The organism is Aequorivita sp. IT1282 (genome assembly GCF_058068205.1).
Genome location: NZ_JBYRHR010000004.1, coordinates 230687 through 288033, shown reverse-complemented (window position 1 = coordinate 288033; position 57347 = coordinate 230687). Strand labels below are relative to the sequence as shown.

The 57347-nt window shown below is 37.7% G+C and carries 64 protein-coding genes and 1 tRNA gene (2 of these 65 running past the window's edge); 12 read left to right on the top strand and 53 right to left on the bottom strand.

Translation table 11 applies throughout. From position 1 onward, the window contains the following. The 22 genes from rpsE to rpsL all read right to left on the bottom strand — a co-directional run. A protein-coding gene (rpsE, locus tag AC3RVG_RS10695) for a 30S ribosomal protein S5 (protein ID WP_489691454.1) crosses the window boundary here: on the bottom strand, window positions 1-14 show its 5' end (the start). Its footprint begins 511 nt before the window's first position; only the first 14 of its 525 coding nucleotides appear in the window; its start codon is at window positions 12-14; the stop codon falls past the left edge of the window. 8 nt (window positions 15-22) lie between these two features. Then, on the bottom strand, window positions 23-379 hold the full coding sequence (gene rplR, locus AC3RVG_RS10690) for a 50S ribosomal protein L18 (protein WP_489691453.1): 357 nt from the start codon (window positions 377-379) through the stop codon (window positions 23-25). Window positions 380-390: 11 nt separating this feature from the next. Then, window positions 391-933, bottom strand: a complete 543-nt coding sequence (gene rplF / locus AC3RVG_RS10685; RefSeq protein WP_489691452.1) for a 50S ribosomal protein L6 — start codon at window positions 931-933, stop codon at window positions 391-393. A gap of 15 nt (window positions 934-948) precedes the next feature. Further along, window positions 949-1350 carry a 30S ribosomal protein S8 gene (rpsH, locus tag AC3RVG_RS10680; RefSeq protein WP_489691451.1) on the bottom strand — a complete coding sequence of 134 codons (402 nt, stop codon included), beginning with the start codon at window positions 1348-1350 and terminating at the stop codon, window positions 949-951. Window positions 1351-1463: 113 nt separating this feature from the next. Continuing rightward, window positions 1464-1733, bottom strand: coding sequence for a 30S ribosomal protein S14 (gene rpsN / locus AC3RVG_RS10675; protein WP_111880340.1), 270 nt, complete (start codon window positions 1731-1733; stop codon window positions 1464-1466). A gap of 3 nt (window positions 1734-1736) precedes the next feature. Beyond that, window positions 1737-2288 (bottom strand): 50S ribosomal protein L5, encoded by a 552-nt coding sequence (gene rplE / locus AC3RVG_RS10670; RefSeq protein ID WP_489691450.1) that lies wholly within the window; start codon window positions 2286-2288, stop codon window positions 1737-1739. 2 nt (window positions 2289-2290) lie between these two features. Further along, on the bottom strand, window positions 2291-2605 hold the full coding sequence (gene rplX / locus AC3RVG_RS10665) for a 50S ribosomal protein L24 (protein ID WP_489691449.1): 315 nt from the start codon (window positions 2603-2605) through the stop codon (window positions 2291-2293). Between the two features lie 13 nt (window positions 2606-2618). After that, a complete protein-coding gene (gene rplN / locus AC3RVG_RS10660; RefSeq protein WP_489691448.1) occupies window positions 2619-2987 on the bottom strand; it encodes a 50S ribosomal protein L14 in 369 nt (122 codons plus the stop codon). Between the two features lie 2 nt (window positions 2988-2989). After that, window positions 2990-3253, bottom strand: coding sequence for a 30S ribosomal protein S17 (gene rpsQ / locus AC3RVG_RS10655; RefSeq protein WP_489691447.1), 264 nt, complete (start codon window positions 3251-3253; stop codon window positions 2990-2992). A 15-nt stretch (window positions 3254-3268) separates the two neighbouring features. Beyond that, window positions 3269-3460 (bottom strand): 50S ribosomal protein L29, encoded by a 192-nt coding sequence (gene rpmC / locus AC3RVG_RS10650; protein ID WP_489691446.1) that lies wholly within the window; start codon window positions 3458-3460, stop codon window positions 3269-3271. A gap of 11 nt (window positions 3461-3471) precedes the next feature. Further along, window positions 3472-3891 carry a 50S ribosomal protein L16 gene (rplP, locus tag AC3RVG_RS10645; RefSeq protein ID WP_489691445.1) on the bottom strand — a complete coding sequence of 140 codons (420 nt, stop codon included), beginning with the start codon at window positions 3889-3891 and terminating at the stop codon, window positions 3472-3474. Between the two features lie 18 nt (window positions 3892-3909). Continuing rightward, on the bottom strand, window positions 3910-4635 hold the full coding sequence (gene rpsC, locus AC3RVG_RS10640) for a 30S ribosomal protein S3 (protein WP_489691444.1): 726 nt from the start codon (window positions 4633-4635) through the stop codon (window positions 3910-3912). A 4-nt stretch (window positions 4636-4639) separates the two neighbouring features. After that, on the bottom strand, window positions 4640-5050 hold the full coding sequence (gene rplV, locus AC3RVG_RS10635; protein ID WP_489691443.1) for a 50S ribosomal protein L22: 411 nt from the start codon (window positions 5048-5050) through the stop codon (window positions 4640-4642). 6 nt (window positions 5051-5056) lie between these two features. Then, on the bottom strand, window positions 5057-5335 hold the full coding sequence (gene rpsS / locus AC3RVG_RS10630; RefSeq protein ID WP_111880330.1) for a 30S ribosomal protein S19: 279 nt from the start codon (window positions 5333-5335) through the stop codon (window positions 5057-5059). Window positions 5336-5338: 3 nt separating this feature from the next. Beyond that, window positions 5339-6163 (bottom strand): 50S ribosomal protein L2, encoded by an 825-nt coding sequence (rplB, locus tag AC3RVG_RS10625; RefSeq protein WP_489691442.1) that lies wholly within the window; start codon window positions 6161-6163, stop codon window positions 5339-5341. Between the two features lie 26 nt (window positions 6164-6189). After that, the gene (rplW, locus tag AC3RVG_RS10620; RefSeq protein WP_045079239.1) at window positions 6190-6480 is read right to left on the bottom strand and encodes a 50S ribosomal protein L23; all 291 of its coding nucleotides are present in this window, start codon (window positions 6478-6480) and stop codon (window positions 6190-6192) included. Window positions 6481-6487: 7 nt separating this feature from the next. Then, complete coding sequence (rplD, locus tag AC3RVG_RS10615) at window positions 6488-7117, bottom strand: 50S ribosomal protein L4 (RefSeq protein ID WP_489691441.1); 630 nt, start codon at window positions 7115-7117, stop codon at window positions 6488-6490. Then, window positions 7117-7728 (bottom strand): 50S ribosomal protein L3, encoded by a 612-nt coding sequence (gene rplC, locus AC3RVG_RS10610; protein WP_489691440.1) that lies wholly within the window; start codon window positions 7726-7728, stop codon window positions 7117-7119. Before rplC ends, rplD begins: the two co-directional genes overlap by 1 nt. Before the next feature lie 214 nt (window positions 7729-7942). Continuing rightward, window positions 7943-8248, bottom strand: coding sequence for a 30S ribosomal protein S10 (gene rpsJ / locus AC3RVG_RS10605; protein WP_010181931.1), 306 nt, complete (start codon window positions 8246-8248; stop codon window positions 7943-7945). Between the two features lie 11 nt (window positions 8249-8259). Next, on the bottom strand, window positions 8260-10398 hold the full coding sequence (gene fusA / locus AC3RVG_RS10600; RefSeq protein ID WP_489691439.1) for an elongation factor G: 2139 nt from the start codon (window positions 10396-10398) through the stop codon (window positions 8260-8262). 3 nt (window positions 10399-10401) lie between these two features. Beyond that, a complete protein-coding gene (rpsG, locus tag AC3RVG_RS10595) occupies window positions 10402-10878 on the bottom strand; it encodes a 30S ribosomal protein S7 (RefSeq protein ID WP_489691438.1) in 477 nt (158 codons plus the stop codon). 83 nt (window positions 10879-10961) lie between these two features. Further along, window positions 10962-11336 carry a 30S ribosomal protein S12 gene (gene rpsL / locus AC3RVG_RS10590; RefSeq protein ID WP_014782632.1) on the bottom strand — a complete coding sequence of 125 codons (375 nt, stop codon included), beginning with the start codon at window positions 11334-11336 and terminating at the stop codon, window positions 10962-10964. A gap of 187 nt (window positions 11337-11523) precedes the next feature. On the opposite strand from rpsL, the gene AC3RVG_RS10585 reads away from it, so the two are divergent. The 5 genes from AC3RVG_RS10585 to rlmB all read left to right on the top strand — a co-directional run bounded on the left by AC3RVG_RS10585 (window position 11524) and on the right by rlmB (window position 19185). After that, complete coding sequence (locus AC3RVG_RS10585; protein WP_489691437.1) at window positions 11524-13221, top strand: POTRA domain-containing protein; 1698 nt, start codon at window positions 11524-11526, stop codon at window positions 13219-13221. 120 nt (window positions 13222-13341) lie between these two features. Next, complete coding sequence (locus tag AC3RVG_RS10580) at window positions 13342-16404, top strand: SusC/RagA family TonB-linked outer membrane protein (RefSeq protein WP_489691436.1); 3063 nt, start codon at window positions 13342-13344, stop codon at window positions 16402-16404. A gap of 20 nt (window positions 16405-16424) precedes the next feature. After that, window positions 16425-17864 carry a RagB/SusD family nutrient uptake outer membrane protein gene (locus AC3RVG_RS10575; RefSeq protein WP_489691435.1) on the top strand — a complete coding sequence of 480 codons (1440 nt, stop codon included), beginning with the start codon at window positions 16425-16427 and terminating at the stop codon, window positions 17862-17864. A gap of 22 nt (window positions 17865-17886) precedes the next feature. Next, complete coding sequence (locus tag AC3RVG_RS10570) at window positions 17887-18312, top strand: hypothetical protein (RefSeq protein WP_489691434.1); 426 nt, start codon at window positions 17887-17889, stop codon at window positions 18310-18312. A gap of 132 nt (window positions 18313-18444) precedes the next feature. Continuing rightward, window positions 18445-19185: a 23S rRNA (guanosine(2251)-2'-O)-methyltransferase RlmB gene (rlmB, locus tag AC3RVG_RS10565; RefSeq protein ID WP_489691433.1), complete on the top strand. Its 741-nt coding sequence runs from the start codon at window positions 18445-18447 to the stop codon at window positions 19183-19185. A 2-nt stretch (window positions 19186-19187) separates the two neighbouring features. Here the strand turns inward: rlmB and AC3RVG_RS10560 are convergent, their stop codons facing one another. Beyond that, window positions 19188-19985 (bottom strand): rhomboid family intramembrane serine protease, encoded by a 798-nt coding sequence (locus AC3RVG_RS10560; protein ID WP_489691432.1) that lies wholly within the window; start codon window positions 19983-19985, stop codon window positions 19188-19190. Between the two features lie 90 nt (window positions 19986-20075). On the opposite strand from AC3RVG_RS10560, the gene AC3RVG_RS10555 reads away from it, so the two are divergent. Next, on the top strand, window positions 20076-21353 hold the full coding sequence (locus tag AC3RVG_RS10555; RefSeq protein WP_489691431.1) for a replication-associated recombination protein A: 1278 nt from the start codon (window positions 20076-20078) through the stop codon (window positions 21351-21353). Here the strand turns inward: AC3RVG_RS10555 and AC3RVG_RS10550 are convergent. The 6 genes from AC3RVG_RS10550 to radC are packed head-to-tail and all read right to left on the bottom strand — an operon-like array spanning window position 21350 to window position 26822. After that, window positions 21350-22135 carry a hypothetical protein gene (locus AC3RVG_RS10550; protein WP_489691430.1) on the bottom strand — a complete coding sequence of 262 codons (786 nt, stop codon included), beginning with the start codon at window positions 22133-22135 and terminating at the stop codon, window positions 21350-21352. The two genes, AC3RVG_RS10555 and AC3RVG_RS10550, sit on opposite strands and share 4 nt — an antisense overlap. Then, the gene (locus tag AC3RVG_RS10545) at window positions 22132-23547 is read right to left on the bottom strand and encodes a DUF5723 family protein (RefSeq protein ID WP_489691429.1); all 1416 of its coding nucleotides are present in this window, start codon (window positions 23545-23547) and stop codon (window positions 22132-22134) included. The genes AC3RVG_RS10550 and AC3RVG_RS10545 overlap by 4 nt, the downstream gene beginning before the upstream one ends. A 3-nt stretch (window positions 23548-23550) precedes the next feature. After that, complete coding sequence (locus AC3RVG_RS10540) at window positions 23551-24096, bottom strand: hypothetical protein (RefSeq protein WP_489691428.1); 546 nt, start codon at window positions 24094-24096, stop codon at window positions 23551-23553. A gap of 49 nt (window positions 24097-24145) precedes the next feature. Then, entirely contained in the window at window positions 24146-24835 is a 690-nt protein-coding gene (locus AC3RVG_RS10535; RefSeq protein ID WP_489691427.1) for a YjjG family noncanonical pyrimidine nucleotidase, read from the bottom strand. Further along, a complete protein-coding gene (locus tag AC3RVG_RS10530; protein WP_489691426.1) occupies window positions 24825-26120 on the bottom strand; it encodes a DUF7033 domain-containing protein in 1296 nt (431 codons plus the stop codon). The genes AC3RVG_RS10535 and AC3RVG_RS10530 overlap by 11 nt, the downstream gene beginning before the upstream one ends. 6 nt (window positions 26121-26126) lie before the next feature. After that, the gene (gene radC / locus AC3RVG_RS10525; RefSeq protein ID WP_489691425.1) at window positions 26127-26822 is read right to left on the bottom strand and encodes a RadC family protein; all 696 of its coding nucleotides are present in this window, start codon (window positions 26820-26822) and stop codon (window positions 26127-26129) included. A gap of 133 nt (window positions 26823-26955) precedes the next feature. Here radC and AC3RVG_RS10520 point away from each other — a divergent pair, with 133 nt between their 5' ends. After that, window positions 26956-27396 (top strand): DUF1569 domain-containing protein, encoded by a 441-nt coding sequence (locus AC3RVG_RS10520; protein WP_489691424.1) that lies wholly within the window; start codon window positions 26956-26958, stop codon window positions 27394-27396. Window positions 27397-27584: 188 nt separating this feature from the next. On the opposite strand, the gene AC3RVG_RS10515 is transcribed toward AC3RVG_RS10520, so the two are convergent. The 15 genes from AC3RVG_RS10515 to mraZ all read right to left on the bottom strand — a co-directional run bounded on the left by AC3RVG_RS10515 (window position 27585) and on the right by mraZ (window position 43986). Beyond that, window positions 27585-27658 (bottom strand) — tRNA-Arg (locus tag AC3RVG_RS10515). A 48-nt stretch (window positions 27659-27706) separates the two neighbouring features. After that, entirely contained in the window at window positions 27707-28156 is a 450-nt protein-coding gene (locus AC3RVG_RS10510) for a GatB/YqeY domain-containing protein (RefSeq protein WP_489691423.1), read from the bottom strand. Between the two features lie 152 nt (window positions 28157-28308). Then, window positions 28309-30285, bottom strand: coding sequence for a cell division protein FtsZ (gene ftsZ, locus AC3RVG_RS10505; protein WP_489691422.1), 1977 nt, complete (start codon window positions 30283-30285; stop codon window positions 28309-28311). Window positions 30286-30357: 72 nt separating this feature from the next. After that, complete coding sequence (ftsA, locus tag AC3RVG_RS10500) at window positions 30358-31713, bottom strand: cell division protein FtsA (RefSeq protein WP_489691421.1); 1356 nt, start codon at window positions 31711-31713, stop codon at window positions 30358-30360. A 4-nt stretch (window positions 31714-31717) separates the two neighbouring features. Then, the gene (locus AC3RVG_RS10495) at window positions 31718-32434 is read right to left on the bottom strand and encodes a cell division protein FtsQ/DivIB (protein WP_489691420.1); all 717 of its coding nucleotides are present in this window, start codon (window positions 32432-32434) and stop codon (window positions 31718-31720) included. Then, on the bottom strand, window positions 32424-33779 hold the full coding sequence (gene murC / locus AC3RVG_RS10490) for a UDP-N-acetylmuramate--L-alanine ligase (protein WP_489691419.1): 1356 nt from the start codon (window positions 33777-33779) through the stop codon (window positions 32424-32426). Before murC ends, AC3RVG_RS10495 begins: the two co-directional genes overlap by 11 nt. A gap of 76 nt (window positions 33780-33855) precedes the next feature. Next, entirely contained in the window at window positions 33856-34950 is a 1095-nt protein-coding gene (murG, locus tag AC3RVG_RS10485) for an undecaprenyldiphospho-muramoylpentapeptide beta-N-acetylglucosaminyltransferase (RefSeq protein ID WP_489691418.1), read from the bottom strand. Between the two features lie 29 nt (window positions 34951-34979). Continuing rightward, window positions 34980-36170 (bottom strand): FtsW/RodA/SpoVE family cell cycle protein, encoded by a 1191-nt coding sequence (locus tag AC3RVG_RS10480; protein WP_489691417.1) that lies wholly within the window; start codon window positions 36168-36170, stop codon window positions 34980-34982. Between the two features lie 31 nt (window positions 36171-36201). Then, a complete protein-coding gene (murD, locus tag AC3RVG_RS10475) occupies window positions 36202-37536 on the bottom strand; it encodes a UDP-N-acetylmuramoyl-L-alanine--D-glutamate ligase (RefSeq protein WP_489691416.1) in 1335 nt (444 codons plus the stop codon). A gap of 4 nt (window positions 37537-37540) precedes the next feature. After that, window positions 37541-38782: a phospho-N-acetylmuramoyl-pentapeptide-transferase gene (mraY, locus tag AC3RVG_RS10470; protein WP_489691415.1), complete on the bottom strand. Its 1242-nt coding sequence runs from the start codon at window positions 38780-38782 to the stop codon at window positions 37541-37543. A gap of 4 nt (window positions 38783-38786) precedes the next feature. Continuing rightward, window positions 38787-40250, bottom strand: coding sequence for a UDP-N-acetylmuramoyl-L-alanyl-D-glutamate--2,6-diaminopimelate ligase (locus AC3RVG_RS10465; RefSeq protein WP_489691414.1), 1464 nt, complete (start codon window positions 40248-40250; stop codon window positions 38787-38789). Beyond that, complete coding sequence (locus tag AC3RVG_RS10460) at window positions 40247-42247, bottom strand: penicillin-binding protein (RefSeq protein WP_489691413.1); 2001 nt, start codon at window positions 42245-42247, stop codon at window positions 40247-40249. The genes AC3RVG_RS10465 and AC3RVG_RS10460 overlap by 4 nt, the downstream gene beginning before the upstream one ends. A gap of 60 nt (window positions 42248-42307) precedes the next feature. After that, window positions 42308-42628, bottom strand: coding sequence for an FtsL-like putative cell division protein (locus AC3RVG_RS10455; protein ID WP_489691412.1), 321 nt, complete (start codon window positions 42626-42628; stop codon window positions 42308-42310). A gap of 1 nt (window position 42629) precedes the next feature. Then, a complete protein-coding gene (rsmH, locus tag AC3RVG_RS10450) occupies window positions 42630-43529 on the bottom strand; it encodes a 16S rRNA (cytosine(1402)-N(4))-methyltransferase RsmH (protein WP_489691411.1) in 900 nt (299 codons plus the stop codon). Then, window positions 43513-43986, bottom strand: a complete 474-nt coding sequence (mraZ, locus tag AC3RVG_RS10445) for a division/cell wall cluster transcriptional repressor MraZ (protein ID WP_489691410.1) — start codon at window positions 43984-43986, stop codon at window positions 43513-43515. The genes rsmH and mraZ overlap by 17 nt, the downstream gene beginning before the upstream one ends. Before the next feature lie 204 nt (window positions 43987-44190). On the opposite strand from mraZ, the gene AC3RVG_RS10440 reads away from it, so the two are divergent. Together AC3RVG_RS10440 and yihA are read left to right on the top strand one after the other, a co-directional pair. Next, entirely contained in the window at window positions 44191-44955 is a 765-nt protein-coding gene (locus AC3RVG_RS10440) for an alpha/beta fold hydrolase (protein WP_489691409.1), read from the top strand. Between the two features lie 61 nt (window positions 44956-45016). Further along, window positions 45017-45628: a ribosome biogenesis GTP-binding protein YihA/YsxC gene (gene yihA, locus AC3RVG_RS10435; protein ID WP_489691408.1), complete on the top strand. Its 612-nt coding sequence runs from the start codon at window positions 45017-45019 to the stop codon at window positions 45626-45628. Between the two features lie 5 nt (window positions 45629-45633). Here yihA and gldC read toward each other — a convergent pair whose 3' ends face one another. Both gldC and gldB read right to left on the bottom strand, forming a co-directional pair. After that, window positions 45634-45972, bottom strand: a complete 339-nt coding sequence (gldC, locus tag AC3RVG_RS10430) for a gliding motility protein GldC (protein ID WP_489691407.1) — start codon at window positions 45970-45972, stop codon at window positions 45634-45636. Continuing rightward, a complete protein-coding gene (gene gldB, locus AC3RVG_RS10425; protein ID WP_489691406.1) occupies window positions 45972-46931 on the bottom strand; it encodes a gliding motility lipoprotein GldB in 960 nt (319 codons plus the stop codon). Before gldB ends, gldC begins: the two co-directional genes overlap by 1 nt. A 105-nt stretch (window positions 46932-47036) precedes the next feature. Between gldB and nadE the strand changes: the two genes are divergently transcribed. Together nadE and AC3RVG_RS10415 are read left to right on the top strand one after the other, a co-directional pair. Further along, window positions 47037-47825 carry an NAD(+) synthase gene (nadE, locus tag AC3RVG_RS10420; RefSeq protein ID WP_489691405.1) on the top strand — a complete coding sequence of 263 codons (789 nt, stop codon included), beginning with the start codon at window positions 47037-47039 and terminating at the stop codon, window positions 47823-47825. 136 nt (window positions 47826-47961) lie between these two features. Beyond that, window positions 47962-48594, top strand: a complete 633-nt coding sequence (locus AC3RVG_RS10415; protein WP_489691404.1) for a response regulator — start codon at window positions 47962-47964, stop codon at window positions 48592-48594. Between the two features lies 1 nt (window position 48595). Here AC3RVG_RS10415 and dnaG read toward each other — a convergent pair whose 3' ends face one another. The 5 genes from dnaG to AC3RVG_RS10390 form a co-directional block, all read right to left on the bottom strand. After that, window positions 48596-50554: a DNA primase gene (dnaG, locus tag AC3RVG_RS10410; RefSeq protein ID WP_489691403.1), complete on the bottom strand. Its 1959-nt coding sequence runs from the start codon at window positions 50552-50554 to the stop codon at window positions 48596-48598. A gap of 131 nt (window positions 50555-50685) precedes the next feature. Continuing rightward, window positions 50686-51756, bottom strand: a complete 1071-nt coding sequence (locus AC3RVG_RS10405; RefSeq protein WP_489691402.1) for a hypothetical protein — start codon at window positions 51754-51756, stop codon at window positions 50686-50688. 118 nt (window positions 51757-51874) lie between these two features. Further along, window positions 51875-52669 carry a hypothetical protein gene (locus AC3RVG_RS10400; protein WP_489691401.1) on the bottom strand — a complete coding sequence of 265 codons (795 nt, stop codon included), beginning with the start codon at window positions 52667-52669 and terminating at the stop codon, window positions 51875-51877. Next, a complete protein-coding gene (locus tag AC3RVG_RS10395; RefSeq protein WP_489691400.1) occupies window positions 52656-53222 on the bottom strand; it encodes an RNA polymerase sigma factor in 567 nt (188 codons plus the stop codon). The genes AC3RVG_RS10400 and AC3RVG_RS10395 overlap by 14 nt, the downstream gene beginning before the upstream one ends. Window positions 53223-53354: 132 nt before the next feature. Continuing rightward, window positions 53355-54332 carry a polyprenyl synthetase family protein gene (locus tag AC3RVG_RS10390; protein WP_489691399.1) on the bottom strand — a complete coding sequence of 326 codons (978 nt, stop codon included), beginning with the start codon at window positions 54330-54332 and terminating at the stop codon, window positions 53355-53357. A gap of 315 nt (window positions 54333-54647) precedes the next feature. On the opposite strand from AC3RVG_RS10390, the gene AC3RVG_RS10385 reads away from it, so the two are divergent. Beyond that, the gene (locus AC3RVG_RS10385) at window positions 54648-55457 is read left to right on the top strand and encodes a choice-of-anchor J domain-containing protein (protein ID WP_489691398.1); all 810 of its coding nucleotides are present in this window, start codon (window positions 54648-54650) and stop codon (window positions 55455-55457) included. Window positions 55458-55507: 50 nt separating this feature from the next. Here the strand turns inward: AC3RVG_RS10385 and rlmN are convergent, their stop codons facing one another. Beyond that, window positions 55508-56548, bottom strand: a complete 1041-nt coding sequence (gene rlmN, locus AC3RVG_RS10380) for a dual-specificity RNA methyltransferase RlmN (protein WP_489691397.1) — start codon at window positions 56546-56548, stop codon at window positions 55508-55510. A gap of 82 nt (window positions 56549-56630) precedes the next feature. Further along, window positions 56631-57347, bottom strand: partial view of a T9SS type A sorting domain-containing protein gene (locus AC3RVG_RS10375; protein ID WP_489691396.1) — the final stretch only. 942 nt of this gene lie beyond the right edge of the window; only the last 717 of its 1659 coding nucleotides appear in the window; the start codon falls outside the window, past its right edge — the gene reads right to left on this strand; the stop codon is at window positions 56631-56633.

The window sequence follows — 57347 nt, the reverse complement described above, 5'->3', positions numbered from 1 at the left end:
TAATCTTGATACATAATGCTACTTAGAATTTAAGGCCACCTTCGCGTGCACCTTCAGCTAATGATTTTACTCTTCCGTGGTATAGGTAACCGCCTCTGTCAAAAGCGATGGTTTCAACACCTGCTTTAACAGCTTTTTCTGCGATTGCTTTTCCTACCATTTTTGCAGCTTCAACTTTGTTTACTTTTGAAGCGTCAATGTCTTTATCTCTTGAAGATGCAGCGGTAATTGTTTTTCCACTTACATCGTCAATAATCTGAGCGTATATTTCTTTGTTGCTACGAAATACAGCCAAACGTGGGCGACTTTCTGTCCCATCCACGGTTTTTCTGATTCGCATGCGCAAGCGCGCTCTTCTTTCGTATTTTGATAATGCCATAACTCTATTTGTTATGCAGATTTACCTGCTTTTCTTCTTAATTGTTCACCTACAAACTTAATTCCTTTTCCTTTGTACGGCTCTGGCCTACGGAAGCCACGTATTTTCGCCGCAACTTGTCCTACCAATTGCTTGTCGTGAGAAGTAAGTTTTATGATTGGGTTTTTACCCTTATCTGATACAGTTTCCACTTTAACTTCTGGAGCAATGTCCAAAATGATGTTGTGTGAAAATCCTAAAGCCAATTCCAATTTTTGTCCTTGGTTGCTAGCGCGGTAACCCACACCTACCAATTCTAATTGTTTGGTCCATCCGTTGCTTACGCCTTCAATCATATTGTTTACCAACGATCTGTAAAGACCGTGTTTTGCCGTATGATCTTTTGAATCTGAAGGGCGCTCAACAATAACTTGATTATCTTCTACTTTTACGGTTACATCAGAGTATTCCTGAGTTAACTCGCCTAATTTTCCTTTCACGGTTATTACGTTGTCTTTTACATCAACTGTAACTCCTTGTGGGATTGCTACCGGGTTTTTACCTATTCTTGACATTTCTTTGTCTATTTTTTAGTAAACGTAACATAATACTTCGCCACCAACATTCTGCGCCTTGGCTTGTTTGCCTGTCATAACTCCTGAAGAAGTTGAAACAATTGCAATTCCAAGACCGTTGAGAACGCGCGGAAGCTCTAATGAACCTGCATATTTACGTAAACCTGGTTTACTAATTCTTTGAATTTTCTTGATCACCGATTCTTTGGTAAGCTTGTCGTATTTCAACGCAATTTTAATGACTCCCTGTGCGGTACTCTCGTCATCAAATTTGTAGCTTAAAATGTAACCTTGATCAAAAAGGATTTTTGTAATCTCCTTTTTAAGATTAGACGCTGGAATCTCTACTACGCGATGTCCGGCTTTTGCAGCATTTCTAACACGTGTTAGATAATCTGAAATTGGATCTGTATTCATTTATTTGAATTTGCGGAAGTGGTTTTCGACCCGAGTGACGGGTTCGAACCTGCAACCAATTAGTATTTACATTTTGATACACGCACAATTAATTGCACGCCTACATCATTATTTTACCAAGATGCTTTACGCACCCCTGGAATTAACCCTGAATTTGCCATTTCACGAAATGTTACACGTGAAATTCCAAAAGTTCTCATATACCCTCTTGGTCTTCCTGTTAGTTTACAACGGTTGTGCAAACGAACTGGTGAGGCATTTTTTGGTAATTTCTGTAAACCTTCCCAATCGCCAGCTTCTTTCAAAGCTTTACGTTTGGCAGCATACTTCAATACCGTTTTTTGTCTCTTAACCTCGCGGGCTTTCATTGATTCTTTAGCCATAACTTAGTTCTTTTTAAAGGGTAGACCCAATTCTTGTAATAATGATTTCGCTTCTTTATCGGTAGCAGCTGTAGTAATGAACGTAATGTTCATTCCTTCAATTTTCTTCACTTTATCGATATCGATTTCTGGGAAGATAATTTGCTCGGTAACGCCTAAAGAGTAATTTCCTCTTCCGTCAAAACCGGTTGCTTTAATTCCGTTAAAGTCACGTACCCTTGGCAATGCAGAAGTAACTAATCTATCTAAAAATTCGTACATACGCTCTCCACGCAACGTAACTTTCACACCAATTGGCATGCCTTTACGAAGTTTGAAGTTTGCAACATCCTTTTTAGAGTTAGTTGAAACCGCTTTTTGCCCGGTTATCTTTGTAAACTCATCAACCGAATAGTCAATAAGTTTCTTGTCTGCTACTGCTGCACCCACACCGCGGGAAACAACAATACGCTCCAATTTTGGTACTTGCATGACGTTTTTGTAACCAAATTCGTCTGTGAGTGCGTTAACCACTCTGCCTCTGTACTCTTCTTTAAGTCTTGGTAAATATGCCATAACTATATTACTTGATTCGATTGTTTTGAAAACCGTACTTTTTTACCATCTTCAGTTTTATACCCTACACGTGTAGCTTTTCCAGATTTTGGATCAACCAATGAAAGGTTTGAAATATGGATAGGAGCTTCTTTTTTCACGATTCCACCCTGTGGGTTTTTCGCGCTTGGTTTCTCATGTTTTGAAACCATATTAACTCCCTCTACGATTGCTTTGTTTTTGTCAAGGATAACTTTCATTACCTTACCTTCAGAACCTTTGTGGTCTCCGGCAGTAACTACTACTGTATCTCCTGATTTTATTTTAAGCTTTGCCATCTTAGTTTTCATATTAAAGCACCTCTGGTGCCAATGATACTATTTTCATAAATTGTCTATCACGAAGTTCTCTTGCTACAGGTCCAAAAACACGCGTTCCTCTCATTTCACCTTGTGGGTTTAAAAGCACACAAGCGTTATCGTCGAAACGGATGTAAGATCCATCAGGTCTTCTTATCTCTTTAGCAGTACGTACTACTACTGCTGTAGAAACTGCTCCTTTCTTAATGCTTCCGTTTGGTGTTGCTTCTTTAACAGAAACTACTATTTTATCACCAATCGAAGCATACCTTCTTTTTGTACCGCCCAATACGCGGATGCAAAGAACTTCTTTAGCACCGGTATTATCTGCGACTTTGAGTCTTGATTCTTGTTGTAACATAACTACTTCGCTCTTTCAATTATTTCTACTAATCTCCAACATTTAGTTTTACTTAAAGGGCGTGTTTCCATGATCCTTACTGTATCTCCTTCGTTGCAGTTGTTTGTCTCGTCGTGTGCTACGTATTTTTTCGTTTTCAAAACGAACTTTCCGTACATTGGGTGTTTTACTTTTTTAACCTCTGCAACTACAATGGACTTATCCATTTTGTTACTGGTTACAACACCAACACGTTCTTTTCTTAAGTTTCTTTTAATTTCTTCCATCTTTCAGCTGTACAATTACTGCACTTCTCTATTAGTTAGTTCCGTCGCTATTCTTGCTATCACCCTTCTCTGGGATCTTAGTTGAACTGGATTTTCCAACGGTGAAATGGTATGAGCCATTTTAAGGTCTGAATAAGCCTTCCTAGATTCAGCGAATGCTTCCTGAAGTTCTGCCGTTGATGCTTTCTTAATTTCTGATTGTTTCATCGTTCAAAAAATTATGCTTGGAAATCCCGAGACATTACAAATTTAGTTTTTACTGGAAGCTTTTGAGCCGCAAGGCGCAATGCTTCTTTTGCTGTTTCAACAGTAACACCAGATACTTCGAAAAGCATTCTTCCTGGTTTTACCACAGCAGCGTAATATTCCACAGCACCTTTACCTTTACCCATACGTACTTCAAGAGGTTTCTTGGTGATTGGTTTATCTGGAAAAATCATAATCCAGATAGAACCTTCTCTCTTCATAAAACGGGTTGCAGCGATACGTGCAGCTTCTATTTGTCTTGCTGTAAGAAATTCTGATTCCAACGATTTTATACCGAAGGTTCCGTACGCTAACTGAGTGCCACGTCCGGCATCGCCTTTCATACGACCTTTCATTTGCTTACGGTACTTTGTTCTTTTAGGTTGTAACATTTTCTTTTATTTAAAAAATTACTTTCTGCGACGTGCTTTGTTGCCACCGCGTCCTGGAGCTCCTTTGCCACCACTCTTTTTGCCAGTCGATAAACCAACAAGTGGGGAAAGTTCTCTCTTTCCATATACTTCACCTTTCATAATCCATACTTTAACACCCAATCTACCATAAGTAGTGTGTGCCTCAACTAAAGCGTAGTCAATATCGGCTCTAAAAGTTGATAAAGGAATACGACCCTCTTTATAAGATTCTGAACGTGCCATTTCAGCACCATTCAAACGTCCTGAGATTTGAACTTTAATACCTTCAGCATTCATTCGCATTGTTGCCGCAATTGCCATTTTAATAGCACGACGGTATGAAATACGACTTTCAATTTGGCGTGCAATACTTGCAGCTACCAAAAATGCATCAAGTTCAGGTCTTTTAATCTCGTGGATGTTGATCTGTACTTCTTTATCTGTAATTTTTTTAAGCTCTTCTTTTAGCTTGTCTACTTCCTGGCCACCTTTACCGATTATGATACCGGGACGGGCAGTGGTTATAGTAACGGTTACAAGCTTAAGCGTACGCTCAATAATTACTCTACTCACACTAGCTTTACTTAAACGAGCGTGGATATACTTCCTGATCTTGTCGTCTTCGGCTAATTTATCGCCGTAGTCGTTGCCTCCGTACCAGTTGGATTCCCAACCTCTAATGATACCTAAGCGATTCCCGATTGGATTTGTCTTCTGTCCCATTTAGTTATTTGCTTTGTGTGTTATCGTTAGCTGCCAATACCAGTGTTACGTGGTTGGAGCGCTTTCTAATTCTGTGTGCGCGGCCTTGCGGTGCTGGTCTAAGTCTTTTCAACATTGTTCCACCATCCACACGGATTTCCTTAACAAAAAGATCTGCATCTTCTATTGAAGCGTCTTCGTTTTTTTGTTGCCAGTTATTGATGGCAGACAAAAGTAGTTTCTCCAATTTACGTGAAGATTCTTTTGAACTAAACTTCAAAATGTTAAGTGCTTTATCTATTTTCTCACCACGTACCAAGTCTGCCATTAAACGCATCTTTCTTGGTGAAGTGGGGCAATTATTCAATTTAGCTAAGTAGATAGTCTTCTTAGCTTCCTTGATTGCATCTGCTCTTTCTCTTTTACGAACTCCCATGGCCTCTTATTTTTTACCTTTGTTTTTAGCACCTGCGTGACCACGGAATGATCTTGTAGGTGAAAATTCTCCTAGTTTATGCCCAACCATGTTTTCTGTAACATATACAGGAACAAATTGGCGTCCATTATGTACTGCGATGGTTTGGCCAACAAAATCTGGTGTGATCATAGAAGCACGTGACCAAGTTTTGATTACGGTCTTCTTATTATCATCAACGTTTTGTTGAACTTTCTTGTCTAGTTTGTAATGAACGAACGGTCCTTTTTTTAACGATCTTGCCATAACTTATTTCTTTCTTCGTTCTAAGATATATTTATTACTCGCTTTCGTTTTAGTACGGGTTCTGTAACCTTTAGCAGGTATACCTTTTCTAGAACGTGGGTGACCTCCAGAAGATTTACCTTCACCACCACCCATTGGGTGATCGACTGGGTTCATCACTACTGGTCTTGTACGTGGTCTTCTACCCAACCATCTACTTCTACCAGCTTTACCAGAAACTAACAATTGGTGATCACTGTTTGATACGGCACCAATGGTAGCCATACAGTTTACCAAAATTAATCGGGTTTCGCCTGAAGGAAGTTTAACTGTAGCATATTTTCCATCACGAGCCATAAGCTGTGCGAAAGCACCAGCACTACGAGCCATAATAGCTCCTTGACCGGGACGAAGCTCGATGCAAGAAATAATAGTACCTAATGGAATAGCTGAAAGAGACATTGCGTTTCCAATCTCGGGAGCAATTGCATCACCTGAAAGGATATTCTGCCCAACTTGTAGTCCGTTTTGTGCAATTACATATCGCTTCTCACCATCTTGATAGTTTAAAAGTGCGATAAATGCTGTACGGTTTGGATCGTATTGAATACTAGCAACTGTAGCAGGAACTCCTACTTTGTCGCGTTTAAAATCGATAATTCGATATTTTTTCTTATGACCACCACCTATGTAGCGCATGGTCATTTTACCTGTACTGTTTCGACCACCAGATCGTTTGTTCGGAGCAAGTAAAGACTTCTCCGGCTTATCAGTTGTAATGGCGTCGAAACCATTTACAACTCTAAAACGCTGACCTGGGGTGATTGGTTTTAATTTTCTTACTGACATTTTTGTCTGATTAAATCTAAGTTACCTTAGATGTTGCTGTAAAAATCTATTGTATCACCTTCCGCCACCTGTACGATTGCTTTTTTGTAAGCATTCGTTTTACCAGTTTGGACACCTGTTTTTGTATAACGGGTCTTCCTATCAGGGCGGACATTCATTGTGCGAACTTTTTCAACAGAAACTCCGTAAGCAGCTTCCACCGCTTTCTTGATTTCTACCTTATTCGCCTTTGGGTTCACTACAAAGCCAAAAACATTTTTGTCTTCAGCGTCTTTAGTAGCTTTTTCCGTAATTATAGGTTTAATTAAGATGTTCATCTTGTTTCTATTTACTTAAGTTTGTTTCAATTCCCTCCAAAGAACCTTCAAACAGCACTAAACTGTTTGCATTCATAATTTTGTAAGTACTTAATTGTGAGTTAGTTATAACTTCAGTACCTTTCAAATTGCGAGAGGACAAATATACATTATTATTTAAATCTCCCAACACAAATAAAGATTTTTTGTCATCAAGTCCTAAACTCTTCAAAACCGCGGTAAAATTCTTGGTTTTTGGAGCGTCAAAAGTAAGGTCTTCTAGTACAAAAATAGCTTTCTTATTCGCCTTCATCGTTAAGGCAGATTTACGTGCCAAACGCTTAAGGTTTTTGTTCAATTTAAAGGAGTAATTGCGTGGACGAGGTCCAAACATTCTACCACCACCTCTAAATACACCAGACTTGATGCTACCCGCACGGGCAGTACCAGTTCCTTTTTGCTTCTTTATTTTTCTGGTAGAACCAGAAATCTCAGCACGTTCCTTTGCTTTGTGAGTTCCTTGTCTTTGATTGGCAAGGTATTGTTTCACATCAAGGTAAACAGCGTGATTGTTAGGCTCTATTCCGAACACATCTGCAGAAAGTTCAACTTTCCGGCCTGTGTCTTTTCCGTTTATATCTAGTACAGCTACCTTCATTATTTCTCGATCATTACATAAGCGTTTTTATGGCCAGGAATTGCTCCTTTAACCACAAGTAGATTCTTTTCAGGAACTACTTTCAAAACTCTTAAATTTTCAACTTTTACTCTCTCGTTGCCCATTTGACCCGCCATACGCATTCCTTTGAATACTCTCGCAGGATAAGATGCAGCTCCAATAGATCCTGGTGCACGCAAACGGTTGTGCTGACCGTGTGTGGCTTGACCAACACCAGCAAAACCATGACGTTTTACAACCCCTTGAAAACCTTTACCTTTAGAAGTACCCGCGATATCCACGAATTCACCTTCAATAAAGTGTTCCACAGTAATTGTGTCACCTAATTTGTATTTTTCTTCAAATCCTTGGAATTCAACGACTTTGCGTTTTGCAACGGTTCCTGCTTTTTTAGCGTGCCCTTCAGCAGCTTTAGTAGCAGTCTTCTTGTCATCGAAACCAAGTTGAAGAGCATTGTACCCGTCAACCTCTATGGTTCTGACTTGGGTGACAACACAGGGTCCTGCCTCAATAACGGTACACGGAATATTCTTTCCGTTCTCGTCAAAGATGCTGGTCATCCCTATCTTTCTTCCAATTAACCCAGACATATTTAATTATTTATTGATTATTACTAATATTTATTTGAATTGCGATAAATCGCGATATTCTATTCAAAGCAAACGGGATCAAAATAAATTCGATCCCGAATGTTACTTTGTTTACCGTTTTTCCCCAACCATCGTTGAGGACATTTTCATACCTGCGCAAGCAGGCATCTCATGACAATAACTTACCTCATGAGATTCCCGCCTTCGCAGGAAATTATACTTTAATCTCTACTTCTACACCACTTGGCAACTCTAATTTCATTAGAGCGTCAATTGTTTTTGAAGAAGAACTGTAAATATCCAATAGTCTTTTGTAAGAACTTAATTGGAATTGCTCACGACTCTTCTTGTTAACGTGTGGAGAACGTAATACTGTAAAGATTTTTTTGTGTGTTGGTAAAGGAATTGGTCCTGTTACTACAGCACCAGTACTCTTTACGGTCTTAACGATTTTTTCAGCAGATTTGTCCACCAAATTGTGATCGTAAGATTTTAGTTTTATTCTTATTTTTTGACTCATAGCTGAAATTATTAATCGTTTGAGGTCCCTCTTGCTTTTGCGATAACATCTTCAGAAATATTTGAAGGTGTTTGCGCATAATGTGAAAATTCCATTGTTGAAGTAGCACGACCTGAAGACAATGTTCTTAAAGTGGTTACATAACCAAACATTTCAGAAAGTGGCACTTCACCTTTAATTACTTTTGCGCCTGCACGGTCACCCATATTAGTGATTGTTCCACGACGACGGTTAAGGTCACCAACAATATCACCCATGTTTTCTTCCGGTGTAATTACCTCTATTTTCATAATAGGCTCCATAATTACAGCTCCTGCTTTTTTGGCAACTTCTTTGAAACCAATTTTAGCAGCAAGCTCAAAAGACAATGCATCAGAATCCACAGGGTGGAAAGATCCATCTTTTAAAGTAACCTTCATACTATCTACTTCGAAACCTGCAAGTGGGCCATTGACCATTGCTTGTTTGAATCCTTTTTCAACAGAAGGAATAAATTCCTTAGGAACGTTACCACCTTTTACAGCGTTAACAAATATAAGTCCTTCTTTAGGATCTTCTTCATCTACAGGACCTAAAGTAAATACGATATCGGCAAATTTACCACGACCACCAGATTGTTTTTTGTAAACTTCTCTGTGATCTGCAGTTTTTGTTACCGCTTCTTTATACTCAACCTGAGGTTGACCTTGGTTAACTTCTACCTTAAATTCGCGACGTAAACGGTCAACGATAATATCTAAGTGAAGTTCGCCCATTCCAGAAATAATAGTTTGTCCAGAAGCTTCGTCTGTACGTACTTGGAATGTAGGATCTTCTTCGGCAAGTTTTGATAATGCCATTCCTAATTTATCAACATCCGCCTTTGTTTTAGGCTCTACCGCGATACCAATTACTGGATCGGGAAAGTCCATACTTTCTAAAACAATTGGGTGTTTTTCATCAGACATAGTATCACCAGTCTTAATATCTTTAAATCCAACTGCTGCTCCAATATCTCCAGCTTCGATAAAATCGATAGCGTTTTGTTTGTTAGAGTGCATTTGGTAGATACGAGAAATACGTTCTTTTTTTCCTGAACGGTTGTTCAAGATATATGAACCTGCATCCAAACGACCAGAATAAACACGGAAGAATGCCAAGCGACCTACGAAAGGATCTGTAGCAATCTTAAAAGCTAATGCTGCAAAAGGAGCAGTTACATCTGGCTTACGAATTTCTTCTTTTTCAGTATCAGGATTAATTCCTATAATACCTTCTTTGTCTGTTGGAGCTGGTAAATAACGACATACAGCATCTAAAAGAAACTGAACACCTTTATTCTTAAATGAAGAACCACATACCATTGGGATGATACTCATATCCATTACAGCAGCACGAAGCGCAGCGTGGATTTCATCCTCGGTAATGGAATTTTCATCTTCCATATATTTTTCAAGCAGGTTTTCATCGTAAGCGGCAACTTCTTCAATAAGTTTACCTCTTAGCATTTTCGACTCTGCTTTTAATTCTTCAGGGATATCAATAACGTCAAAAGTTGCACCAAATGAATCATCGTGAAAGATGACAGCACGGTTCTTAACCAAATCAACAATTCCTTTAAAATTTTCCTCATCACCAATATTCAATACAATTGGCACTGCATTGCTACCCAACATGTCTTTAACCTGTTGGCAAACTTCTAAAAAGTTTGCACCCTGACGGTCCATTTTATTTACGAAACCAATACGCGGCACCTTATAGTTATCAGCAAGTCTCCAGTTAGTTTCAGATTGTGGCTCTACACCATCTACTGCACTAAAAAGGAACACCAAACCATCAAGTACTCTAAGCGAGCGGTTTACCTCTACGGTAAAATCTACGTGACCAGGAGTGTCAATAATATTAAAGTTGTATTCTTTTGTTTCAGGCAAAACTTCAGCGTTTTCCATTGGAAACTTCCAAGTACAAGTTGTAGCAGCTGAAGTAATGGTAATACCACGCTCCTGCTCTTGCTCCATCCAGTCCATTGTTGCAGCTCCATCGTGAACCTCACCAAGTTTATGGCTTACCCCAGTATAAAAAAGGATTCGCTCTGTAGTTGTGGTTTTACCCGCATCAATATGCGCAGCAATCCCGATATTTCTTGTGTATTTTAAATCTCTTTGTGCCATTTTTTAGAATCTGAAATGTGAGAATGCTTTGTTAGCTTCTGCCATTTTGTGAGTGTCCATACGTTTCTTAACAGCAGCGCCTTCTTCTTTAGCAGCAGCAAGAATCTCACCTGCTAATTTTGCAGCCATGGATTTCTCGTTTCTTTTTCTTGAATAGGTAATCAACCATTTCATTGCAGTTGCAATTTTACGGTCTGGACGTATTTGATTTGGAATTTGGAAGGTTGCCCCACCAACTCTACGGCTACGTACCTCTACGTGAGGCATAACATTAGAAAGTGCATCTTTCCATAGCTCCAATGCAGTTTTTTCGTCGTCTGGTTTCTTTTCATCTACAATGTCAATTGCATCATAGAAAACTTTGAAAGCCACACTCTTTTTCCCATCCCACATCATGTTGTTTACGAAACGTGTAACCAACTGGTCGTTAAACCTTGGATCTGGTAAAAGCGGTCTTTTTTTGGCCTGTCTTTTTCTCATTTGTTGTTTTGTTATAGCTAAACGTTAATTAAAACAAACGTTTAACCCGTTTTCATTTTTACTGAACGCAATCTATTGCGTTCCTACTTTTTAGGGCGTTTTGCTCCGTACTTAGATCTACGTTGTGTGCGGCCTGCAACACCAGCGGTGTCTAATGCTCCACGAACAATGTGATACCTAACTCCTGGCAAATCTTTTACCCTTCCACCTCTAACCAATACTATCGAGTGCTCTTGGAGATTGTGACCTTCGCCTGGGATGTATGCGTTTACTTCCTTACCATTTGTAAGCCTAACCCTTGCTACTTTACGCATAGCAGAGTTTGGTTTTTTAGGTGTAGTAGTATATACACGCGTACAAACACCACGACGTTGTGGGCACGAATCCAAAGCAACCGATTTACTCTTCTTGGTTATTTTGGTCCTTCCTTTACGTACTAATTGTGAAATTGTTGGCATATAAAATATGTATTATTAATGTTTAAAAATAAAACACCCCTATTTTTAGGGGATGCAAATGTAGAATAATTATTTAACTAATCAAACCATACTGAATTAATTTTCAGCACTCTTTCATTATTTTTTTAATTTGAATATGAAATGGCAAGTTGAAACGTTAGATTTACAACGTTAATTTATTCGCTTTTTGAAAAAATATCTTGCACTTTTCTTTTTCCTTAATATGTATACCTGTTTTTTCTACGGAATACAAGCACAGGAACTATACCTTACTATAAAGGCTGAAAAACCAATTCCCGATGGCATTACCGATTCCTTGCAAATGCAAACTTCTTTCAAGAATTTTCTATTGCTAAAAAGTGAAACCGATACTCTGCATTTAAAACTACAGCGCATGGGCTACATTGAAAGTGAATTGCTTCAATTGCAAAAAGAAAATGACAGCAGCTACATCGCAGACTTCTTCCTCGGAAAAAAATACAAAGAACTAAAAATTTTCTATTCCGAAGATGATTTCACCAAAAAAGAACTTCAGCGCGTTTCTTCAATAATTGAGGACTCCACTTTCATGCTACCTTTTGAAACCATTCCGGCTTCGTTAAAAAAACTTACAGCACTGCGCAACCAAAAAGGAAATGCTTTTGCACGTGTAAAATTGGCCGAATTTGAAAAAGACGAAGTCGGCAATTTGAGCGCAACACTTTTTATTGACAACGGAAACATTCGCACGGTAGATTCAATTGTGTTGAAGGGTTACGAAAAATTTCCGAAATCATTTCTTAAATATTATGCCGGTGTTCGTAAAGGAAAAACATTCAATCAGAAAAAATTGGTAACGCAAAATGAAAATTTAAACAGTCTTGGTTTTGTTTCAACAGTTAAACCACCCGAAGCGTTGTTCAGAAAAGACAGCACTACAGTGTATTTTTATTTGGAAAAACAAAATAATAATCTTTTTGACGGCATATTGGGTTTTGCTACTGACGAGAAAAGTCAAAAACTATCATTTAACGGCTACTTGAATTTAGAACTTAATAATAACTTAAATTATGGAGAGCAGTTTTTGATTAACTACAAAGCAGATGGCCAAGAGCAAGTAAATTTTAGAACCAAGCTTACACTCCCCTATCTTTTTAGCACACCATTTGGACTGAGTGGAGAATTAATGATCTTTAAAAGAGATAGCACTTTTATAACTACAGAGCAACAAGTGCGTACTTCGTACCAAATAAACCCAAAATCTATTGTATATATTGGCTACAAAGGTTTCGAATCAAGCAATCTATTAGATGAAGCTGTTGCAGGAATACCCATAGAAGATTTTACTTCTCGCTTTTTTATTATGGGCGGGAGTTATAAAAAGTCTCAAAACCGAAAACTGTTCCCAATAAAAACAGCAATTTATCTGGACATGGGTATAGGCTCCCGCAAAAAAGAAAGCAAATCTGAGAGCCAATTGGGGTTTGAATCTGTGATAAATAACATCTTTAACTTAAATTACCGAAACTCAATATTTGTGCAAAATAGTACGAGCGTCCTGTTTAGCGACACCTATTTAGTTAATGAATTGTTCCGCTTTGGAGGCATAAACAGTATTCGCGGTTTTGACGAGAATAGTATTGACGCTTCACTTTTTTCAGTTTTGAATACTGAATACCGCTATCAATTTAATGATGGCGTATATCTACACAGTATAATAGATCTTGGTTATTTCGAAAATCAAACAATTATGATAAAGGAGAAATTATATAGCTTTGGACTGGGTCTAGGACTAAATACTAAGGCTGGTATCTTCCGCTTCAATATTGCCAATGGGAATAGGCAGAATGCGGACTTCAACTTTTCAAACACCAAAATACACATCAGTATTTCATCAAAATTTTAACATTTCGTTCAATAAAACTACAATACCTCTTAAATAAACCCAAAAATTGGGAGCAAATACTTGTGTAATTAACTTTTTATTGTGATTTTTGCCGTTGGCTAATTCAAATAATCTATAAAAATGAGAACAAAGTTTAGTGGAATTTTAACGCTAGTATTAGCGTTAGTTGTGCAGCTTACCTTCGCGCAGCAAAAAACTATTACAGGTACGGTGACGGACGACACAGGTCTGCCATTGCCTGGTGCAAACGTTATAATCAAGGGGACAAACACTGGTACACAGTCAGATTTTGATGGAAATTATTCCATTTCTGCTAGTGTGGGCCAGACGCTTACCTTTAGTTATGTAGGTTTTGACACCAAGGAAGTAAAAGTAGGTGCCCAAAATAAAATTGACATGAACCTTCAACCAGGTGAAAGCTTGAATGAGGTTGTTGTTACTGGGTATTCTACAAGGAACCAAACGGTACAGACTTCGGCAGTAGTGTCGATTTCCGCATCAGAACTTGCGCTAATGGCGCCAACTACCAGTATTGACAATATGCTGCAAGGTAAAGCGGCCGGGGTACAGGTAACTGCTGCTAACGGTAAGCCAGGTCAAGGAGCTTTTGTTCGTATTCGTGGAACAGGATCTCTTGTTGCTGGTGCATCTTCTCCACTATATATTGTGGATGGATCGCCTATTAGAGAGGAAGATCTTTCTAATATCCCAAATGAGGATATTGAAAACATTACAATCCTAAAAGATGCAGCCACCACTGCTCGTTACGGTTCACGTGGAGCTAACGGTGTGGTTGTAATTACAACTAAAAATGGTAATCGTAACAAAGATGCTGTAATTCGTTTCAGCTCTCGTTATGGTACATCTTCATACATCGATCCGAATTATACAATGATGAATGCTTCGGAAAAAATGCAGTATGAAGCTGAATTGTATGCTTTAGGTGTTACAGGCGCTGCAGGTACTCCTGGAGTAACTACACAACCTGGATCTATAGAGCGTCAAATGCTTTTAGATAGAGAAGTAGATTGGGAAGATATTATTTTGAAAGATGGTATTATCCAAAACAACAGTGTTTCCGTTTCTGGTGGTGCTGAAAAAATGGATTATTACTTCTCTGTATCAAATGATAGAAACACAGGTATTATTGACAATATTGATGGTTTTGAAAGATTAGGTACACGTTTGAACGTTAATTTCGACGCAAAAGAATGGCTTACTGTAGGTGTAAACGTAGGATACTCTAGATCTATGAGCGATGAGCCAAGAGATAGAAACAATACGCAAAACCCTTTTAGAGGTATGCTTGATTACAACGCTTACGAAACTGAATTCCTTTTAAATGATGACGGAACTACTCAGTTAGATGACAACGGTAATCCTATCTACAACCCAACACATACTGGATTTCCTATCCGTGGAGCACTTTTAAGTGAGCCGAGTGAAGATATTGAAAACACCACTATTGGTAGTGTAGACGCTTTAGTAACCTTTAGCAAAAACTGGAGTTATGGCTTTAATGTAGCTGTAAACTGGGGAGCTACAAGAAGAGAAAGCTATTCTAAACCAGGAGGTATTTTAGATATCATTCTAAATGGTTCTCCAACTGGTAACAAATTTGATGATCAACAACACAGATTAGACTTTACGGTAAGTAACCGTTTAATGTACAATTTAAATAAGAACAACCACAACTTAAATGTTTTGGGTCTTTATGAATATAACATGAACGAGTTTAATCGTCAGTTTGTTAGAAGTAAAGGTTTTCCTTCAGCATTATTGACTACTCAAGCTAACGCATCTGAACTTAACGATGGTTTTACAAGTAGAACTAGATTAACTTTAGTTTCTTATGGTGCTTTTGCTGATTACGATTTCAAAGAGAAATATTTACTTTCTGCTTCTGTACGTCGTGATGGATCGTCTAACTTCGGTACTGATGTAAGATTTGGTACTTTCTATAGTGGAAGTGCTGGTTGGAACATTGCAAAAGAAGATTTCTTTGGTATTGATGCAGTAAACGATTTAAAAATTAGAGCTGCTTATGGTACTGTTGGTAACAGAAATGGTATCGGTAGATACGCATCTCAAGGTACAGTAGGTTTCGATTCTTATCCAGGTGGATCTAGTACAATTCCTACACGTGTAGCTAACCCAGAATTACAATGGGAAACTACTGAAACTTATAATGTGGGTGTAGAACTTAACATGTATAACAACAGAGTTCGTTTAGTTTCTGATTACTTCATCAGAAATACAACAGATTTGCTTTTCCCTATCCCAACTGCTTATGAAGCAGGAGTAGGTTCAATCGCAGGTAACTTAGGTGAGATTCAGAATAAAGGTCTTGAAATTTCGTTACAAGCTGATGTTTTCCGCAGTCCTGATTTCACTTGGACTTTAGGTGGAAATATCATATTCTTGGATACAGAAGTTGTTGCTCTTCCAGAAGGGGAAGACGTAACACCAAATGCATTTTTCATTCGCTACCAAGAAGGTCGTAAAATTAACGAACATTTCTTAGTACGTTATGCTGGTGTAGATCCTGCAACTGGTAGAGGTTTATTCTACGGAGCTGATGGAAATACTTACTTTGCCGATGATTTACCAACGGATGAAAATGACAATCGTGTTTTCCAAGGAAAATCTACAATTGCAGACAAAGAAGGAGGATTCTTTTCTAACATTGTTTACAAAGGATTTGGACTTCGTACAGATTTCGTTTTCAAAGCAGGAAACTGGATTAATAACTTTGTACGTTCTGACCGTGAATCTGATGGTTTAGCTATCACAGATAATCAATCAACAAACGCGTTTAACTACTGGCAACAACCTGGAGACACAGGAGTGCTTCCAAGCCCTATCTATGCCACTACAGATGCATCTGTTATGGGCAATTCTGACAGATGGTTAGAAAAAGGAGATTACATACGTATGCGTAACGTAACTCTTTCTTATACATTCCCAAGCAAGACCTTAGAGAACACAGCAATTAGTTCACTTAGAATTTATGCTCAAGGACAAAACTTGTTGACATTTACTAAATTTTGGGGAGATCCTGAAGTAGGTCTTTCTTCTGGAGAAACCATTTCATTCGCAAATGTTGTTGCTCCTGGTGAAGCTACTTTATATAGTTACCCAAATACCAAGTCATTTCAAGTTGGATTGGATGTTAGTTTCTAATTTTAAAAAAAATTGATACAATGAAAAAAATAATTTATAAAATAACAGTTTTAGCTCTAATCGTAGGTGGATTTGCATCTTGCGATAGCGAACTAGATCAAGTACCATTCGATGAATTTGGTACTGAAAATGCTTACGTTACTGCAGCAGATTTTGAAAACGCTGTTCGTGGTGTATACGCATCCTTAACTTCTGCGTCTGTTTATGGAGGTAGTGATGCTGGTGGTATGTTAGATGCTCCAGATGTACTTTCAGACAACGTTACTTTTGCACAAAAAGGACGTGGAACTAGAAGAACATTGCATAACTGGCAGTATGGCGCTTCTGATGCACCTATGGGTGGATTATATCAGGTTGCTTACACGCTAATTTACCGTGCAAATATTCTTCTTGCAGCAAGTGAAAATTTTGAAGGAGAAAATAAAGCAAATATTGTAGCTGAAGCAAAAGCTTTAAGAGCATTGGCACATTTTAACATTATAACTTACTTCGGAAAAATCCCTACGCAATCAGGAGATGCAAACGGAAGTTTAGGTATAGCTTATATGTCCGAACCAGAACCATTAGCAGAACCTGCAAGAGAAACTGTAGGTGCTGTTTATGACAAAGTGATATTAGATTTAAAAGATGCGGCGGCTAACATCAATGCAACTAATGGAGCAGGACGTATGGGTAAAGATGCTGTAAATGTTCTATTATCTAGAGTTTACCTTTATATGGGTCAATGGCAGAATTCAATAAATGCAGCAAACCAAGTAACAAAAGCTATCGCTCCACGTGCAGATGTAGTTGGTGTTTGGGAAGATGCTAACCAAAGCGGTCTTACATTTTATATTCCTGTTAACCCACCTGTATTAAGTAATACAATTGGAGTTACATGGAGCCAAGGTGGTAATACCAACCTTATTCCAGAATATGTTGTTTCGTTTGAATTATATAACCTTTTTGCTGATGATGATATCCGTAAAGCTGCATATACTTTTCAAGCAACAAACAATAACGATGGCTTAGCTTTTAATGCAATCAAAAAGTTATACAAAAGAGGACCTAGTGGTGCTCCTGGATTAGTGGATATTAAAATATTCCGCGCAGCTGAAGCTTCTTTAAACAAAGCTGAAGCATTATATAACTTAGGCCAAGAAGGTCCTGCTAGAACTGCTCTTGATGCTGTAAGAACAAAACGCTACACTTCTCCTCCAAGTGGAGAAACTGGAACTGCGCTTCGTGATGCAATTCGTTTAGAAAGAAGGTTAGAATTTGCTTTTGAATCTCAAAGGTTCTTCGACCTAAAAAGATGGGGACAACCAGTAGAACGTGAAAGTTTTGGTGATTTAGCTGATGGTTCAGGAACTGCTTCAGATCAGTTAGCTTTACCAGCAAACAGCAATAAATTTCAATTGCCAATACCACAAACTGCTTTGGATTTAAATCCAAACTTATCACAAAACCCTGGGTATTAATAATTTCTAAAATCTATCAAAAATGAAAAAAGTAAATATATTATTAGTTATTCTTGCCATAGCAGTTGTCGCAGTATCTTGCGAAACATATGACGATTATAACGCAGAACGCAAGACTACTGTTGGTTTTGTTACCCTAACTAAGAACCTAAGTGTTCCAGAAGGTGGTACAAAAACAGATAGCGTTAAGCTTTTTGTGTCTGATTTATCAAGTTCTGCAAGAACGTTCACTGTAATTACAGTAGCAGTAGATACTTTACCATCAGCAGATGAAAACTTAATTTTTGAAAGTACAGTTACTTTTCCAGCAAATACGCGTGAAGTAAACTTTGGTGTTACTGCAGTAGATGTTTCTATTGACGATACTAGACGTTTCTTCCGCCTTGCAATTCAAGGAGAAGCAGATGTTGTTTCTGGAGGTAGATCTCTAATAGGTGTTAAAAACTAATTTTTAACCACCTTAAATTTATAAAGCACCCCTTGAAAAAGGGGTGCTTTTTTTTACATATACTTTAAAGGGATATAAAATGAATATTCTCTTTACCTTTGCCAAAATCCTTTAAAAAAAACAACAACTGTTATGCAAGATAAAAATAATACCATCTTCGGAATTTACCCTATAAAAGAGGCACTCGCCTCTCAAGTTGTTTTTGATAAGGTTTTTATCCAAAAGGGAATAGAAAGCGATAAAATTGAAGGCCTGATTAAAGATTTGGAAAAGGCCAATGTTACCGTAAATATTGTTCCGTTCGAAAAATTAAATAAACTCACTAGAGGAAACCACCAAGGTATTGTTGCACTTACTTCACCTGTGGCATTTCATTCTTTGGAATCAGTAGTTGAAAAGGCATTAGAGAGCGATAAAGCTCCCCTCTTCTTAGTTTTAGATCAGATAACAGATGTTAGGAACTTCGGAGCGATTTTACGTACCGCTGAATGTACCGGCGTAGATGCAGTGATAATACAAAAATCTGGAGGTGCTCCAGTTTCGGGCGATACCGTAAAAACTTCTGCAGGCGCTATTTTTAAAATTCCAATTTGTAAAGTAGAGCATATTAAAGATGCTATTTTCTACCTACAAGGCTCAGGAATTACAACGGTTGCTGCCACAGAAAGAACTCAAAACGAAATATATTCCGTAGATCTAGTTAGGCCCTTAGCAATTATAATGGGTTCTGAAGGTAAAGGTGTATCGAAATCTGTACTTGGTTTAGTAGACGAAAAGGCTTCCCTTCCACTTCTTGGCGAAATTAACTCTTTGAACGTTTCCGTTGCTTGTGGTGCATTTTTATATGAAGTTACTAGACAAAGACGCTTGTAGCATTATTCATTTTTGTCTTTTGCACCTTCCTTAAAACTGTAGACTATTTTAATAGTATTGCCTTCTTGTTCGGCTAATTTCTTTATTGATGGCTGCGCATCGGTGTGAATGGTTTCAGCAGTTTCCACAGGTTCTTTTGGCAGTTCTATAAAATTACCGTTTTCATCAAACTGTTTTAAAAAAGGATCTTTTTCTGGATTATAATTTTCCTTCTCCCACTCGTACTTCTTTCTTTCAATGGGCTTGGTTTTAAATAAAAACGCAAAGAGGAAACCTACAAAAAATCCAGATAAGTGACCCTCCCAGGATATTTCAGGATTTACAGGAAATACATACCACAACATTCCGCCATAAAGAAATACTACTGCCAAAGCTAAGGCGGTAAGCTGAAACTGTTTCGAAAATATTCCTTTAAAAAACGTGAAAGCTACAAGCATATAAACTACGCCACTAGCACCAATATGTAATGCAGAACGACCAATTACCCAAGTAGCTAAGCCAGTTAATAACAAACCCAGAATTAGTACTTTCCAGCGTATATCTCTATAAAAGTAAAAGAGTGCGGAACTTAAAACGAAAAGCGGTACCGAATTGTTAAATAGGTGTTTTAAACTCCCGTGAAGAAAAGGACTAAAAATAACACCCCGCAATCCTTCAACAGTACGCGGAAAAACCCCAAAATAATTGAGATTAATATTGAACCTAGTTTCAATCCAAAATACAATCCAAAGTATCATCACAAATAGCAATGGATATCCGATAACGTCTGGGCTGAATTTTAACTGGTTTGAACTCTTCATATTTCACTGATTACAAAAAGCAATCCTAAATCCAAATTTATGATAAATTGTCAGTGAAACCGTTATATTAAAATTGTAATTTTGAAAACTATGAATGCACCCCTCGCAGAACGAATTCGTCCCACAACATTAGACGGTTATTTAAGTCAACAACATTTGGTTGGACCTAAAGGTTCACTCACTTCACAACTAGCTACGGGAATGATTCCCTCCATAATTTTATGGGGTCCTCCGGGAACCGGAAAAACAACGTTGGCAAATATAATCGCCAACGAAAGCGGTAGACCATTCTATACATTAAGTGCTGTAGATAGTGGTGTTGCTGCCGTTCGAGAAGTAATTGAAAAAGCGAAAAAAAGCGATAATTTATTTTCTACTAAAAACCCAATTCTATTTATAGATGAAATACATCGCTTCAGTAAATCGCAACAGGATTCACTTTTAGGAGCTGTTGAAAAAGGATGGATTACCCTAATTGGTGCTACTACAGAAAATCCAAGTTTCGAAGTTATTCCCGCATTATTATCACGCTGTCAGGTTTACGTTTTAGAATCGTTTAGCCGCGAAGATATGGAAGCCTTATTGAAGCGAGCTTTAAAGGAAGACGACGTTCTTTCAAAAAAAAATGTAATCTTAAAGGAAACCGAAGCGCTTATTAGACTTTCTGGTGGCGACGCGCGTAAACTTTTGAATATATTAGAGCTGGTAGTTCTTTCAGAAAAAGATACCAAAGTCACCATTACAAACGAACTGGTAATGCAAAAGGCGCAGAAAAACACTGTGCTTTATGACAAAACGGGCGAGCAGCATTACGATATTGTTTCGGCCTTTATAAAATCCATGCGTGGCAGTGATCCTAATGCAGCTGTATATTGGCTAGCACGAATGATTGAAGGTGGCGAAGACATCAAATTTATTGCGAGAAGAATGGTCATTTTAGCTTCCGAAGATATTGGCATTGCAAACCCAAATGCACTTTTACTTGCCAACAGTACTTTTCAGGCCGTTAATACGATTGGCTATCCAGAAGCGCGGATAATATTAAGCCAGTGTGCCATTTATTTGGCAACTTCGCCTAAAAGCAATGCTTCCTATAAAGCTATTGGCGAAGCCCAGCAAGTAGTTCGACAAACGGGAGACCTATCTGTTCCATTGTCTATTAGAAACGCTCCTACAAAGCTAATGAAGCAATTGGGCTACGGAAAGGAATATGAATATGCCCATAATTACGAAGGCAATTTTATTCCCCACGAATTCTTACCCGATGAAATTAAAGGAACAACATTTTACAGACCTGGAAACAATCCCAAGGAAAATGCTTTGAAAGGGTATTTAAAGCAGCTTTGGAAGGATAAATACAACTTTTAATTCACCGATTGGTAGACAGTTAATGAAGATCCATCTTTTACAGTTAAATTTCCAGCAGCGTCAAAAGTAGCATCTGAAACCTTTCCCGAAGTATCCATAAATTTAACGACAGTCTCCATTACTATTATTTTTCCTTTTAAAAGAAGTCCGTCCTCTGCACTCGTAGTTTCTTCGTATAATGAATAACCTTCAGCAGTTTTTCTAAGCAAGAATGTTTTTCCTGAATTTGAATAGTTCGAAAACTTTTCAGTAGGCATTATATTTTCCGAAGTATTTATAGCTTGAATTCTAACGGGAGTGTTTACTTCAGTAACAACTGTTTGGTGAGTAACAGTATGGGTGTCCTTTAGCAACGCCACATCTTTCTGCTTTACGCGTAAAATATCTATGCTATTAAAAGCTTTCCGCAGCGCATCTTGATACGATTTGTCAAATTCTTTATACTTGCTCTTTCCCTCTTGGCTTCTATATATTTCGACACCATTACAATCCTTCAGTGTAACTTGTAGTTTTGTGCCAAACACAGATTTAAGTTCTTCAACATTGGCATACAATCCGTCACAACGGTTCGTATTTGGTGCCTCTGCTGCCGAATATGCATTAAATCCACTTTTATCGAAATAGAATTCCGCCATTGAATTCAACTTATATTGATCTTTATTTTTTAAGAAATCGAATTGTTGTGGAACAATTACAAAACTATAATCGCTCAGATTCATATTCTGTGCCCCAACATTTATGGTTAAAAGAAAAGCAATTGCAAGTAGTAGGAATCGTGTCATTCTTCGTCAATTATTATGTTAAACCCTAATTGTAAAGATACGCTTTTTGCCTTTGCCAAATTACCATAACGCAGAAGGTTGTCTGCGGCAACATAAATATTTACTTTACCAATATCTGCTGAAACCCCTAAACCTACATTTGAAAATGAATACGAATCTACCGTATAAGTTGCCTTTGCCGAAAGAAAATCTGTAAACCTTCTAAGGTAAAAAAGCGTTCCCGCCATCTGCGGACCTTTGGGTCTAAATATTGAATAGAACTGTAAACCAACATTCTGTTTATGAAGTTTTCCGCCACCCATATTTAAACAATCACAAGCACCCGAGCCATTAAATCTTCCAAAGCCATAGCTTATTGAAGCGTTAAATTTCATCGGTCTAAATTGGGTGTACCCAGTGTTTAATGTATCTATATCAACTTCGCGTTCTATATCATCTTCAAGATCGTCATAATATGGAAAGGTGGATTCCCCTTCACTTAAAGGCGGAAAAAGTAAATTTATTCCGTCTAGCGTATACGTTCCATGAGCCCGATACGTTTCCACATCTTTGGTATGAAAAATTGCACCCACATCCAGCGCACTCCCCGAAAGTGTCCATGCTTCGTTAATATCGTAAGTAAACCCAAGGTCTACTCCTACTCCAATATTGCCACCAAATAAAGCACGCCCGAAAATTTCACTAGCTACCTGTGAAGACCCATCTAATTCCCGAAGCGGAACATAACCAGAAGTTTCTACGGTGACATCGGCATTTTGAATAGTGTGTTCGTAAATATTCTCTGAACTGGCATCGCCCAATCTTGTTGTAAAAGTTCCGGAATTGTTTACACTGCGGAAGCTAATCATACTAGAATAAACTTTCAGCCGAGCGCCCACCGTAAGTCTATCACTTATTTGTTTATTCGCACCAAAATGATACACTGTAGTAAGATCGCCAGTCGCGCTTATTTCACCTAAATTAAAAGGATAATCTAAATAGTCTCTATTTCCCTCCCAAGCAAGAATTGCTAAATCTCTGGGGAAATAGGCTATAAAATCTAACTCTTCATAAATTCCACCCGAAAAATATATATCGTTCTTTGCGCGCCATCCAAAATTAATGAGTTCCAATTGTTGGGTAGCAGTGAAGAAATCTGAATTTTTCATTTCGAAAATCTTTTGCAGAATTCTATCGTTAATATCACCATTTCCTTCCTGGAAAATATCATAAACATTAACCCCCGATGAACCACCATTAAAATGAATTTGCGAGAAAAACGGAATCCCGAAGTGTTTTTTCTGGCTTACCTTACTTCCAGGGTTTAGCATCAACGATTGGGGTATATCGTCGAAACCGTAGAGTATTTGCTTATTTTGTGAAATAGCGCAAAAGCCCACGAAGCATAGTATGTAGGGTAAAAAATTTCGCATTGTTTAGTTTTCCAAAAAATAGGTGGTTTTGGACTTTAGATTTAAGGTGCCATTTAGATTTTCGTCAGAAGTATCGATGGTTACCGAAACAACAACTCTATTAGCTTGGGTAAGACGCAGTATATCTTCCCCTTCAATATTTTCAGTAAATTCTGTAATTACAGGAGTTGTAATAGTGCCTTCAGAAACGGCAGTTTGCGCAACGTAGGTAGTATCGTTGGCTTCACTTAAAAATTGAAAATCAACTTGAAAATTTCGAGGTATGGAATTGGTGAATTTAAAATAGAATTCTGCTCGCTTTAGTTTTTCCTGAAGACTATTGTCGTCCAGAAATCTAATTTCGGTGGTATCTCTAACCGTTAGAATTGGGTTAGAATTGATTGTATCAAAAAAACGATCGGCAGACAGATTGAAGTAAATTAGGTTTAATTCCATAACCGGAGTTAACGCAATATCTTCCGTTTGATCAAAATCAGTATCCTTTATGCAGGCCGTAAATAGTAGGCAAACACAGATCGCAAAGATAGTGTGGGGGAATATCTTTTTCATAAATGGGGTTTGTATACCAGTTACTAACGAACTTAATGTAGGATTATTATTACAAGTGCCGTTTAATTTCTGACAGTTCGCTAATCGCAAAATAAGGCGCGATTACAATTTCATTTCTGTAATTAAAAAACAATGTATGCATTCCAGCATTTTTGGCGCCTACAATATCCGCCTCAAAACTATCGCCAATCATTACGCTTTTTTGTGAAATAACGGAAGCCTTTGTGAGTGCAGTTTCGAAAATAACGGGGTGTGGCTTTTTTAACCCAGTTTCCTCAGAAGTGGTTACCGTTCTAAAATACTTTTTAATACCACTATTTTGAAGTTTTAAATGTTGCACTTCCTCAAAACCGTTGGTAATAATATGAAGATTGTATTTTTCTGAAAGATAGTCTAGTATTTCAATAGCGCCCAAAAATAAATAATTGTCCACAGGAAGCTCTTCAATGTAACTATGCGCGAGGGCGTCTATGGTTTCTATTGGAAATTTTATATTGAAAATGTCAAACGTTTCAGTCAATCTGCCTCTTCGTAATTCCTCTTTGGTAACTCGATCTTCACGATATTTTTTCCAATATTCAAAATTTATGGGCTCGTATTCTTTTAAAAAATCGTTGAGCGACAAATCAATTTTATATTTTTCAAAAACGCGCTGAAATGCCAAACCAGAATTTCGGTCAAAATCCCAAAGCGTGTGATCTAAATCGAAAAAAACATCAGTAATTTCACTATTCTGCATATTCCTGTAATTTTTCTGAAAAAATGGAGCGCCAAATCTTATTGCTTTCTTCCGAAGAAAAATCTTTGTTTGAAAAAATCATGGTAAAAGTTCCATTTACATTTTCAACTTCAGCAATCATGGCATTAACAACTTTTTCAATATCTGAAGCATATTTTTTGTGAAACGCAAAGGTCGTCATTGCTGCCGGATGCACCACTAAAGGCGTCTTTATTTCATAATCTAAATCATAAAAAAGAAATGGAGTACAGGTTCCTGCTCGAAAACCAATGGTGTCGCGAAAAACCATCGTAAAATCGCGATTTACTTCCAGTTCAACTAAATGTCGATAGATGTCCGGTAAGTTCACCAAAAACTCCGAATTCATTGAACTGCTAAGAGATCGATTGGTAATTTCTTCCATCCGACGTTTTTCACTTTTTAAAATATCGTAATTACTAAGCGCGTTGAACGAAAAAATGAGCCCCACATCTTTATAATCAGACACGTATTTAATGAGTAATTTAAACTTCTGTCTGTGCGTGTTCATACTTTCATTAAAGGACAATGCATTGCCCAAAAGAAAGAAAATAGTGAGCCTAAAATTACTGCGATTGGCTTTGTTAACAATCCATTTAAACGTGTCTAAAGGATCGCGTTTTAGCCCTAAAATAACCTGTGTACGATCTATTATATTTAGAAATTTTCCCTGAACAAGGCTGTCAAAATAGCCTACAACAGAGCGAAAAATACCTTTTTGTTTGTAAGCATAGGGTTGTGCGGCCTCGATAACGGGATGAATAATAATCTTTTTTTGGGGAAAATCCATTTCTGGAAAAGCCTCTAAAAGTTTACCTTTAAATATGTAAGCCCAAATATCTACAATTGGCTGATGCAGGAATCCCTCTTTAAACGCCAAACTTTCCGAAGCCATAAAACGCCCCGTTTCGTCTTTAACGTGCGGCAAATATTCTTCGTAACGCGTTAACATAAAAAAGCTGGAAGAAAAAATATCGAATGGCAAAGCGCTACTATTAGAAACTGAAAAGAAACCGTAAGTATCTTTCCACTTTTTTACAGTAACCTCGATTGCTTCAAGCCCCTGCTGCTCTAAAAGTCCTTCGCTTTGGAAAAAGAGCTCATTACCGAGTGGTTTTTTACCGTAAGAAATTTTTGGCCCAGTATGCGCAATAAACTCCTCAATTACAGAAGTAAAAAGCACATCAATGCCCAAAATTCGCAGACAGATATGCTTGAAAATATAGGAAATTCGAGGCGTAAGTTTTTGGGTGTAGATTAAAAGCATAGCGGATTACAGCATATTTTCATCGGCAAAGCTAAAGTACGCTTTTTCGGTAATTATAAGGTGGTCCAGCACTTTAATGTCCAAACTATCGCCCGCAGTCTTTAGCTTTTTAGTGAGTTGAATATCTGCATGACTGGGCTTCAATGTACCCGAAGGATGATTGTGCGCCAAAATAACACCCACAGCTCCAAGTTGCAAGGCTTCTTTAAATACTAAACGAACATCGACCACCGTACCCGTTATTCCGCCTTTACTGAGCTGGGCGCTTTTAATGATTTTGTTGGAATTATTTAGGTAAAGAATCCAAAATTCTTCGTGCGGAAGTTCACCAATTATGGGCTGCACATATTCAAAAACTGAATTGCTTGAAGTTATTTTTTTTCGCTCTAAAGCCTCTCCAGCCCTTCTTCTCCTCCCCAACTCCATTGCGGCGGCAATACATATGGCTTTTGCTTCGCCAATTCCTTTAAACTCCATTAATTCGGTAATGGAACACCTTCCTAATTCGCTTAAATTATTGCCTACAGATGCTAAAATTCGTTGGCTCAATGAAACGGCACTTTCATTTCGGCTACCCGAACCAATTAATATTGCAATAAGTTCCGCATCACTCAAGGCTATGCGTCCTTTCAGTAACAATTTTTCGCGTGGACGATCGTCTTCGTTCCAATTTTTTATGGAAAATGATTGGTTTTCTTCCATATTTTTAGGTTTTCATTAAAGATAATAAGGAATGCTTAAACGGCATAAATAATTGAAAACAATCTTCTTAACTAAGAGATTTCAATTATAATTGAATAAATTTATAACTTCTAATCGATATTAAACAACAAAAATGAAATCACTTTTTGAAACCGAAACTCACGCGGAAATAAAGGAAAGATTAAACAATCTAACCGCAGAAAGTCAACGAAGATGGGGAAAGATGGATGTAGCTCAAATGCTTCATCACAGTCAACAAGCTTTAAATGTTTCCCTGGGAAAAGGTAATGTGAAAGAACAGTTTTTCCCTTTGGCATTTCTTTTCAAAAAATCGCTTTATAACAATAAGCCGTGGAGACAAAATTTACCTACTGCAAAGTCTTTCAAAATTTCTGAAACGAAAGATTTTAATAGCGAAAAAATTGAAATTGAAAAATTAGTGGATGAATTTCATACTAAGAAAAACCAAACAAACTGGAATCCGCACCCCATTTTTGGGAAGTTTACCCCTCAGCAATGGGGACAAATGCAGTACAAACATTTGGACCACCATTTGAAGCAGTTTGGAGTATAATATAAATCCAATTTTTAAAATAGAAAAGGGAGAAAAAATATGTTTGAGCAAGCTCACATAACATATAAAATATAATTTATAAAGGGGTTCGCTGCGCGCATCCCTCAAAGCTCCGCTTTGAAAAAGAAAAGGGAGAAAAAATATGTTTGAGCAAGCTCACATATTTTTTCTCCCTTTCTTTTTATTCGTGACCGCGAAGGGATTCAAACCCCCAACCCTCAGAGCCGAAATCTGATGCGCTATTCAGTTGCGCCACGCGGCCAAATTCCTGCGAAAGCAGGAAACTCTTTATATTTTTTCTAATTAATCATTAAGAAAGCCGAGACTTTACTGCAGTTGAAATAGTTTTACCATCAGCCTTTCCTGCAAGTTTTGCGCTTACTAAGCCCATAACCTTTCCCATATCTGCCATTGATGACGCTCCGGTTTCGGCGATGATTTGATCCACTATTTTCACTACTTCTTCTTCGTTTAATTGTTGTGGCAAAAATTGCTCTATAACTGCAGCCTGCAACAATTCTGGTTCTGCCAAATCTTCACGCCCCTGCTCTTTATAAATAGCTGCGCTGTCTTTACGTTGTTTAACTTGCTTTTGAAGTAATTTTATTTCTTCAGCTTCTGATAATTCTGTTTTTGAACCAGTTTCAGTTTGAGCCAAAAGCAATGCAGATTTAACAGATCGCAAAGCTTCTAAAGCTTGCGTGTCTTTTGCTTTCATTGCGGCCTTCATTGCCTCCATAACATTTTCCTGTAAGCTCATTTTTTGTGTTTTTAAATAGAGTGCGAAGATACTTAATAATAGGCAAACGTGAAACAGTAAAAAGTTAGAATTATGTGGCGAAACTAACTTCAAAAAAAGACCCGAATTTATTTATGAAATTCGGGTCTCAACATTAAGTGAATAGATAATTCTTAATCTACATTATCATGTAAAAATGAATTGTTTTTTCGCAATTCAATGTCATCAGCATCGGTGTTTACCGAAGTTCTTGAAATGTTTGGCTCGTTTTTAGTATCGTTCAAGTCAATTCCCATTCTTTTATAAGCCGGTTGTTTTTCAATCTCATCAATTCTTGATGGACTGTTTTTAAACTTATAATTGAATTCCTTCATTTTTCTTTTTCGCTCTTCAGCCCGGTCACTCAATATTTTTGAAATTGGCGAGTTCATTGGGTCCTCATCATCGCGAACATCATTTTCCTTTTCATTAGGCTCAGAAATGGTTCTTTTTTCGAAAACAATTTCTTCATCTACGATTTCCTCCTGTGTTAGCTTTTTAGGCTTAGCACTATTTAAATGGTTCTCAACTTCTTGGTAATCGTCCAAGCTGTAGCGTTTAATGCCGTTTCCCGATACTTCTGTAATAGGAACAACTTCTACATGGTCTTTTACCTCAATCTCTCCCAAATTGTAGAAAATGGCATCCTCCTTTTTTTCCTTCTCTGCACTCTTATGCGAATTAGAATTTATGGGAAGATCGAACATTAATATTTGTTCATCATTTTCTTGGGAAGGCGCTTCAGCTTTATTAAATGCCTGCTCTTCTTTTCTTTTTGATGCTTCAACAATTACAAATTCGTTGACGTTTATTTTATTTACTTCAACTTGGTTGAATTGATCTATATTCTTAGTTTCAACTTCATCATAAGAAACGTTTATGTTCTTCAATAATTCTGAAGTTTTAATATAGCCTTTAAAAGGAGGTGTTTCTTCTATTTCCGCGTCATCAAAGAGCGTGTGCTTCAACACCGTAGTTTCTGCTTTGGGCTGTGTATTTACAGGTTTTTCTGGCAATCTTACAGGACTAGCAGTTGCTTTTGGCGTAAGGTTTTGCTCGGCTCTTTGCTCATCTTCCAGCGTATGGATTATTTTTTTTGTTTCAGTATTTACAATTTCATTTTGCTGTTCAATATTGAAACCCGTAGCAATTACAGTAATAGAAATAGAACCTTCTAAGTTTTCTTCGTCACCTACACCCATAATAATGTTTGCACTGTGGCCAGCTTCATTCTGAATGTGATCACTTATTTCACCAATTTCATCAATTGTAATTTCGTCAGTTCCAGAAACGATAAGCAGCAATACGTTTTTGGCACCTTTAATTTTATTGTCGTTCAACAATGGAGAATCCAATGCTCTACCGATTGCTTCTTTAGCTCTATTGGCACCAGAGGCAGTAGCGCTTCCCATAATTGCAGTTCCACTATTGGCAAGTACTGTTTTCGCATCGCGAAGGTCAATGTTTTGCGTGTAGTGATGCGTTATAACTTCGGCTATCCCACGAGCAGCGGTGGCCAAAACTTCATCAGCTTTTGAGAAGCCCGCTTTGAAACCGAGGTTTCCGTAAACTTCACGTAATTTATTGTTATTGATAACAACCAAAGAATCTACATTTTGACGTAGTTTTTCAACTCCAATCTGTGCTTGGTCGTTTCTAGTTTTTCCTTCAAACTGAAATGGAATGGTTACAATCCCAACAGTGAGAATGTCCATATCCTTCGCCATTTTTGCAATTATAGGCGCAGCACCAGTACCCGTACCACCACCCATACCAGCGGTAATGAAAATCATTTTGGTATTTGTGGTAAGCATACTGCGAATTTCTTCCATGCTTTCAACAGCAGATTGCTCGCCAACTTGAGGATTTGCACCGGCACCTAAACCTTCCGTTAGGGAAACTCCCAACTGGATTTTATTTGGAACTGGACTATTTTCTAAAGCCTGTGAATCTGTATTACAAATCACGAAATCTACTCCCTTTATGCCCTGGCTAAACATATGGTTAATTGCATTACTTCCTCCACCGCCAACGCCAATAACCTTAATCACATTGGATTGGTTTTTGGGCAGGTCGAATGAAAAATCTTCAAGTTCTGTGTTGCTGCTCATAGTTTTATTTTTAATTGCAATTTTTTTTATTTTTTCTTAGCTGTGTACTGTTACTGAACACTGAATTCTTTTTTATTCAGCGTTATCTAAAAATTCCTTGAATTTCTCTGCCCATTTATCAAAAAACCGTTTCGATGTTTTTTGTCCTTTGGCATCTTCTATTTCTTCGTCTTCTTCGCTTTCTTCCTTCGTTACAGTTGTGCCTGCTTTCTTTTCTTCTTCAACGTCATCTTCATGTGGAAAACGTTTCATTAATGATGACTTTTCTTTGCTTTCCAAACTGTTAAGCACCAGACCTACTGCGGTTGCATACATTGGGCTGGTAGTTTCAGCATCGCTATCGCCAGCTAAATGCTCATTGGGATAACCAATTCGCGTGTCCATTCCTGTTATGTATTCAACAAGTTGTTTAATATGCTGAAGTTGTGCGCCTCCACCGGTCAATACGATTCCGGCAATTAGTTTCTTTTTTGGATCTTCGTGACCGTAATTTTTAATTTCCATATACACTTGCTCGATAATTTCGATAACACGTGCGTGGATAATTTTTGAGAGATTTTTTAAACTTATTTCTTTTGGCTCTCTACCGCGTAACCCTGGAATAGATACTATTTCGTTGTCTTTGTTTTCACCAGGCCAAGCAGATCCAAATTTTATTTTCAGAAGTTCAGCTTGCTTTTCGATAATAGAACAGCCTTCTTTTATGTCTTCGGTAATAACATTTCCGCCAAAAGGAATTACTGCCGTATGGCGAATAATTCCGTCTTTAAAAATCGCCAAATCTGTAGTTCCGCCTCCTATATCAATTAGGGCTACACCAGCTTCCTTTTCCTCTTGACTTAAAACTGCCTTCGCAGAAGCCAACGGCTCCAAAGTGATTGCAGATAGTTCTAATCCTGCACTTTTTATACATCTCCCAACATTACGGATAGAGGAAACCTGCCCTACAACAACGTGGAAGTTAGCTTCCAAACGCGCGCCGTACATTCCAATTGGCTCCTTTATTTCCGCTTGTCCGTCTACTTTAAAATCCTGTGGTAAAACGTGCAATATTTCTTCACCGGGAAGCATAACCAATTTGTGTACTTGATTGCAAAGTCTGTCAATATCTTCTTCCTTAATTACGTCTTCGCCATTAGGACGGGTTATGTAATCGCTGTGTTGCAGACTTCTTATATGCTGGCCTGCAATACCAACAACCACTTCCTTGATTTTCATTCCAGAAGAAGTCTCTGCATCTTGCACTGCTTGCTGAATAGACTGTATAGTCTGGGTAATGTTATTAACAACGCCGCGATGTACACCAAGGCTTTTTGCTTTACCAATACCCAAAACTTCCATTTTGCCATAATCGTTTTTTCTACCAATCATTGCAACTATTTTGGTAGTTCCGATATCCAATCCTACAGCAATATTATCGTTTTCCATGGCCTTACTTTTTTGTGGCTATTACCTGATTTTCAAAATTCAGATTTACCATTTTGTACCCAACTAGAGTACTGTCTTGTTTTGTTTTTTTATAAAATGCTTTAAAGTTTTGAAACTTTTGTTCTATATTTTCCGGTTGTCCGAAGTGCACTTTAAAATCCATCATTCGAAGCTCCAATTCTACAGTACCATCCGCTTTTCGGTTTATGCCCACTACACTGCTCTTCATAAATTCATCTTCTTCAATTTTAAGCAGCAAAAGAGTAACTTCATTAAAATTATTTTTTGAAGTTCCCGTAATTATGGGCACTCTTGCAGAGTAAACTTTGGACAGCGGCATCTTTGTTCCATCTGCATCTAAGTAATAATCTGGCGAGGCAGACACTCTGCCTATTGGTTTACGTTGCTCAATCTTCGCTCCCAACGCACCATCAACCGTTACATACACTTGAGCATCACGAACCATAGGGTTTTCCCGCAGTCTTTGCTCCATCTTCTTCAAAACTAAAGTTTCTTTACCTATGCTCGTAACCTTAGCATGATTTTGTATCAACAATTTATTAACCGTATCGAAGGTTATAAAAGGGCTGTTTTCATCTATAAATTCGATCTCTAGTTTTGTGATTTTTCTTGCATCATTTCGCTTTTTTGTAAAGCTGAAAAGAAACGCCATGACCACAAGCAACACTATAAATTTTATAATTTCGAGACTACGCTTCATTCTTTAATATTTTGGATAATTTATTCACCTCGGCACCAATGTCTCCGGCACCTACCAACAATTTCACTCTGCATTTTGACTTTAATAAAACTTCTGGCAAAGCAGATTTAAAGACCACTCTTTTATGCGTTGCATTAATTTGATCTAAAAGCCATTCCGAAGTAATTCCTTCAATTGGCTCTTCCCTCGCAGGATAGATATCTAACAATATCACTTCATCAAATTGTGATAAACTTTTTGCAAAACCCTCGGCAAAGTCGCGCGTTCTGCTAAAAAGATGCGGCTGAAAAACAATCTGTTTATGATCATTCGGGTACATTTCGTCCACCGCTTGAAAAAGTGCGTCAAGTTCTGTAGGGTGATGTGCGTAATCGTCTATCAAAACCAAATCTTCAGTTTTAATTTTATACGAAAAACGACGTTTTACACCTTTAAAAGATGCCAACGCTTTGGGCAGACAATCGGTCGGGGAGCCTGCTAAAATTGCCATGCCCAAAGCCATAATGGCATTTGTAAGATTATGATGACCCGGAAGATGAAATACTAAATTATTCATCCTTCCAGTCGGAGTTTTTAAGTCGAATAAATATGCGCCGTTTTCAATTCTAATATTTTGTGCTTCATAATCTGCACTTTCGCCAACTGCAACGGTCATTCCATCCAAAGGAAGATGCTGTTTTATGAAAACATTTTCCTCTTTTTCCACTAATTGTGCAAAAGTTCTAAAGGCATTTTCTATTTCAATAGCATCGCCATAAATATCTAAATGGTCTGCATCCATTGAGGTTACGCAAGCAATATCTGGTCGCAACTGAAGAAACGATCGGTCAAATTCATCTGCTTCAACAACTGTTATTTCGCTTCCTTTGTATATAAAATTCGAATTGTAATTTTCTGCAATCCCACCCAAAAAGGCTGTTACAGGCATATTACATTCCGCCAATAAATGTCCTAATATTGCTGAAGTTGTGGTTTTTCCGTGCGTTCCAGCAACGGCTAAGCAAAGCGTGTTTTTTGAAACTTCACCTAAAAGTTGCGCTCTTTTTAAAATTGAAAACTCTTCGGACAAGAAGTAATTTAAAATCTTATTGCCTTTTGGAATTGCCGGAGTATAAACCACCAAAACATTTTCCTTTAAAATAACTTCGCTTTGAATTTCAGAAATATCGTCAATAAAAGTCACCGAAATTCCTTCGGCAACCAATTCGTCAGTTAAGTCAGTCGGCGTTTTATCGTACCCAAAAACAGCCTTCCCCTGCATTTTGAAATATCGTGCAAGCGCACTCATCCCAATGCCGCCGATACCGACGAAGTAAAAAGTTTGTATGTTATTTAGGTTATTCATTTTTAATTTGTTTTGGGTTTAGAAGTTTAAAATTTAGTGACGAATGTCTGCTAAACTTTTAAATACATAAACCTTCTCAACTTTTACTCAATAATTTTTCAATCTCTTCAACTATATCTTTCGTAGCGTCTGGTTTCGCTAGTTTCTTTATGTTTGCTGATAGCTTTTTCTGCATTTCTTCCGAAGCTATTAACTCTGAAAACACATTTTCAAAAGTTGCATCCAGTTCACTTTCTTTAATTAACACGGCTGCATTTTTTTCTGTAATCGCCTTCGCATTTTTAGTTTGATGATCTTCAGCAACATTTGGCGAAGGAATAAATACAACTGGCTTACCAACCAAACACAACTCTGAAATCGAAAGGGCGCCAGCTCTCGAAATAATAAAATCTGCTGCGGCATATGCCAAATCCATTCTGTTTAAAAACGTATGGACTTGCACCGTTTTGCTGCCTTTGTTTTTATAGGTTTCTTCGTAATATTTTCCGCATTGCCAAATAACTTGAAGGTTATGCTTTTCAAAGAAAGGAAGCGATTTTTCTATTAATTGGTTTATCCGTCGTGCACCCAAACTTCCACCCAAAACCAACAACGTTTTTTTATCACTTTTTAAATTGAAGAAAGCCATTGCTTCTTCTTTTTTTGTGGAAATATCCAGCAGATCTTGTCGCACTGGATTTCCTGTAAGTTTAATTTTTTCGGATGGAAAAAATTTATCCATTCCTTCGTAAGCAACACAAATTTTCTGAACCTTGCCGCTCAACCATTTGTTCGTAATACCAGCGTGACCGTTCTGCTCTTGTATTAGGCATGGAACACCTCGCAAGGCTGCCATTCGCAATAATGGAGCACTTGCAAAACCACCAGTTCCAATTGCAACATCAGGTTTAAATTCTTTTAAAATTTTCAAGGATTTTCGAAAACTGGAAACAAGTTTTAAGGGAAAGGCGAGGTTTTGTAAAGACAAACTGCGTTGCAAACCAGAAATCCAAAAACCTTTAATTTTGTAACCAGCTTGTGGCACTTTTTCCATCTCCATTCTATCCTTTGCACCTACAAATAAAAATTCAGCATCAGGGAAACGGGTTTTTAACTCGTTTGCAATAGCAACTGCAGGGTAAATATGCCCTCCGGTTCCGCCGCCTGATATGATGAATTTTTTAGGTTTCAAAAGTTTTTTATTTTTTGTATTTCGTATTTCTAAATTGTTTCACTTAAAATGTCTAATGGATTTTCCTCTGCTTCTTCTTTCGGTACAACTTCGCGCTTTGCACTAACACTTAAAATCATTCCTAAGGCCAAACACGTCATCCAGATTGATGTTCCACCACTACTTATCAACGGTAAATTTTGTCCCGTTACAGGGAACAATTCCACCGCAACCGCCATATTTATCATTGCTCTAAAAACAATTGGCAAGCCTACTCCAATTACGAGCAACTTCCCAAAAATGGATGTGGATTTATGTGCTACAACTACTATTCTAAATAATAAAAACAGATACAGCACCATTAAAAACATACCGCCCAACAAACCAAATTCTTCTACAATTATTGCATAAATAAAATCTGAAGAAGACTGTGGTAAAAAGTTTTTCTGAACGCTTTTCCCGGGTCCTAAACCAGCAATTCCGCCAGAGGCGATGGCTATTTTCGCTTTTTCAATTTGGTAATCTGCTTCAGTATCTTTATCGTCACTAAAATTTTCAACACGGCTCATCCAAGTATCCACGCGGTTTGGGAACACATCTGGGAAAGCCTTTGCCGTAAGTACAAAAAGTGTCAGAAATATTAAACCAGCGCCAAGGATTATTCCTAAATATTTTAAAGGGTAACCGCCCACAAATACCAGTACTACTATCATTGCAAAAAAGATTGCGGTGGTTGAAAAGTTAGCCGGAAGTATTAGCGCGAGCACAATGAAAACCGGTATCCAAAGCGGTAAAATAGTTTCTTTGAAAGTAACTTCTTTATCTTTTATTCGCGAAAGATATCGCGCCACGTAGGTCATCAATACCACGCCCGCCAAGGTAGAAGTTTGAAAGGTGATACCCACAAAAGGCAGACGTATCCATCGGCTTGCATTGGCGCCATCTATTGTAGTTCCTTCGGCCATTGTAACCATTAACAACAAAATAATCACCGGCATCGCGATGATGGATAGCCCTCGAAAATAGTGATACGGTATTTTATGAACACCATATAATATTCCAAAACCTAATACTAAATGCGAAAAGTGCCGCAACAAATAAGGCATAGTACTTCCATCGCCATATAGATAAGCAAGGTTGCTGCTCGAGCTATAAACCGGCAAAAAGGAAAAGAGCGCCAAAAGCCCCACAACTCCCCAAATTGCTTTATCACCTTGTATGTAATGGAAAATGTTTTTCACGATAATAATTATATTCTACTGTCTTTAAAACTTATAAATTTCTAATTGCATCTTTAAATTGTCTGCCACGATCTTCGTAGTTTTCAAATAAATCAAAACTTGCACAAGCCGGGGAAAGCAGTACTGTATTATTTCGCTCAGCCAATTTGTAAGCCATCTTTACTGCCATTTCCATTGAATTTGCTTCAACGATTGTATCTACAACATTTCCGAAGGCATCAACTATTTTTTGATTATCAACGCCTAGGCAGATAATTGCTTTCACTTTTTCGTTTACCAAAGGCAACAACTCACTGTAATTATTTCCCTTATCAACTCCGCCAACAATCCACACGGTTGGATTTTCCATACTATCCAAAGCATAAAATGTAGCATTTACATTCGTGGCTTTAGAATCATTGATGTACAACACATTGTTTATTTTCAAAACTTTTTCTAATCTATGTTCCACACCTTGAAATCCTTCAAGACTCTCGCGTATGGTTTGTTTTCTGATCCGCAATAGCGTAGCTACTGTAGATGCAGCCATTGCGTTCTTTACATTGTGTTCCCCTTGTAATCCTATTGTTGCGATTGGCATAGTAAATTCTGTATTATTTATTTTTATTATTAATTCGTTGTTTCTTTTGAATGCGCCTTGTTTCAATTCTTTTTTTACTGAAAAAGGCAGCGGTTGCGATTTTATAGGATTTTGTGTAAGCCATTTAATGATTTCCACATCGTCAGCATCATAAATAAAATAGTCTTGCGACGTTTGATTCATTATTATCCGAAATTTTGAAGCGATATAATTTTCGTATTTATAATCATATCTGTCCAAATGATCTGGACTTAAATTGGTTAAAACTGCGATGTGCGGAGCAAAGTTTTCGATGCCGTCAAGTTGAAAACTGCTTAACTCAAGTACGAAATTTTCATACTTATCTTCAGCAACTTGCTCGGCAAAACTTTTTCCTATGTTTCCACCCAAAGCCACATTTAAGCCGCCGTCTTGCAATATTTTGTGCGTCAGGCTGGCAGTGGTAGTTTTTCCGTTACTTCCAGTTATTCCAACAATTGTCGCTTTTGTATATTTTGAAGCGAATTCAATTTCAGAAATAACCTTCACTCCTTTCTCGTGCAATTTTTTGATTATTGGCGCCTTTTCGGGAATTCCCGGGCTTTTCATCACTATATCTGCAGAAAGGATTTTTTCATCGGAATGACCTTCCTCTTCCCATTCAATCTCATTATTTATAAGAACTTGTTTGTACTTGTCTTTTATTTTTCCGAAATCTGATGCAAACACTTCAAACTCCTTCTTTTTACCCAAAAGGGCAGTTCCAACTCCACTCTCTCCGCCGCCAAGAATCACCAGTCGTTCCATTAGCTTATCTAATTTTTAATGTAACAAGCGTAATTATTGCTAAAAATATTCCCACGATTAAAAACCGGGTTACAATTTTGCTTTCGTGAAATCCTTTTATTTGATAGTGATGATGCAATGGCGCCATTCTGAAAACACGTCGCCCTTCACCAAATTTCTTCTTTGTGTATTTAAACCAAGTAACTTGTAAAACCACAGACAGATTCTCCATTAAAAATATTCCGCACAGAATGGGGATTAGCAATTCTTTTCTTACTGCAATGGCTATTACGGCTATAATACCACCAATAGTTAAACTACCCGTATCACCCATAAATACTTGTGCCGGGAAGGCGTTATACCATAAAAACCCAATTAGTGCCCCGACGAATGCCGTGATAAAAATGGTCATCTCGCCTGTATTCGGGATATACATAATGTTTAAGTAATCTGAGAAAATAACGTTACCCGAAACCCAAGCGAAAAACGCAAGTGTAAGCGCAATAATCACGGATGTTCCCGCGGCGAGTCCGTCAATTCCATCGGTAAGATTAGCACCGTTTGAAACTGCTGTAATAATGAAAATGACAATAGGAATAAAAATAAGCCACACATAACTTTGGTAGTTATCGCCAGCCCAACTTATAAGATTGGAATAGTTGAATTCATTCTCCTTTACGAAAGGAATTGTAGTCAACATTGCCTTATCCTTTACATAAAAAGTACTTGTAGATTCCTTTTCAATCACTCGAGCTATTTGAGTTTCCGCTTCAGGATTTTGAACAGTTCTTTCAACTACAATGTCTGGATGCAGATACATTGTAATTCCCACAAAAAGTCCCAAACCTATTTGCCCAATTACTTTAAATTTTCCTGGCAGACCTTTTTTATCGTTTTTGAATTTTTTAATATAATCGTCAATAAAACCAATTGTTCCCATCCAAAGAGTAGTTACAATCAATAGGATTACATAAATATTTTCAAGTTTCGCGAAAAGCAAAACCGGTATAAGTGTGGCCAGAATAATAATAATTCCACCCATTGTTGGGGTTCCAGCTTTTTCGTTTTGACCTTCCAAACCGAGGTCGCGTATAGATTCCCCAACCTGTTTTTTTCGGAGGTATTCAATTATTTTCTTACCATAAACCGAGGCAATAAATAACGAAAGGATAATCGCCGAAATAGCACGGAAGGAAATAAAATTGAACAAGCCTGCGCCTGGTATATCGTATGTTTTATCCAAATATTCAAATAGGTAAAAAAGCATTTGGCTACTTGTTTAGGTTGGTTAGTGTTTGACTTACTATTTTAAAATCATCAAAATCGAAGCGTTCGCCATTAATTTCCTGATAGGTTTCATGACCTTTTCCAGCAATTAAAATAATGTCGTTTTCCTGCGCCATTTGGCAGGCAGCCTTAATAGCTTCTTTTCTATTTGTGATTGAAATTGTTTTTTTATAATGAATTGCAGGCACGCCCGCTTCAACCTGTTCAATAATTTTATCAGGATTTTCAGTTCGGGGATTATCGCTTGTAAAAACTACCTTCGTACTCAAAGAGGCTGCAATACCACCCATTATTGGGCGTTTTTGAGCGTCGCGATCGCCGCCACAACCCACAACGGTAATTACTTCTTCATTGCCGGTGCGAATTTCATTAATGGTTTCCAAGACGTTTTTTAAAGCGTCAGGAGTATGCGCATAATCAACAATGGCGGTTATTTTTTTATCAGAAATTAAATACTGAAATCTGCCATCAACACTTTCTAAAGTACTCATGATTTGAAGTACTTCAAGTTCCTCCAGCCCCAGTAATTGAGCGGCACCGTAAATTGCAAGCAAATTGTAAGCATTAAAACCTCCAATTAATTTTACCCACAAATCTTGATTGTTAATTTTAAGAAGTTGACCCGTAAACTGACTTTCCAAAACCTGCGTCTTATAATCAGCGTACGTTTTTAAGGCGTAGGTATATTTCTTCGCTTTTGTATTTTGAAGCATCACCAAGCCGTTTTTGTCATCCACATTTACCAATGCAAAAGCAGCTTTTGGTAAACTGTCAAAAAACGCCTTTTTCACATCGCGGTACTCGGCAAAATCTTTGTGATAATCTAAGTGATCGTGCGAAAGATTAGTAAATATTCCACCAGTGAAACGCAAGCCCTCCGTACGTTTTTGATGAATGCCGTGCGAACTAACTTCCATAAAGCAGAATTCAACCCCAGCATCTACCATTTCGCGCAGATATCTATTAATTGTAAGAGAATCTGGCGTGGTGTGTGTGGCTTTATATTCGGTGTCTCCCACCATTATTTTTACGGTAGAAAGCAATCCAGCTTCAGTTCCGGCTTTTTTGAAAAGTTGGTATAAAAGTGAAGAAACCGTAGTTTTTCCATTAGTACCAGTTATACCTACAAGCTTTAATTCATCTGAAGGATTACCGTAATAATTGGCAGCCATTATCGCTAAAGCGCGATGCGAATCTGCAACCTGCACATAGGTAATTCCGTTTACAATATTTTCGGGTAAAGTTTCGCAAATAATAGCTAATGCCCCTTGATCTGCGGATTTTTTAATGAATTGATGCCCGTCAGAAACAGTTCCTTTTATTGCGATAAACACATCATTCAACGAAACATTTCTCGAATCAAATTCAAGATTGCTTATAGCCACAGAGGTATTACCAACGACGCTTTCGATGGTTACTTTGTACAGTATGTCTTTTAACAATATCACGATAAACTCAAGGTTATTAGTTGTCCTTTTTTCAGTAATTGTCCAGATTTTATTGATTGTGTTGAAACTGTTCCATTACCCACAACTTGTACTCTAAGTCCTAGATTTTCTAATAATGAAACTGCATCCATACCTGCCATTCCAGTTACATTTGGGATGGTTTTGGAAGACTGTTGCAGATTTGTATAGTATTTTTCGAAATCTTGCTCAATCGCTGGATCTGGCTTTTCTATTCCATCTACCTTATCTACATTTCGAGATTCGGTGAATATTTTTTGCGCTACTCTTTTAAAAACTGGTCCGGAAACATCAGCTCCATAAAACCCTTTTTTAATACTTGGTTTATGGATAATTACTATACAGGAGTATTTTGGATTTTCTACGGGAAAGAATCCTGCAAAAGATGAAACATAGCGACGATTGCTCTTCCAATCTGGCATCCAGTATTCAGTTTGGGCGGTTCCTGTTTTTCCTGCCATTGAAAAATCTGGCGAGTAAAGTGATTTACCCGTACCGCGCTTCACAGTATTTTTCATTATTTCCATGATTTCGTTCAAGGTTTCATCAGAGCAAATCTTAGGATTTATAATCTTGGTGTCGTAAGTAGTAACCTTTTCATTCCAAGCACGTACCTCCTTTATAAAACGCGGTTTCACCATTACTCCATTGTTGGCAATAGCGTTGTAAAAGGTTAAAGTTTGTAATGGAGTAAGCTTTAACCCATAACCGTAAGCCAAAGAAGGTAAAGCATTCTTGCTCCAGTTTTTATCGCCTGGTTGAGGAATCATGGGCTGTCCTTCGCCTTTGATTGCTACACCTGTTTTTTCGTTCAGGTGCCAACTTTTTAATCGATTAATGAATTTAATCGGGTTTTTGGAATAACCTTCGTCAATAATTGTAGCTAAACCAATATTAGAAGAAACTTCCAATGCCCTTGCAGCACTAATTTTTCCAAAGCCACCGCGGTGCGAATCGTTAACTGGTTTTCCGTAGAAAATTTTTCTACCATTTCCGGTATCTACAATACTACTGGTGTCAATCACTTTATCTTCCAAAGCTGCCATCAATGCCATCACTTTAAAAGTTGAACCAGGTTCGTGCGATTCACCAATGGCGTAATTAAGTTTTTCGTAATAAGTACCGTCAGAGGTGCGCCCCAAATTAGAAACGGCTTTTATCTCGCCCGTCGCAACTTCCATAACGATTACCGTTCCGTGCTCAGCTTCATAATACTCCAGTTGCTTTAGTAAAGCGTGGTGCGCAATATCTTGAATGTTCACATTTATAGTTGATACAATATCAAAACCATCCTGCGGCTCAATTTCATTATCGTCAGAAACTGGTTTCCATTGACCTTGGGCTATTTTTTGCTTTAAACGATGCCCTTCCTTACCAGTTAATAAATCGTTGAAAGCACCCTCTAATCCTACTGCGTAATAACCAGGACGATCAAAGGCTTCATCGCCTACCGTACGCTGAGCAATTTTCCCAATGGGATGTTCGCGAACAGTACGCTGCTCCACAATAATTCCTCCTTTATAAGGTCCTTTGCGGAAAAGCGGCATATTTTTCACTTTTATATAATCTGAATAACCCAAATTTCTTGCTACAAGTAAATACCTGTTTTTACCGGCACGGGCTTTTCTGAACATATTTTGATAATAAGAAACAGGCTTCCCAAACATGGCACTAAGACCTTCGGAAAGCGGCAATAAATTTTCTTTGAAATCATCCGAAGTAACTGTAACCGCATCAAAACGGATATCGTATTTTGGCACCGACGTAGCCAATAGACTGCCATCATCGGCATATACATTGCCCCGGTTTGCAGGAATTACGAAGTTTTTAGTGGTATTTTCTTTGGCAAGCGCGCGATATTTTTCGCCGTCAACAAACTGAATGTTCATCAACTTAATGCTAATGGCCAGCGCAAAGAGGAACATACATCCAGCAACGATGTATAAACGGTTTAATATGTTTTTTTCTTCGTAAGCCATTCTTTGTCTTCAGTATTCAGATGCGTGTTGCCTATTTTCTTTATTGTTTTTTTCTTATCCTTAATCTTTCTTTTCAATAATGCGAATTCGCTTTGGTGGATTTGTTGAAGGTTGTAAACCCCGACTCTCCATTGCTGCAATAATTTTGCTCTCCATACGCGCCTGCATCAGTAACATTCTTACATCCACATATTCGCTTTTCAGCTCCTTTACATTTGCATTCAATTTTGAAATTATGTGCACTTTTTTATCAGCGCTATGCGAACTGCCAATCATAACTAAAGCCAAAACGGAAAGAAAAATGATGAAACGCCAGTTTTTTAGCGCATCATCACTTACCAAAAATTTCCCTTTGATTATGTTATAAAAGCCTTCTTTCATATTATATTTTCTCTGCAATGCGAAGCTTGGCACTTCGCGCTCGATTGTTTAGTTTAATTTCTTCTTTGGTAGGAATTATGAATTTTCCCACGGCTTTAAAAGGCACTTCCACTCTACCAAAAACATCCTTCTCCGGCTCGCCTTCAAAGAGCCCACTGCGGATGTAACGTTTCACCAACCTGTCTTCCAGCGAATGATAGCTAATCAAACTAATTCTTCCGCCTGGTTTTAAAACCTCGTTTGTTTGAAGTAAAAATTCTCTTAACGCCTCTAACTCTTGATTAACTTCAATTCTGATTGCCTGATAAATCTGCGCCAGAATTTTATTTTCTTTATATGCCGGCAAAAATCTGCTCAACACTTTTTTAAGCTGCTCGCTAGTTTTTATTTTTTGTTCTGCTCGGGCCTCTACAATTACACGTGCTATTGCAGCAGCATTTCGCAATTCACCATAATTTGAAAGCACATTTCGCAATTGCACTTCTTCATATTTATTGACAATGGTAAATGCCGAAAAATTACTGTCGCGGTTCATTCGCATATCCAAGTCGGCCTCAAAACGGGTTGAGAAACCTCTTTCTGCAACATCAAATTGATGCGAGGAAACGCCGAAATCCCCCAAAATGCCATCAACAGTTCTGTGACCGTGAAATCTTAAAAATTGTTTCAGAAATCGAAAATTCTGATTGATTAACAAAAATCTTGGATCGTCAAGCGCGTTCGCCAAAGCATCTTTATCTTGATCAAAAGCAATGAGTTTTCCGTCTGGGCCCAAGTGTTTTAATATTTCACGAGAATGTCCGCCGCCACCGAAAGTAACATCTACATAAACCCCATCTGGTTTTATGTCTAGGCCTTCAACTGTCCTTTTAAGTAAAACTGGATTATGATATTCCGTCATCTTCGTTGCTTTTGTTTCCCATCACCTCTTCAGCTAAATCTGCAAAATCATCTGCAGCATCATCAATAGCTTGTTCATATTTCTCTTTATCCCAGACTTCTATAATATTTATGGCAGAAGAAAGCACGATTTCTTTACTGATGCCCGCAAAAGAAAGCAGGTCTTTAGGAATCAACAAACGCCCCGTAGCATCGAGCTCAACGGTTTTTACACCTGCGGTGAATCTTCTAATAAAGTCGTTGTTTTTTCTGTTGAAGCGATTTAACTCGCCCATTTTTAACATCAAGGCATCCCATTCTTTCATTGGATAAATTTCCAAACAAGGCTGAAAAACGGCACGTTTTATAATAAAGCCCTCAGGAGCCACTACTGCTAACTGCTTTTTCAGCGGCACAGGCACCATGACGCGTCCTTTTACGTCTGCTTTACATTCGTATGTACCTATTAGATTGAGCATTGTGGAAATTTCCTATTTGCAAATTATAGTTTCAAATATATAGAACTTTTACCACTTTTTACCACAATCTACCACTTTGTTGATAAGTTTTACCACTTTGTAGATAACCCAGATTCTGACTTTCAAAAAACAAAGGCAACGCATATATAGAATCTATGAAATTTTTTTGCTTACTTTTGTGATTCTAAATTGCACCAACTAAGAATGTCAATAAACTTAAAGCGAGAAGGAAAATTTACATATTCAGAAATTGGTGAAGGCACACCGATTGTTATCCTTCACGGACTAATGGGAGGATTAAGCAATTTTGATGGCGTCGCTGATTTTTTTCCACCTAAAGGCTATAAAATCCTTATTCCAGAATTGCCTATTTACAAGATGACTTTGTTGCGCACTAATGTGAAAAATTTCGCAAAATACGTGGCGCAGTTTATAGACCATTTGGGCTATAAAGAAGTGATACTTTTGGGAAATTCATTGGGAGGACACATTGGTCTGCTCTGCACAAAAATGTATCCAGAGAAAGTAAAAGCACTTATAATTACCGGTAGTTCGGGGCTTTACGAAAGCGCTATGGGCGAAAGTTACCCTAAACGTGGGGATTATGAGTATATAAAACAAAAAGCCGAAAATGTATTTTACGATCCTGCTGTTGCCACCAAAGAAATTGTAGACGATGTTTACGAAACCGTAAACGACAGAACTAAATTGATACGCACACTTGCAATTGCAAAGAGCGCAATTAGACATAATATGGCGCAGGATTTGCCAAAAATGCATACCCCAACTTGTATTATTTGGGGGAAAAACGACAATGTAACCCCTCCAGAAGTAGCAGTAGAATTTGATGAGCTTTTACCAAATTCAGACTTGTATTGGATCGATAAATGTGGCCACGCTGCAATGATGGAGCATCCCGATGAGTTTAACGAACTACTTAACGCTTGGCTAATTAAGCGAGGACTTTAGCGGTTTCAGGGTTTTATAAAAAGTAATTTCCCGAATAACTTATAATTCATAATTCAAAAAAATGCATATTAAATCTGCGGAATTTTTAATGAGCAACAGCGAAGTTGCTAAATGTCCGAAAGACCGCTTACCAGAATACGCCTTTATTGGCCGAAGCAACGTTGGGAAATCTTCCCTTATCAATATGTTGATGCAACGTAAAAGCTTGGCAAAAACCTCTGGAAGACCAGGGAAAACGCAGCTTATCAATCATTTTATTATAAATAAAAACTGGTATTTAGTAGATTTACCTGGCTACGGCTATGCCCGTGTTTCAAAAAGTAGTAAAAAAACATTTCAGAAATTTATTACCAATTACTTCGAAAAGCGCGAACAAATGGTACTCGCTTTTGTGTTGATTGACTGCAGACTTGAGCCCCAACCTATAGATTTAGAATTTATACAATGGATGGGTGAAACAGGAATTCCTTTCAACATTATTTTCACAAAAGCAGATAAAGTAAAACCACTAGCTTTAGAACGAAATATAGCAGTATATACTGAAAAGATGCTAGAAACTTGGGAAGATATGCCTCCGTATTTTGTAACCTCTGCTAGTAACTTTATTGGAAGAGATGAAGTTCTAAATTATATTGACGAGCTAAATGCTTCAGTCATAGATTCAGAATTTTAAACTCTTTAATCCCGCTTTAGCTCCAACTTTTCAGCAAAATAATCGCAGAAATCGCGCATAGTGGCGCTCATTTTTTCATCATTAGTTGCACGCTGAAATGTTTCTGCCATGGCGCTCAATGTTTGGTGAAAAAAGATCTTCATTTCATCTACCGGCATATCTTTTGTCCAAAGGTCTATACGTAGCGATTCTTGCTTTTTATTGTCCCAAACTGAAAGCATTACAGCTTTAGTTTCTTCATTTGAAATCCCTCCGTCTTCTGCCGTCCATTTAATTGTTTCGGGGATTTTATTTTCGTCTAGCCCAACGTTTAGTCTTATTTCCGAAGTATGTTTTATTGCCATTATTTCTTTGGTTTGTATTTTGAATTTGTAAATATTTCGTCAGCTTCAGTTGCCATTAATTGCTGAACATCAATATTATTATTTTGCATGTAGGCACGCACTATTTTCCAGCCTAAATATCTTCCTAACATCCCTGGGGATTCGTTATCTATTTCAAGATAAAATTTCGAAAACGGCGCAGGGCTTACAAAGCGTGCAGCAAGTTTTGGATCTGTACTGTACAACAATTCCTTTTCTATAAAATAACGCCACATATACTCCTCATTCTCCTCTGCCCATTGGAATTCTTCTTCGGTATAACCTATTTTTTCGGCATCCGTCGTATATGGAAGCCATAGTTCTTTTAAATAAAGTTCTTTTCCGAAGAACACAATTTGTCCTAAAAATGATCTTCTATTAGGTACTTTAATATATTGCCTTGCATATCTTTCAGCAACATCGGGACCAATTTGACTAGGCTTCATTTCCTTCGCAATATATTTATCTATCCCTTCATAAAACCGATGCTGGCTTCCCAAATAATTGTCCAATCCTATCACTAGCATACTATCGGCAAGAATTACTTTGTTTCTATAATCAACATCAGATGTTGTGGTAACCACTACAGGTGTTGAAAATTCTGGAAAATAATATTTTATATGTTGAAACAGGGAAACAAGTACTTCCTGCAAAGTGTCTTCATTTGGAAACGCTTTTAGAACCTCGTTCTCCAATTCTTTTTGAAGTGTATCGGTTAACTTTTCAACCCAAATACTATCGTTATATTGTTCTGGAAAAAATGATGGAAACTCTGCTTTCAACTTCGGTAACTCATCCGGCGTTGTAGACCCAAACGCTTTGTCGAAACGGATAATTTCGACATTCATAGGAATTTTTCCTATTTCCTTTTCAACCTTACTTTTGGAATTGCACGAAAAAAGCAGAACCACAAAAAGTACCGACACAAAATATTTTATCATATAAATAATCTTATTGTAGGTTAACGACTTTCCTTTTTATTAATTTTATCTTTAACTACTTTTGCGATGCAAAGGTATTATTATAAAAGATTAAAAACACGGAAAATGCATACCGAAAAAGTTATAGATTATATTGTAAACTGGCTAAAAAACTATGCTGTAAATGCAAAAATGGACGGCTTTGTAGTAGGAATAAGCGGCGGAATAGATTCTGCAGTAACCTCTGCACTATGTGCTAAAACTGGACTGCGCACGCTTTGTGTGGAAATGCCCATACACCAAGCGCCCAACCAAGTAAGCCGCGGACGTGAACATATTAAGTTATTGAAAAAAAAATTTGCGAATGTAGCCAACACAGAAGTTAACCTAACTTCCGTTTTTGAACAATTTAAAACCGAAGTACCACAAACTGCTAATGATAGTTTTCTTGATCTATCTTTAGCCAATAGCCGAGCGCGTTTACGAATGACGACATTGTATTATTTTGCAGGACTGCACCGGTATTTGGTGGCAGGTACGGGAAATAAGATAGAAGATTTTGGTGTAGGCTTTTACACAAAATATGGCGATGGCGGTGTAGATTTAAGCCCGATTGCCGATTTAATGAAAAGTGAAGTATACGAAATTGCAAAGGCATTAAACATACCCGATTCAATAATAAAAGCAGCTCCAACCGATGGACTTTTTGGCGATAGCAGATCTGATGAAGACCAACTGGGTGCAAGTTACGACGAACTGGAATGGGCGATGAATACAATAGCAAATGGCAAACAAAATGATGACTTCACTGATAGACAAAAGGAAGTTTTAACCATTTACACGAGACTTAACAGGGCCAACCAGCATAAAATGGTGCCAATTCCTGTTTGCGAAATTCCTCAAGAATTGAAATAAAATGTTATTTACCGAATAATTTGGCCATTAAACGAAAGGCTACTTTTTCTTACCCTAAAGGTTTTATTCTCTCATAATGTATTGTTAATATTACATAGGAAACTTGCCCTGCTTGTTAATATGAAATTATACAAAGATGAAAAAAGTTGTAATCGCTGACCATCATCCTATGACTAGGGACGGTGTTTCGGTCTTGCTAGAAAGCACAAAAGAATATTCTGTAGTGGGAAATGTATCTCGTGGATCTGAATTATCACAATGTATTGAAAGAGTACGTCCAGATATTTTAATTTTAGAATTAAACATTCCAGAAATCAACGGGTTTCGCACATTGCGAAGCTTACACGAAGAATTTCCTAAAACTCGAATTGCCGTTTTTTCATCGCATCCCGAAGAAATTTATGCACTGCGGTCTATTAAATCGGGAGCCTCTGGTTATATTCCTAAAACCTCTAGTTCTGAAACTATCCTAAATGCTATTAGACGCATTGCTGTTGGCGGAGTATTTTTAAACGACGAACTGGCAGCAGCTTTCAATAACTGTTCGTTAAACGATAACACAATTATTGGTAGATACAAAAAACTTTCAGCTAGAGAAATAGAAGTGCTTAACCTTCTTTCAAATGGCAAACGCAATAAAGACATTGCATCGCTCTTAGAAATCAATGAAAAAACCGTGAGCACCTACAAAACAAGACTCTTAAAAAAATTAAATCTCTCAAATTTGGCTGAATTAATTAACCAAGCCAGAATGTTTCAGTATAATTAATTTAAAGCACGCGATTAAGTTTATTGGAAAGCACTTTTTTAAGGCTTATATAATCTACAATTTCCTGAAGGCCAGAATCATTGTCGGTATTCTTTCCCTCCTTCATCAATTCAGACAATTCATTTATTTTTTGAGAAACCAAGTGACGGCGTAGATTTAGAATAGTTTCACTAACAATTTGGGCAATCGTCTTTTCCTTCTGCTTAACATAAATTTCTTTCCGCTCCCAATCGTGCAACACATAGCGCTCCTCTTCCATTAATATATGGGTGACGGCAGATGCTAGTTCGGGTTTCAAATCATTTATAAAAGTTTCAGCTTTCGCTTCCGGATTTAGGTTAAACCTGTTCACTACTTCAAAATATAAATCTTTGAACTCAGGATTGGTAAACTCAATTTCATCATCCTGCAAATCGAGATATATCTTTTCAAAAACCCGAGATTTGTGAATTTCAGGTTTAAGTGAAATCTCGCCCTTGTCATCTGCTTCAAGTATTAAATCTTCAAAATCTTCCTCAACATTTCCATAAAGCAGCAACAGCTCAATTATTTTTTGCTCCAATTCAAGCTGAACATCTACTTTTTCAAACTTTTTTTCCGCAGGAATAACTTCAAATGGTTCCTGCTGAACATTGGTTTTTTTGGCAGCTTCCTTTTTGTCTTTCTGAAAAATCTGCGCTAGCGTATTAAATAACACTTGTTCCGAAATATCCATAATCCGCGAACATTCCTTAATGTACACTTCACGCTGAATAACATCGGGTATTTTCGCGATGCTATTAACCATATCGTGGATGGTTTCACTTTTTTTAATCGGGTCGTTCTTTGCATCAGTAGCTAACAAAGAAGCTTTGAAAGTGATAAAATCTTTGGCGTTTTCTTCTAAATAGAGCGTGAGTTCTTCCAAAGAATTTTTACGCGAAAAACTATCTGGATCCTCCCCTTCTGGGAAGGTGCAAATTTTCACGTTCATCCCTTGCTCCAAAATCAAATCTATCCCGCGAAGAGAAGCACGAAGCCCCGCAGCGTCACCATCAAAAAGAACGGTAATGTTTTTGGTTAGGCGATTAACTAGCCGAATCTGTTCCGAAGTTAAAGCCGTTCCCGAAGAAGAAACAACGTTGTGAATACCCGTTTGGTGAAACTGGATAACATCTGTATATCCTTCCACCAAATAGCAATTATCCTCTTTGGCGATGCTTTGTTTGGCGTTAAAAATTCCGTAAAGCACTTTACTTTTGTGGTAAATATCGCTTTCGGGAGAGTTTAAATATTTTGCTGCTTTTTTATCTGAAGTTAAAATACGCCCACCGAAACCTAACGTACGACCGCTCATACTTAAAATCGGAAACATTACCCTTCCCTTAAAACGGTCAAACTGCTTTTCTTCTTTTACAATTGAAAGACCCGTTTTCTCAAGAAATTCTAGCTTGTAGCCTTTTTTAATGGCGTGGCTAGTAAAAGCATCCCAAGAATCTGGCGAATAACCCAGTTCAAACTTTTTAATGGTTTCGTCTGTAAAACCTCTTTCTTTGAAATAGGAAAGACCAATGGCTTTGCCTTCTTCGGTTTTTAATAAGGTGCTGTGGAAATAATTTTTCGCGAATTCACTAACTAAATAGAGGCTTTCGCGTTCGTTGGCCTGTTCTTTATCTTCAGAAGTTTGCTCGGTTTCTTCTATTTCAATACCATACTTTTTAGCTAAAAACTTTATGGCTTCTGGATAGGTGAAATGTTCGTGTTCCATTAAAAATGAAACTACATTTCCGCCTTTTCCGCTACTAAAATCTTTCCAAATCTGTTTAACGGGACTCACCATAAAACTCGGCGATCGTTCATCGGTAAATGGGCTGAGACCTTTATAATTGGTTCCAGATTTTTTTAGCTGAACAAAATCACCAATTACCTCCTCTACGCGGGCGGTTTCAAAAACGTTTTCTATTGTGGTTTTGGAGATCAAAGTTGTTGTGAGTGGTTATTGGTTAATAGAATGAAGCTCTCGGTAAAAATAACAATATATAAAAGAGAAACCTACAAGGTTTTGAAAACCTTGCAGGTTTATAAACAAACGAATAATGAAAGTCGTTCTGGCTAATCTACATCGAAGCGTAAACCTAGAGAAACGTTGTGTTGGTCTACGGGATTGTTTTTAAAAATTGTGTTGAGATCGTATTTGGCATATAGCGCCACGCCTTGCCAACCTATATAACCACTAAGGCCGTAGATAAATTGGTTAGTGTTATAATTTGCTTTTAATTTTAGTTTTTGGTCTTCGCCATCTTCTTCAAATTTTAGTTTTTGACGAGTGCTCAAATTTATTCCCGCATAACCTCCTAGACCAACTGTAAGTTTATTTTCGGTATTATAACGAAAGTAATCATCGTGCTCTATCTTTTTTGAAGGCCCAAACTCGAAGTGAAATGGCACAACTAGATTGTCCATTCTAAATTTTGACTTGTCCAAATTTAAAGGATAGGTTTGCAGCTCGGTCTGTTCTCCAGCATCTACAAAAAATCGGTTGTCTGTTGGCTTCAATCCGTTAAATTGGAAGGATACACCATACTTAATTCGCAACCAATTTGTGTTATCAAAAACACGGGTTTTCCACGCCCAGCCAAGTTCGGCAAAACGGCTTCCGGCAACTTTAAAGTCGGAATCTTTTAAAGATTCGCCTTCTGTTGTGGCGTTGTTCAGACCAAAAGCGAAGACGAGATCTGAGGAAGTTCTCCGATCGTACTTTCGCTTCTTTGTTTTGACTTCTATATTCAACAAGCCTTCTTCCTTACTTTTTTTATCATTATACCCAATACGGATGCTTAACCCGCTATCATCAATGTCCCTAGCACCATTTCGCTTTAGCAGTGCAATCTTATTATCAATTATCGCCAAACGGTTTTCGATGTTTAGCGCGTGCTTTTCTGCAGCTTTTTGTTTTAAAATTTCGCCCTCTGCTTCGGTAACGCCATCACTGTTTAACAACGTATTTATTCTTTCAATTTCTACTTTTAGCGCGTCTTTTTCCTCTTGGATAATCTTTTCTTTTAACGCACTTAGCTGCTCAACAGCAGTTTGTGTTTCTGGGGTTGTTTGCTGTGCTTGTGCATAAACACCGGCTAAAAGCCATATTGTGAGCGCAAGTGTAATCGTGATTAGTGATTTCATAACTGTTCGATTTTTTTGATTAATGATGAATTATTGATGAATGTTAATTGATACTTATAATAAACTTTTGCCTGTCTTTAGACTGCACAAAAAATGTTACGCTAGAGAGGAGATACAGCTAATCATTTCGTTCCGAAACGGCGGTGCGCACTTTTTGAAAACCTTCGCCGAGGGCATCAAAAACTTTGTCGCGGAAGCTTTTTTCCAACTCCACTTCCACATCCTGAAGCAATGCAGTGGCATCTACTTTCGGGCTGTTTAAAATTCGTTGGGTCTGTATTTCGCGGCGAGCGTTGTTTAACAGGTTTTCCACTTCACTTATAGAAACCTCCGAGTTATTCTGCTGAAGTTTTTTAACCGAAGCAACCACTTCATCTATTTTATTATTCAAAAGTTTTTCTTCTTCCTTCGCTAATGCTTCAGAATTTAAGCCCGAAGTGGTTGCATAAGCATCCTTTTTAGATTGTTTTTCGCTTTCGGAAGTTGTTGCAATAGCCTCACTTTTTTCTATCTTTTCATCAATTACAGATTTTTTCTGCGGAAGTGTTTTTAATTGAGTTGAATTCGTTTCTTGTTTCTTTTCAGTTTCTTTTTCTGAATTATTTTCATCGGAAACAATTTCAGTAACTTCAGAGTTGTTGGGAATAATTTCAGATTCATTTTCAATCAATTGCTCGGGGTTTTCTTCTACAATTTGATTGATTACTTCTGTATTATTTCTGCCTAAGAAAACCGAGGCCAGAATTAAGAAACCCACAAAACTTGCTGCAGCGTAATACCAAAGCACTGGTTTCTTTTTAGGTTGTTCGGCATCTAATTTTGCCTCTAGTTTTTTCCAAGCTTCGGAAGAAGGTTTTAGTTCCCTCGCCTCTAGCTTTTCGCGAATATTATCTTCTAATTTATAAGGTGCCATAACTTATATTATTTTGTTGTTTTACCATGTTTTGAAGCATTTTACGTGCTTTAAAAAGTTGTGTCTTTGAAGTGCTTTCACTTATCTGCAATAGCTCTGCAATTTCACCGTGTTTGTAACCTTCAACCGCGTAGAGTACAAAAACCGTTTTGTAACCGTCGGGCAGATTGTCAATCATTTTTTGAATTTCAGCCGTTTCTAATTCGGTTTCAATAAAAGTGGAATGGGCGGTTGTATTCTCAATTTCAGATTCAGAAATAAAATGTAATTTTTTGTCCTTCCGAAGTTGCGAAATACTTTCGTTTACCATTATTCGGCGTATCCATCCTTCAAAACTACCTTCGTTTTTAAAAGCAGTTAAATTTGTAAATACCTTGAAAAACCCGGTTAACATTACCTCTTCAGCCAAATCGTTGTTTTTTAAATACTGTCTGCAAACACCCAACATTTTGGGCGAAAACATTTCAAACAATTGATGCTGCGCGCGGCGATCGCCTTTAGACGACTTGCTAATCAACTTAGAATAATTTTTATGTAAGGGTATTATTTTCAAAATACGCTTCGCTTTTATAGGCTTCTATTTTAATAGACGCAGGTTTTTTAAAAAAGGTTGCCTGGAAGAAAAAAGTTTTCAGTTTTCAGTGGCAGTATTCAGTTTACCACTGGAAACTGAGACTGCAAGCTGCTACTTTTTCCGGTCTATAACATAATTCACCATCAACTCTAGCGAATCTTTATAGGGCGAAGCAGGATAGGTATTTAAAAGTAGAAGCGCTTGTTGCTGGAAATCCTTCATTTTTACAACGGCATAATCCAAACCGCCATTATCCCTCACAAAAGCGATAACTTCTTTTACGCGTTTGCTGTCTTTATTATGATTTTTAACGGAATTGACAAGCCATTTTTTTTCTTCGGAAGTCGCATTATTTAAGGCATATATTAAAGGAAGCGTCATTTTTTGCTCCTTAATATCGATACCCGTGGGTTTGCCAATGTGCTCGTTACCATAATCGAAAAGATCGTCTTTTATTTGAAAAGCTGTACCAATGAGTTCGCCAAACTTGCGCATTTTCTCAACTTCATCATCTGGTGCCATTACGGAACGGGCTCCCATTGCGCAACAGGCTGCGATTAAAGTAGCTGTCTTTTGACGTATAATTTCAAAATAGATTTCTTCAGTAATATCGAGTCGGCGGGCTTTTTCAATCTGAAGTAATTCACCCTCGCTCATTTCGCGAACTGCGACTGAGATTATTTTTAGCAGATCGAAATCATCATTATCAATAGAAAGTAATAATCCTTTTGAAAGCAGATAATCACCCACTAGCACAGCAATTTTATTCTTCCAAAGCGCATTTATTGAGAAAAATCCGCGACGGCGATCACTGTCGTCCACCACATCGTCGTGCACTAAAGTTGCCGTGTGTATTAATTCAATTACCGAAGCGCCGCGATACGTGCGTTCGTTTACTTCGCCATTGTTGGTCATTTTTGCAATTAGGAATACAAACATGGGTCGCATTTGTTTTCCCTTTCTATTTACAACATAGTGCGTAATTCTATTGAGAAGGGAAACTTTAGACGACATAGAAGCGGAGAACTTTTTCTCGAAAAGCTCCATTTCTAATTCAATGGGAAGTTTTATGCGTGAAACTATCTTCATAAAGCGTCAAAGATAGTTAAAATAGGACGACAGTTTCAAACCAGTTTAAAAGCTAGAAGGGATTATTGTCTGCTACAAAAACTAAGTTTAACAGAATATATAATAGGCGACTTATTAGTCGTTTATAAAAACACCCTTGTAGTAAGTTTATAAACAGAATTGTTTAAGCACGCTGTTATAAAGATAGTGATACATCAGTATAAGAGGATATATATAAGAATATACTAAAAGGCGTTAAACCATAAGGAAATAGCCAATCCCGAAAACTCAAAACCTATTTTTGAGAAAATAAATTTAACCCTAATAATATTTAAAATGAAAAAAATTACATTAATGGCCGCATTATTTGCTGGCTTTGCAATGACTGCACAGACTACTTTTTTCTCAGACGACTTTAATGACGAAGATGTTTCAGATTGGACTCTTTACGATGAAGATGGTGATGAAAACTTGTGGGCTGATCTTTTTGTTGTAGAAGACACTGACGGAAACCCAGTAACACCGATTTCAATTATTTCAAGATCTTGGCAAGGCGGTACTGCTTTAACTCCAGATAATTGGATTGTTTCTCCAGCTATTGATTTGACAACTGCTAGTGGAAACGTTGAATTAACTTGGAAAGTTCAGGCTGCAGCAGCTGAATGGGACATGGAGAATTATACTATATATGTTGCCACTAGCAGCGACATCGTAGATTTAGAAGCTGCTACGGTAACTTTCACCGAGGTTTATGACGACCCAGCAGATGCAGGAACTCAATATGAGCGTTCTTTAGATCTTTCAAGCTTGTCTGGTGAGACTGTTTACATAGCTTTCAGACATCACGATGTTAGTGACATGGACTTTCTTTCTATTGATGACGTAATGGTAAGTGGTGTTTTAGCTGTTGGAACTAATGAGTTCAAAGGTTTTGAATACTTTGTAGCAAACAACCAATTAAATCTTTCAGCAAGCACTTTAATGGAGAATGTTGCACTTTACAATATGTTAGGTCAACAAGTTGTTTCTCAAAAATTGAGCAGCAACAACGAAACTATTGAACTTTCAGGATTACAGTCTGGAATTTACATTGCTACTGTATCTATTGACGGAGCAATCAAGTCTTTTAAAATCGTAAAGAACTAATTTACGTTTTATATTGAATTGAAAAGAGCGGCCTTTGGCCGCTCTTTTTTTTATTGTTTATTTGCCAACTGCCCACAGGCAGCATCAATATCTTTCCCTCTGCTTCGGCGGACTGTTACAGGAATTCTATCGTGTTCCAACGCTTGTATATAATCGTCTATTATGGATGAAGAAGCCTGCTGAAAATGACCGTCGTCAATAGGATTGTACTCAATAATATTCACTTTACAAGGCACATATTTGCAAAATGTAACGAGTGCTTCAATATCTGCCCACTTATCATTTATATCTTTCCAAACAATGTACTCGTAAGTAATTTTACGATTCGTTTTGCTATACCAATATTCCAAAGATTCGCGAAGGTCAACTAAAGTGAAGCTTTTTGCAAAAGGCATAATTTGCTCCCGTGTTTCCTGAATAGCGGAATGCAATGATACAGCAAGGTGAAATTTAACTTCATCATCTGCCAATTTCTTTATCATTTTAGGCACACCAGATGTAGAAATGGTAATCCGTTTTGGAGACATCCCCAAGCCTTCTTCCGAAGTAATTTTTTCAATAGAACTCAAAACATTTTTATAATTCATTAGTGGTTCGCCCATTCCCATAAAAACAATGTTTGAAAGCGGTTTGTTGTGATATAAGCGGCTTTCTCTGTCAATAGCCACTACTTGGTCATAAATTTCATCGGGGTTTAGATTTCGCATTCTTTTAAGCTTCGCCGTAGCGCAGAATCTACAATCTAAACTACAACCTACTTGTGATGAAACGCAAGCGGTGGTGCGCTTTTTTGTGGGAATTAAAACTGATTCAACTATAAGATCATCATGAAGCTTTACAGCGTTCTTAATTGTACCGTCATTACTTTTTTGAATATGATCTACCTTAATGTGGTTAATAACAAAATTTTCATCCAAATGCGCGCGCGTTTCTTTGGAAAGATTCGTCATATCATCAAAACTATGAATTCCTTTGCTCCACAACCAATCGTAAACTTGGGTTCCACGAAAAGCTTTGTCGCCAATGCTTTCGAAAAAACTTCGAAGTTCTTCTTTTGAAAGTGCTCTTATATCTCTTTTTTCTGCAATCATTGTGCAAAATTACTGTATTTAAAAGTAAAATGCCCCTTTCCTTTGCAGAATAGAGGCATTTCAACAATAATAGAATTATGGTTTATTTATTAATAATTATCTTTTTGGTTATAGAATCCTTGCTATCCTCATCTATTAAATATAGGAAATATACGCCATCAGCTAGGTTTGCCACATTTATGGTGTTATTGGTATTAGACAATGAGCCTGAATGGATGCGTTGCCCCAAAGCATTCAAAAACTGAAATGATAGGTGCGGGAATCTAGTGTTCTCAACCGTAATGGTTGTACTAGCCGGGTTGGGATAAATTTTAAGGTCTCCAATAAGTTCAAAATCTGGAATATTCAAAAGATTTTGAATCGTTTCTACATATGTGTGACCCGAATTTGTTGGGTCTAACCACTCCATCAAACGAGTTTCGGGAGTGTTACCAGCATTCCAAGAAACCCCAAACCTGCCATAAATATCGTACTCCTGATTATTTTCTAAACCGACACACGCAGACTGACCAGCATATAATTGCCCGATAATACGTCCGTTTTCGTCAAAAAGTGGCGAACCAGAAGATCCACTTTCGGTAGTGCCAATTTCCCAGCCATTACCACTTCCATGGGCGCCACCGCCAATTAACCATACTTCTGTACCATTTGCATCAACTTTTGTGGCGCCAGAATCATCGCGGCATATTTTCATAATATCGCCATTGGGGTGGTGAATTCCCACTTCGTAAAGCGGGTCGGTATCTGTGTTGTCCCATCCAGCAAAAGCAACATCCCAAGAATCTGGGATTTTCTCAAA

Coding starts and splice junctions, on each gene's coding strand:
- rplR (WP_489691453.1), bottom strand. CDS start 379: ATGGCATTATCAAAATACGAAAGAAGAGCGCGCTTGCGCATGCGAATC.
- rplF (WP_489691452.1), bottom strand. CDS start 933: ATGTCAAGAATAGGTAAAAACCCGGTAGCAATCCCACAAGGAGTTACA.
- rpsH (WP_489691451.1), bottom strand. CDS start 1,350: ATGAATACAGATCCAATTTCAGATTATCTAACACGTGTTAGAAATGCT.
- rpsN (WP_111880340.1), bottom strand. CDS start 1,733: ATGGCTAAAGAATCAATGAAAGCCCGCGAGGTTAAGAGACAAAAAACG.
- rplE (WP_489691450.1), bottom strand. CDS start 2,288: ATGGCATATTTACCAAGACTTAAAGAAGAGTACAGAGGCAGAGTGGTT.
- rplX (WP_489691449.1), bottom strand. CDS start 2,605: ATGGCAAAGCTTAAAATAAAATCAGGAGATACAGTAGTAGTTACTGCC.
- rplN (WP_489691448.1), bottom strand. CDS start 2,987: ATGTTACAACAAGAATCAAGACTCAAAGTCGCAGATAATACCGGTGCT.
- rpsQ (WP_489691447.1), bottom strand. CDS start 3,253: ATGGAAGAAATTAAAAGAAACTTAAGAAAAGAACGTGTTGGTGTTGTA.
- rpmC (WP_489691446.1), bottom strand. CDS start 3,460: ATGAAACAATCAGAAATTAAGAAAGCATCAACGGCAGAACTTCAGGAA.
- rplP (WP_489691445.1), bottom strand. CDS start 3,891: ATGTTACAACCTAAAAGAACAAAGTACCGTAAGCAAATGAAAGGTCGT.
- rpsC (WP_489691444.1), bottom strand. CDS start 4,635: ATGGGACAGAAGACAAATCCAATCGGGAATCGCTTAGGTATCATTAGA.
- rplV (WP_489691443.1), bottom strand. CDS start 5,050: ATGGGAGTTCGTAAAAGAGAAAGAGCAGATGCAATCAAGGAAGCTAAG.
- rpsS (WP_111880330.1), bottom strand. CDS start 5,335: ATGGCAAGATCGTTAAAAAAAGGACCGTTCGTTCATTACAAACTAGAC.
- rplB (WP_489691442.1), bottom strand. CDS start 6,163: ATGTCAGTAAGAAAATTAAAACCAATCACCCCAGGTCAGCGTTTTAGA.
- rplW (WP_045079239.1), bottom strand. CDS start 6,480: ATGAACATCTTAATTAAACCTATAATTACGGAAAAAGCTACTAAAGAC.
- rplD (WP_489691441.1), bottom strand. CDS start 7,117: ATGAAGGTAGCTGTACTAGATATAAACGGAAAAGACACAGGCCGGAAA.
- rplC (WP_489691440.1), bottom strand. CDS start 7,728: ATGTCTGGGTTAATTGGAAGAAAGATAGGGATGACCAGCATCTTTGAC.
- rpsJ (WP_010181931.1), bottom strand. CDS start 8,248: ATGAGTCAAAAAATAAGAATAAAACTAAAATCTTACGATCACAATTTG.
- fusA (WP_489691439.1), bottom strand. CDS start 10,398: ATGGCACAAAGAGATTTAAAATACACAAGAAATATCGGGATTGCTGCG.
- rpsG (WP_489691438.1), bottom strand. CDS start 10,878: ATGAGAAAAAGACAGGCCAAAAAAAGACCGCTTTTACCAGATCCAAGG.
- rpsL (WP_014782632.1), bottom strand. CDS start 11,336: ATGCCAACAATTTCACAATTAGTACGTAAAGGAAGGACCAAAATAACC.
- AC3RVG_RS10580 (WP_489691436.1), top strand. CDS start 13,342: ATGAGAACAAAGTTTAGTGGAATTTTAACGCTAGTATTAGCGTTAGTT.
- AC3RVG_RS10575 (WP_489691435.1), top strand. CDS start 16,425: ATGAAAAAAATAATTTATAAAATAACAGTTTTAGCTCTAATCGTAGGT.
- AC3RVG_RS10570 (WP_489691434.1), top strand. CDS start 17,887: ATGAAAAAAGTAAATATATTATTAGTTATTCTTGCCATAGCAGTTGTC.
- rlmB (WP_489691433.1), top strand. CDS start 18,445: ATGCAAGATAAAAATAATACCATCTTCGGAATTTACCCTATAAAAGAG.
- AC3RVG_RS10560 (WP_489691432.1), bottom strand. CDS start 19,985: ATGAAGAGTTCAAACCAGTTAAAATTCAGCCCAGACGTTATCGGATAT.
- AC3RVG_RS10555 (WP_489691431.1), top strand. CDS start 20,076: ATGAATGCACCCCTCGCAGAACGAATTCGTCCCACAACATTAGACGGT.
- AC3RVG_RS10550 (WP_489691430.1), bottom strand. CDS start 22,135: ATGACACGATTCCTACTACTTGCAATTGCTTTTCTTTTAACCATAAAT.
- AC3RVG_RS10545 (WP_489691429.1), bottom strand. CDS start 23,547: ATGCGAAATTTTTTACCCTACATACTATGCTTCGTGGGCTTTTGCGCT.
- AC3RVG_RS10540 (WP_489691428.1), bottom strand. CDS start 24,096: ATGAAAAAGATATTCCCCCACACTATCTTTGCGATCTGTGTTTGCCTA.
- AC3RVG_RS10535 (WP_489691427.1), bottom strand. CDS start 24,835: ATGCAGAATAGTGAAATTACTGATGTTTTTTTCGATTTAGATCACACG.
- AC3RVG_RS10530 (WP_489691426.1), bottom strand. CDS start 26,120: ATGCTTTTAATCTACACCCAAAAACTTACGCCTCGAATTTCCTATATT.
- radC (WP_489691425.1), bottom strand. CDS start 26,822: ATGGAAGAAAACCAATCATTTTCCATAAAAAATTGGAACGAAGACGAT.
- AC3RVG_RS10520 (WP_489691424.1), top strand. CDS start 26,956: ATGAAATCACTTTTTGAAACCGAAACTCACGCGGAAATAAAGGAAAGA.
- AC3RVG_RS10510 (WP_489691423.1), bottom strand. CDS start 28,156: ATGAGCTTACAGGAAAATGTTATGGAGGCAATGAAGGCCGCAATGAAA.
- ftsZ (WP_489691422.1), bottom strand. CDS start 30,285: ATGAGCAGCAACACAGAACTTGAAGATTTTTCATTCGACCTGCCCAAA.
- ftsA (WP_489691421.1), bottom strand. CDS start 31,713: ATGGAAAACGATAATATTGCTGTAGGATTGGATATCGGAACTACCAAA.
- AC3RVG_RS10495 (WP_489691420.1), bottom strand. CDS start 32,434: ATGAAGCGTAGTCTCGAAATTATAAAATTTATAGTGTTGCTTGTGGTC.
- murC (WP_489691419.1), bottom strand. CDS start 33,779: ATGAATAACCTAAATAACATACAAACTTTTTACTTCGTCGGTATCGGC.
- murD (WP_489691416.1), bottom strand. CDS start 37,536: ATGGAACGACTGGTGATTCTTGGCGGCGGAGAGAGTGGAGTTGGAACT.
- mraY (WP_489691415.1), bottom strand. CDS start 38,782: ATGCTTTTTTACCTATTTGAATATTTGGATAAAACATACGATATACCA.
- AC3RVG_RS10460 (WP_489691413.1), bottom strand. CDS start 42,247: ATGGCTTACGAAGAAAAAAACATATTAAACCGTTTATACATCGTTGCT.
- AC3RVG_RS10455 (WP_489691412.1), bottom strand. CDS start 42,628: ATGAAAGAAGGCTTTTATAACATAATCAAAGGGAAATTTTTGGTAAGT.
- rsmH (WP_489691411.1), bottom strand. CDS start 43,529: ATGACGGAATATCATAATCCAGTTTTACTTAAAAGGACAGTTGAAGGC.
- mraZ (WP_489691410.1), bottom strand. CDS start 43,986: ATGCTCAATCTAATAGGTACATACGAATGTAAAGCAGACGTAAAAGGA.
- AC3RVG_RS10440 (WP_489691409.1), top strand. CDS start 44,191: ATGTCAATAAACTTAAAGCGAGAAGGAAAATTTACATATTCAGAAATT.
- yihA (WP_489691408.1), top strand. CDS start 45,017: ATGCATATTAAATCTGCGGAATTTTTAATGAGCAACAGCGAAGTTGCT.
- gldC (WP_489691407.1), bottom strand. CDS start 45,972: ATGGCAATAAAACATACTTCGGAAATAAGACTAAACGTTGGGCTAGAC.
- gldB (WP_489691406.1), bottom strand. CDS start 46,931: ATGATAAAATATTTTGTGTCGGTACTTTTTGTGGTTCTGCTTTTTTCG.
- nadE (WP_489691405.1), top strand. CDS start 47,037: ATGCATACCGAAAAAGTTATAGATTATATTGTAAACTGGCTAAAAAAC.
- AC3RVG_RS10415 (WP_489691404.1), top strand. CDS start 47,962: ATGAAAAAAGTTGTAATCGCTGACCATCATCCTATGACTAGGGACGGT.
- AC3RVG_RS10405 (WP_489691402.1), bottom strand. CDS start 51,756: ATGAAATCACTAATCACGATTACACTTGCGCTCACAATATGGCTTTTA.
- AC3RVG_RS10400 (WP_489691401.1), bottom strand. CDS start 52,669: ATGGCACCTTATAAATTAGAAGATAATATTCGCGAAAAGCTAGAGGCG.
- AC3RVG_RS10390 (WP_489691399.1), bottom strand. CDS start 54,332: ATGAAGATAGTTTCACGCATAAAACTTCCCATTGAATTAGAAATGGAG.
- AC3RVG_RS10385 (WP_489691398.1), top strand. CDS start 54,648: ATGAAAAAAATTACATTAATGGCCGCATTATTTGCTGGCTTTGCAATG.
- rlmN (WP_489691397.1), bottom strand. CDS start 56,548: ATGATTGCAGAAAAAAGAGATATAAGAGCACTTTCAAAAGAAGAACTT.